The sequence below is a fragment of the Bradyrhizobium cosmicum genome (genome assembly GCF_032290525.1).
In the GTDB taxonomy this organism is placed as follows: Bacteria; Pseudomonadota; Alphaproteobacteria; order Rhizobiales; family Xanthobacteraceae; genus Bradyrhizobium; species Bradyrhizobium cosmicum_A.
Window position 1 is genome coordinate 173,015 of record NZ_JASXTA010000003.1, and the last position, 56,111, is coordinate 229,125.

57 protein-coding genes and 1 pseudogene (1 of these 58 cut by a window edge) are annotated in these 56,111 nt (G+C 64.6%); 24 read left to right on the forward strand and 34 right to left on the reverse strand.

All coding sequences use genetic code 11. From position 1 onward, the window contains the following. Nucleotides 1-112 precede the first annotated feature (112 nt). A complete protein-coding gene (locus QSV46_RS06895) occupies nt 113-1,480 on the forward strand; it encodes a flippase (RefSeq protein WP_314948351.1) in 1,368 nt (455 codons plus the stop codon). Between the two features lie 141 nt (nt 1,481-1,621). On the opposite strand, the gene QSV46_RS06900 is transcribed toward QSV46_RS06895, so the two are convergent. From QSV46_RS06900 to cysG, 12 genes are all read right to left on the reverse strand, one after another. Then, nucleotides 1,622-2,410: a 3-hydroxybutyrate dehydrogenase gene (locus QSV46_RS06900; protein ID WP_314948354.1), complete on the reverse strand. Its 789-nt coding sequence runs from the start codon at nt 2,408-2,410 to the stop codon at nt 1,622-1,624. Between the two features lies 1 nt (nt 2,411). Beyond that, nucleotides 2,412-3,587 carry a patatin-like phospholipase family protein gene (locus QSV46_RS06905; protein WP_314948358.1) on the reverse strand — a complete coding sequence of 392 codons (1,176 nt, stop codon included), beginning with the start codon at nt 3,585-3,587 and terminating at the stop codon, nt 2,412-2,414. Nucleotides 3,588-3,665: 78 nt separating this feature from the next. Continuing rightward, the gene (locus QSV46_RS06910) at nt 3,666-4,169 is read right to left on the reverse strand and encodes a CAP domain-containing protein (RefSeq protein ID WP_314948360.1); all 504 of its coding nucleotides are present in this window, start codon (nt 4,167-4,169) and stop codon (nt 3,666-3,668) included. A 201-nt stretch (nt 4,170-4,370) separates the two neighbouring features. Continuing rightward, nucleotides 4,371-5,405 carry a sulfate ABC transporter ATP-binding protein gene (locus QSV46_RS06915; protein WP_314948363.1) on the reverse strand — a complete coding sequence of 345 codons (1,035 nt, stop codon included), beginning with the start codon at nt 5,403-5,405 and terminating at the stop codon, nt 4,371-4,373. Next, the gene (gene cysW / locus QSV46_RS06920; protein WP_314948365.1) at nt 5,395-6,306 is read right to left on the reverse strand and encodes a sulfate ABC transporter permease subunit CysW; all 912 of its coding nucleotides are present in this window, start codon (nt 6,304-6,306) and stop codon (nt 5,395-5,397) included. The genes QSV46_RS06915 and cysW overlap by 11 nt, the downstream gene beginning before the upstream one ends. A 9-nt stretch (nt 6,307-6,315) precedes the next feature. Continuing rightward, the gene (gene cysT / locus QSV46_RS06925) at nt 6,316-7,152 is read right to left on the reverse strand and encodes a sulfate ABC transporter permease subunit CysT (protein WP_314948368.1); all 837 of its coding nucleotides are present in this window, start codon (nt 7,150-7,152) and stop codon (nt 6,316-6,318) included. A 36-nt stretch (nt 7,153-7,188) separates the two neighbouring features. Next, on the reverse strand, nt 7,189-8,178 hold the full coding sequence (locus QSV46_RS06930; RefSeq protein ID WP_314948370.1) for a sulfate ABC transporter substrate-binding protein: 990 nt from the start codon (nt 8,176-8,178) through the stop codon (nt 7,189-7,191). A 124-nt stretch (nt 8,179-8,302) separates the two neighbouring features. Continuing rightward, nucleotides 8,303-9,034, reverse strand: a complete 732-nt coding sequence (locus QSV46_RS06935) for a phosphoadenylyl-sulfate reductase (protein ID WP_314948373.1) — start codon at nt 9,032-9,034, stop codon at nt 8,303-8,305. Next, nucleotides 9,031-9,546, reverse strand: coding sequence for a DUF934 domain-containing protein (locus QSV46_RS06940; RefSeq protein WP_314948376.1), 516 nt, complete (start codon nt 9,544-9,546; stop codon nt 9,031-9,033). The genes QSV46_RS06935 and QSV46_RS06940 overlap by 4 nt, the downstream gene beginning before the upstream one ends. Then, entirely contained in the window at nt 9,533-11,188 is a 1,656-nt protein-coding gene (locus tag QSV46_RS06945) for a nitrite/sulfite reductase (protein WP_314948379.1), read from the reverse strand. Before QSV46_RS06945 ends, QSV46_RS06940 begins: the two co-directional genes overlap by 14 nt. 11 nt (nt 11,189-11,199) lie before the next feature. Further along, the gene (locus QSV46_RS06950) at nt 11,200-11,517 is read right to left on the reverse strand and encodes a DUF2849 domain-containing protein (RefSeq protein ID WP_314948381.1); all 318 of its coding nucleotides are present in this window, start codon (nt 11,515-11,517) and stop codon (nt 11,200-11,202) included. Next, on the reverse strand, nt 11,514-12,950 hold the full coding sequence (gene cysG / locus QSV46_RS06955; RefSeq protein ID WP_314948383.1) for a siroheme synthase CysG: 1,437 nt from the start codon (nt 12,948-12,950) through the stop codon (nt 11,514-11,516). The genes QSV46_RS06950 and cysG overlap by 4 nt, the downstream gene beginning before the upstream one ends. Nucleotides 12,951-13,186: 236 nt before the next feature. Between cysG and cysD the strand changes: the two genes are divergently transcribed. The 4 genes from cysD (at nt 13,187) to QSV46_RS06975 (ending at nt 18,740) form a co-directional block, all read left to right on the forward strand. Continuing rightward, nucleotides 13,187-13,981 carry a sulfate adenylyltransferase subunit CysD gene (cysD, locus tag QSV46_RS06960; RefSeq protein ID WP_314949244.1) on the forward strand — a complete coding sequence of 265 codons (795 nt, stop codon included), beginning with the start codon at nt 13,187-13,189 and terminating at the stop codon, nt 13,979-13,981. A 19-nt stretch (nt 13,982-14,000) separates the two neighbouring features. Beyond that, nucleotides 14,001-15,917, forward strand: coding sequence for an adenylyl-sulfate kinase (cysC, locus tag QSV46_RS06965; protein WP_314948385.1), 1,917 nt, complete (start codon nt 14,001-14,003; stop codon nt 15,915-15,917). A 361-nt stretch (nt 15,918-16,278) separates the two neighbouring features. Then, complete coding sequence (locus QSV46_RS06970) at nt 16,279-18,444, forward strand: malate synthase G (protein WP_314948387.1); 2,166 nt, start codon at nt 16,279-16,281, stop codon at nt 18,442-18,444. A 95-nt stretch (nt 18,445-18,539) separates the two neighbouring features. Beyond that, entirely contained in the window at nt 18,540-18,740 is a 201-nt protein-coding gene (locus QSV46_RS06975; RefSeq protein ID WP_314948390.1) for a CsbD family protein, read from the forward strand. A 76-nt stretch (nt 18,741-18,816) separates the two neighbouring features. Here the strand turns inward: QSV46_RS06975 and QSV46_RS06980 are convergent, their stop codons facing one another. Further along, nucleotides 18,817-18,972, reverse strand: a complete 156-nt coding sequence (locus tag QSV46_RS06980) for a Thivi_2564 family membrane protein (protein ID WP_008546817.1) — start codon at nt 18,970-18,972, stop codon at nt 18,817-18,819. A 267-nt stretch (nt 18,973-19,239) separates the two neighbouring features. Here QSV46_RS06980 and QSV46_RS06985 point away from each other — a divergent pair. Beyond that, nucleotides 19,240-21,331 (forward strand): annotated as a pseudogene (locus QSV46_RS06985) (methyl-accepting chemotaxis protein). Between the two features lie 15 nt (nt 21,332-21,346). Here the strand turns inward: QSV46_RS06985 and QSV46_RS06990 are convergent. Both QSV46_RS06990 and QSV46_RS06995 read right to left on the reverse strand, forming a co-directional pair. Then, complete coding sequence (locus tag QSV46_RS06990; RefSeq protein WP_314948432.1) at nt 21,347-22,000, reverse strand: DUF2865 domain-containing protein; 654 nt, start codon at nt 21,998-22,000, stop codon at nt 21,347-21,349. A 19-nt stretch (nt 22,001-22,019) separates the two neighbouring features. After that, nucleotides 22,020-22,793: a L,D-transpeptidase gene (locus tag QSV46_RS06995; RefSeq protein ID WP_314948433.1), complete on the reverse strand. Its 774-nt coding sequence runs from the start codon at nt 22,791-22,793 to the stop codon at nt 22,020-22,022. Nucleotides 22,794-23,002: 209 nt separating this feature from the next. On the opposite strand from QSV46_RS06995, the gene QSV46_RS07000 reads away from it, so the two are divergent. The 5 genes from QSV46_RS07000 (at nt 23,003) to QSV46_RS07020 (ending at nt 27,151) form a co-directional block, all read left to right on the forward strand. Further along, a complete protein-coding gene (locus tag QSV46_RS07000; RefSeq protein WP_314948436.1) occupies nt 23,003-24,115 on the forward strand; it encodes an AI-2E family transporter in 1,113 nt (370 codons plus the stop codon). A gap of 78 nt (nt 24,116-24,193) precedes the next feature. Further along, nucleotides 24,194-24,565 carry a YqjD family protein gene (locus QSV46_RS07005; RefSeq protein ID WP_314948438.1) on the forward strand — a complete coding sequence of 124 codons (372 nt, stop codon included), beginning with the start codon at nt 24,194-24,196 and terminating at the stop codon, nt 24,563-24,565. Nucleotides 24,566-24,659: 94 nt separating this feature from the next. Then, nucleotides 24,660-25,115 (forward strand): hypothetical protein, encoded by a 456-nt coding sequence (locus QSV46_RS07010; protein ID WP_314948439.1) that lies wholly within the window; start codon nt 24,660-24,662, stop codon nt 25,113-25,115. Nucleotides 25,116-25,304: 189 nt separating this feature from the next. Further along, nucleotides 25,305-26,447: an OpgC domain-containing protein gene (locus tag QSV46_RS07015; protein ID WP_314948442.1), complete on the forward strand. Its 1,143-nt coding sequence runs from the start codon at nt 25,305-25,307 to the stop codon at nt 26,445-26,447. A 95-nt stretch (nt 26,448-26,542) separates the two neighbouring features. Beyond that, nucleotides 26,543-27,151 (forward strand): TetR/AcrR family transcriptional regulator, encoded by a 609-nt coding sequence (locus QSV46_RS07020; protein ID WP_314949247.1) that lies wholly within the window; start codon nt 26,543-26,545, stop codon nt 27,149-27,151. Between the two features lie 21 nt (nt 27,152-27,172). On the opposite strand, the gene QSV46_RS07025 is transcribed toward QSV46_RS07020, so the two are convergent. The 15 genes from QSV46_RS07025 to urtA all read right to left on the reverse strand — a co-directional run bounded on the left by QSV46_RS07025 (nt 27,173) and on the right by urtA (nt 41,209). Next, nucleotides 27,173-28,831: an HWE histidine kinase domain-containing protein gene (locus tag QSV46_RS07025; RefSeq protein ID WP_314948444.1), complete on the reverse strand. Its 1,659-nt coding sequence runs from the start codon at nt 28,829-28,831 to the stop codon at nt 27,173-27,175. 298 nt (nt 28,832-29,129) lie between these two features. Further along, nucleotides 29,130-29,789 (reverse strand): urease accessory protein UreG, encoded by a 660-nt coding sequence (gene ureG / locus QSV46_RS07030; protein WP_409997156.1) that lies wholly within the window; start codon nt 29,787-29,789, stop codon nt 29,130-29,132. Between the two features lie 15 nt (nt 29,790-29,804). Next, the gene (locus QSV46_RS07035) at nt 29,805-30,533 is read right to left on the reverse strand and encodes an urease accessory protein UreF (protein WP_314949250.1); all 729 of its coding nucleotides are present in this window, start codon (nt 30,531-30,533) and stop codon (nt 29,805-29,807) included. Beyond that, nucleotides 30,514-31,143, reverse strand: coding sequence for an urease accessory protein UreE (locus tag QSV46_RS07040; protein WP_314948447.1), 630 nt, complete (start codon nt 31,141-31,143; stop codon nt 30,514-30,516). Before QSV46_RS07040 ends, QSV46_RS07035 begins: the two co-directional genes overlap by 20 nt. 11 nt (nt 31,144-31,154) lie before the next feature. Further along, nucleotides 31,155-31,454 (reverse strand): putative quinol monooxygenase, encoded by a 300-nt coding sequence (locus QSV46_RS07045; RefSeq protein WP_314948449.1) that lies wholly within the window; start codon nt 31,452-31,454, stop codon nt 31,155-31,157. 141 nt (nt 31,455-31,595) lie between these two features. Further along, nucleotides 31,596-33,311 carry an urease subunit alpha gene (ureC, locus tag QSV46_RS07050; protein ID WP_314948452.1) on the reverse strand — a complete coding sequence of 572 codons (1,716 nt, stop codon included), beginning with the start codon at nt 33,309-33,311 and terminating at the stop codon, nt 31,596-31,598. A gap of 37 nt (nt 33,312-33,348) precedes the next feature. After that, nucleotides 33,349-33,888: an HD domain-containing protein gene (locus QSV46_RS07055; RefSeq protein ID WP_314948455.1), complete on the reverse strand. Its 540-nt coding sequence runs from the start codon at nt 33,886-33,888 to the stop codon at nt 33,349-33,351. Nucleotides 33,889-33,942: 54 nt separating this feature from the next. Next, nucleotides 33,943-34,248: an urease subunit beta gene (locus QSV46_RS07060; protein WP_314948457.1), complete on the reverse strand. Its 306-nt coding sequence runs from the start codon at nt 34,246-34,248 to the stop codon at nt 33,943-33,945. Between the two features lie 111 nt (nt 34,249-34,359). Beyond that, nucleotides 34,360-34,662 carry an urease subunit gamma gene (locus QSV46_RS07065; protein WP_314948459.1) on the reverse strand — a complete coding sequence of 101 codons (303 nt, stop codon included), beginning with the start codon at nt 34,660-34,662 and terminating at the stop codon, nt 34,360-34,362. A gap of 38 nt (nt 34,663-34,700) precedes the next feature. Further along, nucleotides 34,701-35,531: an urease accessory protein UreD gene (locus QSV46_RS07070; protein WP_314948461.1), complete on the reverse strand. Its 831-nt coding sequence runs from the start codon at nt 35,529-35,531 to the stop codon at nt 34,701-34,703. 31 nt (nt 35,532-35,562) lie between these two features. Next, nucleotides 35,563-36,258: an urea ABC transporter ATP-binding subunit UrtE gene (gene urtE / locus QSV46_RS07075; protein ID WP_314948463.1), complete on the reverse strand. Its 696-nt coding sequence runs from the start codon at nt 36,256-36,258 to the stop codon at nt 35,563-35,565. 3 nt (nt 36,259-36,261) lie between these two features. Continuing rightward, entirely contained in the window at nt 36,262-37,023 is a 762-nt protein-coding gene (urtD, locus tag QSV46_RS07080; RefSeq protein ID WP_314948465.1) for an urea ABC transporter ATP-binding protein UrtD, read from the reverse strand. Between the two features lie 6 nt (nt 37,024-37,029). After that, complete coding sequence (urtC, locus tag QSV46_RS07085; protein WP_314948467.1) at nt 37,030-38,199, reverse strand: urea ABC transporter permease subunit UrtC; 1,170 nt, start codon at nt 38,197-38,199, stop codon at nt 37,030-37,032. Next, nucleotides 38,196-39,803: an urea ABC transporter permease subunit UrtB gene (gene urtB, locus QSV46_RS07090; RefSeq protein WP_314948469.1), complete on the reverse strand. Its 1,608-nt coding sequence runs from the start codon at nt 39,801-39,803 to the stop codon at nt 38,196-38,198. The genes urtC and urtB overlap by 4 nt, the downstream gene beginning before the upstream one ends. A gap of 83 nt (nt 39,804-39,886) precedes the next feature. After that, nucleotides 39,887-41,209 carry an urea ABC transporter substrate-binding protein gene (gene urtA, locus QSV46_RS07095; protein WP_314948472.1) on the reverse strand — a complete coding sequence of 441 codons (1,323 nt, stop codon included), beginning with the start codon at nt 41,207-41,209 and terminating at the stop codon, nt 39,887-39,889. A 483-nt stretch (nt 41,210-41,692) separates the two neighbouring features. On the opposite strand from urtA, the gene QSV46_RS07100 reads away from it, so the two are divergent. The 3 genes from QSV46_RS07100 (at nt 41,693) to QSV46_RS07110 (ending at nt 44,083) form a co-directional block, all read left to right on the forward strand. Then, complete coding sequence (locus QSV46_RS07100; protein WP_314948474.1) at nt 41,693-43,291, forward strand: DEAD/DEAH box helicase; 1,599 nt, start codon at nt 41,693-41,695, stop codon at nt 43,289-43,291. Between the two features lie 24 nt (nt 43,292-43,315). Next, nucleotides 43,316-43,603 (forward strand): translation initiation factor IF-1, encoded by a 288-nt coding sequence (infA, locus tag QSV46_RS07105; protein ID WP_148755275.1) that lies wholly within the window; start codon nt 43,316-43,318, stop codon nt 43,601-43,603. Between the two features lie 267 nt (nt 43,604-43,870). Beyond that, a complete protein-coding gene (locus tag QSV46_RS07110; protein WP_007599788.1) occupies nt 43,871-44,083 on the forward strand; it encodes a cold-shock protein in 213 nt (70 codons plus the stop codon). A 189-nt stretch (nt 44,084-44,272) separates the two neighbouring features. On the opposite strand, the gene QSV46_RS07115 is transcribed toward QSV46_RS07110, so the two are convergent. Both QSV46_RS07115 and QSV46_RS07120 read right to left on the reverse strand, forming a co-directional pair. Beyond that, nucleotides 44,273-44,767, reverse strand: a complete 495-nt coding sequence (locus tag QSV46_RS07115; protein WP_314948514.1) for a pilus assembly protein N-terminal domain-containing protein — start codon at nt 44,765-44,767, stop codon at nt 44,273-44,275. Between the two features lie 164 nt (nt 44,768-44,931). Then, entirely contained in the window at nt 44,932-45,759 is an 828-nt protein-coding gene (locus QSV46_RS07120) for a sterol desaturase family protein (RefSeq protein ID WP_314948516.1), read from the reverse strand. A gap of 265 nt (nt 45,760-46,024) precedes the next feature. Between QSV46_RS07120 and QSV46_RS07125 the strand changes: the two genes are divergently transcribed. The 10 genes from QSV46_RS07125 to QSV46_RS07170 all read left to right on the forward strand — a co-directional run bounded on the left by QSV46_RS07125 (nt 46,025) and on the right by QSV46_RS07170 (nt 54,943). Beyond that, nucleotides 46,025-46,189, forward strand: a complete 165-nt coding sequence (locus tag QSV46_RS07125; protein ID WP_166813093.1) for a Flp family type IVb pilin — start codon at nt 46,025-46,027, stop codon at nt 46,187-46,189. 73 nt (nt 46,190-46,262) lie between these two features. Further along, entirely contained in the window at nt 46,263-46,403 is a 141-nt protein-coding gene (locus tag QSV46_RS07130) for a hypothetical protein (protein ID WP_314949272.1), read from the forward strand. 123 nt (nt 46,404-46,526) lie between these two features. Further along, entirely contained in the window at nt 46,527-47,051 is a 525-nt protein-coding gene (locus QSV46_RS07135; RefSeq protein WP_314948520.1) for a prepilin peptidase, read from the forward strand. A gap of 124 nt (nt 47,052-47,175) precedes the next feature. Then, nucleotides 47,176-47,973, forward strand: a complete 798-nt coding sequence (gene cpaB, locus QSV46_RS07140; RefSeq protein ID WP_314948523.1) for a Flp pilus assembly protein CpaB — start codon at nt 47,176-47,178, stop codon at nt 47,971-47,973. Between the two features lie 11 nt (nt 47,974-47,984). Then, nucleotides 47,985-49,460 (forward strand): type II and III secretion system protein family protein, encoded by a 1,476-nt coding sequence (locus QSV46_RS07145; RefSeq protein WP_314948525.1) that lies wholly within the window; start codon nt 47,985-47,987, stop codon nt 49,458-49,460. Between the two features lie 20 nt (nt 49,461-49,480). After that, complete coding sequence (locus QSV46_RS07150) at nt 49,481-50,215, forward strand: CpaD family pilus assembly protein (RefSeq protein WP_314948528.1); 735 nt, start codon at nt 49,481-49,483, stop codon at nt 50,213-50,215. Then, nucleotides 50,212-51,480, forward strand: a complete 1,269-nt coding sequence (locus QSV46_RS07155; protein ID WP_314948531.1) for a CpaE family protein — start codon at nt 50,212-50,214, stop codon at nt 51,478-51,480. Before QSV46_RS07150 ends, QSV46_RS07155 begins: the two co-directional genes overlap by 4 nt. A 21-nt stretch (nt 51,481-51,501) precedes the next feature. Next, complete coding sequence (locus tag QSV46_RS07160; RefSeq protein WP_314948533.1) at nt 51,502-52,965, forward strand: CpaF family protein; 1,464 nt, start codon at nt 51,502-51,504, stop codon at nt 52,963-52,965. 16 nt (nt 52,966-52,981) lie between these two features. Further along, nucleotides 52,982-53,959: a type II secretion system F family protein gene (locus QSV46_RS07165; protein WP_314948535.1), complete on the forward strand. Its 978-nt coding sequence runs from the start codon at nt 52,982-52,984 to the stop codon at nt 53,957-53,959. A 9-nt stretch (nt 53,960-53,968) separates the two neighbouring features. Next, nucleotides 53,969-54,943 carry a type II secretion system F family protein gene (locus QSV46_RS07170; protein WP_314948537.1) on the forward strand — a complete coding sequence of 325 codons (975 nt, stop codon included), beginning with the start codon at nt 53,969-53,971 and terminating at the stop codon, nt 54,941-54,943. A 50-nt stretch (nt 54,944-54,993) separates the two neighbouring features. Here the strand turns inward: QSV46_RS07170 and QSV46_RS07175 are convergent, their stop codons facing one another. Then, nucleotides 54,994-55,806, reverse strand: a complete 813-nt coding sequence (locus tag QSV46_RS07175; RefSeq protein ID WP_314948540.1) for a tetratricopeptide repeat protein — start codon at nt 55,804-55,806, stop codon at nt 54,994-54,996. An 87-nt stretch (nt 55,807-55,893) separates the two neighbouring features. Continuing rightward, nucleotides 55,894-56,111, reverse strand: partial view of a metallophosphoesterase gene (locus QSV46_RS07180; RefSeq protein ID WP_314948542.1) — the 3' portion only. It continues 1,279 nt past the right edge of the window; the window shows 218 of its 1,497 coding nt (coding positions 1,280-1,497); its start codon lies off the right edge, out of view; it ends in the stop codon at nt 55,894-55,896.

Below are 56,111 nucleotides of genomic sequence, written 5' to 3' on the forward strand. Positions count from 1 at the left end.
CACTGCGGATGGGAGGCCCACCCAACCGAATCTTAACGAATGGTTGCTAATTCCCAAGGCTGCTGCGGCAAGTCTGCCGCAGCCATGCGCGTGCGCCCCGGGATTGTTCGAATTGGCCGTGATGGATGCAGAGCCCGCAACGACCGGACCGGCCGGGCTGATCGCGCGGCTGCGCGACAAGCTCTCGGGCGGCTCGAGCGAGGCATCGCTGACGCGGCGGCTGGCCGGCACCATCTTCATCATTCGCGTCATCAGCGCCGGGCTCGCCTATTTCTCGCAGGTCCTGCTGGCGCGCTGGATGGGCACGTCCGACTACGGCATCTATGTGTATGTCTGGACCTGGGTGCTGCTGCTCGGCAGCATGATGGATTTCGGCATCTCCGCATCCGCTCAGAAGATTATTCCCGAGTACCGCGCCGCCGGCGCACACGCGTTGCTACGCGGCTTTCTCTCCGGCAGCCGCTGGCTGACTTTTGCCGTTTCCGCGCTGGTGTCGTTTGGCCTCGCCGGTATCGTGAGGCTGCTGTCGCCCTGGATCGATCCAGCCGAGGTGCTGCCGCTCTATATCGGCTGCATGACGCTGCCCGCCTTCGTCGTCGCCAACACCCAGGACGGCATCGCGCGCTCGCATGACTGGATGCAGCTCGGATTGATGCCGCAATTCATCATCCGCCAGGCGCTGATCATCGGCATCACGACTGTCGCCTTCCTGCTCGGCTACCATCTCGGCGCGGTCGCCGCGATGGTTGCGAGCGCTGGCGCCGTGTGGATCGCGATGACCGGGCAGATGGTGGTGCTGAACCGCAAGCTCGCCGGTCATGTGGAGCCGGGCCCCAAGGCCTACGACATCGGCGGCTGGCTCGCAGTGTCGCTGCCGATTCTGCTGGTCGAGAGCTTCTACCTGCTGCTGTCCTACACCGACGTGCTGGTGCTGCAGCAGTTCCGCCCGTCCGAGGAGGTCGGCGTCTACTTTGCCGTGGTGAAGACGCTGGCGCTGGTCTCGTTCATCCACTACGCGATGTCGGCAACGACGGCGCACCGCTTCGCCGAATACAACGCAGCTGGCGACAAGGCGCGCCTGTCGGCCTATGTGACGCATGCCATCAACTGGACGTTCTGGCCGTCGCTGGCGGCGACCATCGTACTGCTCGCGCTCGGCAAGCCGCTGCTCTGGCTGTTCGGGCCGCAGTTCACGGTCGGCTACGACATCATGTTCGTCGCCGCGTTCGGGCTCGTGGTGCGCGCAGCAATCGGTCCGGTCGAGCGCCTGCTCAACATGTTAGGTGAGCAGAAGATCTGCGCGCTGGCCTACGCGCTGGCCTTCGCGATGAATCTGGTGCTCTGCATCGCGCTGGTGCCGCGCTTCGGCGGCCATGGCGCCGCCGCCGCGACCTCGATCTCGCTCAGCTTCGAGACGGTGCTGCTATTCTGGATCGTGCGGCAGCGGCTGGGGCTTCATGTGCTGGCGTTCGGCAAATAGACGACGAAACGCCACCCCGCTCTCGCTGTCATCGCCCGGCTTGACCGGGCGATCCAGCATTCCGGCGACCGCTTTGATTAGGCCGAGAGGCCGCGGCGTACTGGATGCCCCGGTCAAGCCGGAGCATGACAGAGAACGGCCCTACTCCGCCGTCCAGCCGCCGTCGATCGACAGGTTGGTGCCGGTGATCTGCGCGGCGTCGTCACCGCACAGGAACAGCGCGAGGGCTGCGACCTGCTCGGAGGTGACGAACTCCTTGGTCGGCTGCGCATCGAGCAGCACGTCATTGATGACCTGCTCGCGCGTCAGATTGCGCGCCTTCATCGTGTCGGGGATCTGCTTCTCGACCAGCGGCGTCCAGACATAGCCGGGGCTGATGCAGTTGCAGGTGATCTTGTGGGTCGCGACCTCCAGCGCCACGGTCTTGGTCAGGCCGGCGATGCCGTGCTTGGCCGACACATAGGCCGATTTGAAGGGCGAGGCGACCAGCGAGTGCGCCGACGCGGTGTTGATGATGCGGCCCCAGCCCTTCTTCTTCATGCCGGGGACGGCGGCGCGGATGGCATGGAACGCCGAGGACAGGTTGATCGCGATGATCTGGTCCCACTTCTCGACCGGGAACTCCTCGATCGGCGAGACGAACTGGATGCCGGCATTGTTGACGATGATGTCGACCGAGCCAAAGCTCTTCTCGCCGAGCGCGATCATCCCCGCGATCTCCGCCGGCTTGGTCATGTCGGCGGGTGAATAGACCGCCTTCACCCCAAAGTCCGACTCGATCTTTGCGCGCTCCTTCTCGATGTCCTCCGGCGAGCCGAAGCCGTTGATGACGACATTGGCGCCGGCGGCTGCGAACGCACGCGCATAGGCAAGGCCAATGCCGCTGGTCGAACCGGTGACGACGGCGTTCTTGCCTGACAGACTACCCATCTTATTCGCTCCTGTTTGGCGGGGTCGCAGTGACGTCCCCCGTGAGATCGTAGGTCACCATGGTCTGGCCGGACTGCGGCTTCTCGAGCCAGTCCTTGTGGCGCATCGACAGATGCACGTCGCGCACGCCGGCTTCCCAATGCTCGACCATGGCGACATGAGAGAAGTCGTAATCCTTGGAGGAGGATTCGTAGTTCTTGCTGCGATAGATCAGATGCACCACGGTGACGGTGCTTTCACGCGATACCTTCGCAAGGAATTCCACGGAAGGGTCGTTCTTCAGATAATCGGGCAATTTGGAAATCAGGTCGCGCACGGCCCTGCGGGCGTTGTGGATCTGCTTGTTCTTGTCGGTGTTCATCCGCGTGCGGCTGGAAAAGCGGATATCCTTCTCGCGCTCGTTGGCCTCGAGCAGCGAATTCGGCAGGTCGCCGCGCGCGGAAAACAAATCGACCTGAAAGATCAGCATGTCGCGCTCGACTTCGGCATCGAGCACATAGTCGAGCGGCGTGTTGGACGCGATGCCGCCGTCCCAGTAATGCTCGCCGTCGATGATGACGGACGGAAAGCCCGGCGGCAGCGCACCGGAGGCCATGATGTGCTCGGGGCCGATTTTCTTGCCGAGCTTCTTGAACTCGTAATTGTCGAAATACTTGAAATTGCCCGAGGTGACGCCGACGGCGCCGACCGAGAGCCGCGTCTTCAGATCGTTGATGCGGTCGAAATCGACCAGCCGCTCCAGCGTCTTCTTCAGCGGTGCGGTGTCGTAATAGCTCTCGGCCTGCGGGCTGCCGGGCGGCCACAGCGGCGCGGGCGGGAGGCGCGGGACGAAGAAGCCGGGGACGCCGAAGGTCGCGATCAGCGCGGCACTGGTCGAATTGAACAGCTCGCGGCTGTGATCACTCTTGCCGATCGGCTTCCACGGCACCGGCGCCGACACCATCTCCCAGAATTCCTTGAGCCGCTTGACGCGGGCATGCCCCTCGTTGCCGGCGATGATGGCGGCGTTGACCGCGCCGATCGAGATGCCGGCAACCCATTCCGGCTCGAAACCATAGCCGCACAGCGCTTGACAGGCGCCGGCCTGATAGGAGCCGAGCGCACCGCCGCCCTGGAGCACCAGGACACGTTGCGCGTTCGCGGGGATGCTGGCGACTTCCGGGCTATGATCGGTCATACGGGAACATTAGCAGATGGCGGGCGACCGTGGCGACAGTCCGCCGCGGCGTCAATGCATCCCGGGATCAAGTCTGGCTTATCGAGGGTCGGTCGATGCCAGGATCATGGTCCAGAACACCTTGTATTTGGTGCCTGGAGCATAGCCCGCCGCGATGCCCAATTTTGTGACACCGCTCTTGAGCATGTTGGCGCGGTGCGGGGGCGAGTCGCGCCAGCCGGAAAACGCTTCCGCCAGCGTATGATAGCCGGCCGACACGTTCTCGACCGCCACGGTGGCGGGATAGCCGCCTGCGGCCAGGCGCTTGGCGAGCGGCGCGCGCACGTCATGGTCCATCTTGTTGGCCGCCGCCATGGCCTGGGACTGGGATTCGGCGAGCCGCATCAAATCGGGGTCGATCACGACGGTGCCGAGGGCGTTGTTCTGGCGATATTGCGAGATCATGATCGCGGCCGCCTGCGCATCGAGCTTGGCGCCCGGGACGGCCATGTCGGCATACATCGACGGCTGCTGGACCGGCGCTTCGTTGCCGGCGCAGCCGGCCAGAAGCAAAATGATGAGTATCGCGGCCGCAGCGCGCATGAATCGAGCCCCCAAAGGAAGGGCCGTTGTTGCATATCAACCGTGGCTGAAAGGTGAATTTTGAAGAAAATCGTTCCTGTCACTCCGGGGCAGCGCTGAGCGCTGAACCCGGAATCTCGCGCCACAACCTCGATATTCTCCGGTGCGCAATTGCGCACCATAGTTCGACGCTACGCATCGCCCCGGAATGACGGCGGACTTCTAACCCGCAAAGATCCGGTAACGTCGAGGTTCCAGGCCGATCGTGTCGCCGGCGCGCAGTTCCCTGCCGCGTGGCGCATCGATCTCGATCGTTTGCCCGCCCGACAGTGCGACCTCGGCGCGTTGTACGGGGCCGAAATTGCGGACATGCTGCACGGCGCCCTCGAAGGCGCCGCTCCCGGGCGGGCCGACCAGCATGTCGTGTCGCCGTACGAATAGTTTTGACGCGCCAGGCGTAAGCCCGTCCGCCGCGAGCCGGAGCGGCTGGTCGCCAAGCCTGATCACGCCGGCCTCGACCTGGACCGGCAGCTCGATCGACTCGCCGATGAAGCCGTGGACGAACGCGGTCGCCGGGGTCTCATAGACATCATCGGGCGAGCCGATCTGCTCGATCCTGCCCTTGTCCATCACCACGACGCGGTTGGCGACTTCCAGCGCCTCTTCCTGGTCGTGGGTGACGAAGATCGAGGTGACGTTGATCTCATGGTGTAGCGAGCGCAGCCATCTGCGCAGCTCCTTGCGCACCTTGGCGTCGAGCGCGCCGAACGGCTCGTCCAGCAGCAGGATGCGCGGTTCGATCGCGAGCGCGCGGGCGAGCGCGATGCGCTGGCGCTGGCCGCCGGAGAGCTGGCTCGGATAGCGGTCGGCGAGCCAGTCGAGCTGGACGAGGTCGAGCAGCTCTTTGACGCGCGCCCGGATGGTGGCCTCGTCCTTGCGGACCGCGCGCGGCTGCACGCGCAGGCCGAAGGCGACGTTCTCGAACACGGTCATGTGGCGGAACAGCGCGTAATGCTGAAACACGAAACCGACATGGCGTTCGCGCGCGCCCTGCGCCAGCGCGTCCTCGCCGTTGAAGGCGACATCGCCGGAATCCGGCCAGTCGAGGCCGGCGATGATGCGCAGCAGCGTCGTCTTGCCGGAGCCTGAGGGGCCGAGCAGCGCCAGCAGCTCGCCATTGTCGACCTTGAGGTCGACGCCGTCGAGAGCTTTGAAAGTGCCGAATTTCTTGACGAGATTCCTGACTTCAATGGTCATTGACGTCTTGTCCTTCGTCGAGGTGACGTTCGAGAACGGTCTTGGCGATCAGCGTGATCAGCGCCAGCATCGCCAGCAGCGAGGCGATCGCGAAGGCGGCGACGAACTGGTATTCGTTGTAGAGGATCTCGACCAGCAGCGGCATGGTGTTGGTCTCGCCGCGGATATGGCCCGAGACGACGGAGACCGCGCCGAACTCGCCCATCGCGCGCGCGTTGCAGAGCAGGACGCCGTAGAGCACGCCCCATTTGATGTTGGGCAGCGTGACGCGGAAGAAGGTCTGCAAGCCGGAGGCGCCGAGCGAGATCGCGGCCTCCTCCTCCTGCGTGCCCTGCTCCTGCATCAAGGGGATCAGTGCGCGCGCCACGAAGGGGAAGGTCACGAAGGTGGTGGCGAGCGCGATGCCGGGCACCGCGAACAGGATCTGGATGTCGTGATCCCTCAGCCAGCCGCCGAAATAGCCCTGCGCGCCGAACAGCAGCACGAAGACCAGGCCCGAGATCACCGGGCTCACCGAGAACGGCAGATCGATCAGCGTGATCAGGAAGGTCTTGCCCGGAAAATCGAATTTTGCGATGGCCCAGGCGGCGACCAGGCCGAACACCAGATTGAGGCCGACCGAGATCGCGGCGACCAGCAGCGTCAGCTTGATCGCGGCCAGCGCCTCCGGCTCGGCCAGCGCGGCGAAATACGCAAGAATCCCTTTCGAGAAGGCATGCGCGAACACGACCACCAGCGGCAGCACGACGAAAACGGAAAGGAACAACACTGCCAGGGTGATGATGACGATGCGTACCGCCCTCGGCTCGGTGCGAAGGTTGTCGCGCGCGGCCTCCGCATGTGCACGCGCCTTGGCCTCCGACGGGGACAGCGAAACGGATTCTGCGATCTGCATCGTCATGATCCGCCCTCAGCGCGCCGGGATCCGGCTCTGCGCCCAGCGCTGGAGCCGGTTGACGGCGAAGATGATGACAAAGGACACGACGAGCATGACCACCGCAATCGCGGTCGCATCGGCGTAGCGGAATTCGGAGAGCCGGATCACGATCAGCAGCGGCGCGATCTCGGAGACGTTAGGCAGATTGCCGGCGATGAAGATCACCGAGCCGTATTCGCCGACGGCGCGGGCGAAGGCGAGCGCAAGCCCGGTGAGCAGCGCCGGTGCGAGCGAGGGCAGGATCACGCGGATGATGGTCTGCCAGCGGCTCGCCCCCAGGCTTCCCGCGGCCTCCTCGATCTCGGGGTCGAGATCCTGAAGCACCGGCTGCACCGTGCGCACCACGAAGGGAATGCCGATGAAGATCATCGCGACGAAGATGCCGACCGGCGTGAACGCCACCTTGATGCCGAGCGCAGCAAGCGGCGCCCCGAGCCAGCCCTTCTCGGCAAACAGCGCGGTCAGCGCGACGCCGGCGACCGCGGTCGGCAGCGCAAAGGGAACGTCGACGATGGCATCGAACAGCCGCCGGCCGGGGAAACGGTAGCGCACCAGCGCCCAGACGATGATGCTGCCCATGACGAGGTTGACGCTGGCCGCAGCGAAGGCGAGGCCGAACGAGACGCGGAGCGCATTCAGGGTACGGCGGCTGGAGAGGATATTCCAGAACTGCTCCGGGCTCAGCTCCAGCGATTTCAGGAACAACCCGGCCAGCGGAATCAGGATGATGACCGACAGCCAGGACAGCGTCAGTCCCATGGTGAGACCGAAGCCCGGCAATGTCCGGCGTCGTGCTGCGAATGCGCTCACCAGGCCCCCTGCTACAGCCCCTCCGACAGCGCCCGATCAGTTCTTGTAGATCTGATCAAAGACGCCGCCGTCGGCAAAATGTTCCTTCTGCGCCTTGGCCCAACCACCGAAAACGTCGTCGATCGTAAATAGTTCAACCTTGGCGAAGGCGTTTTCGTACTTTTTGGCGACCTCGGGATCGCGCGGACGGTAGAAATTGCGCGCCGCGATCTCCTGACCTTCCTTGGTATACCAATATTGCAGGTAGGCGTCAGCAACGCTGCGAGTGCCCTTGCGGTCCACGACCTTGTCGACGACCGCGACCGGCGGCTCCGCCAGGATGGACTGGCGGGGCGCGACGATCTCGAATTTCTCGGGACCAAATTCCTTCAGGGCGAGGAACGCCTCGTTCTCCCAGGCAAGCAGGACATCGCCGACGCCGCGCTCGACGAAGGTCACGGTCGCGCCACGCGCACCGGTGTCGAGCACCGGCACCTGCTGATAGAGTTTGCCAATAAATTCCTTGGCCTTGTCGGCAGAGCCGAGCTTCTTCTGGGCATAGCCCCACGCTGCGAGATAATTCCAGCGCGCACCGCCTGACGTCTTCGGGTTCGGCGTGATGACGGCGACGCCCGGCTTGATCAGGTCCTCCCAGTCCTTGATGCCCTTCGGATTGCCCTTGCGCACCAGGAACACGATCGTCGAGGTATATGGCGAGGAATTTTGCGGGAGTCTCTTCTGCCAATCGGCGGCGATCAATCCCTTGCCCGCAATCGCGTCGATGTCGTAGGCAAGCGCAAGCGTCACCACGTCCGCCGGCAGGCCATCGATGACGCTGCGCGAGGACGCGCCCGAGCCGTTATGCGACTGCTTGATCTCGACGCTCTTGCCGGTCTCCTTCTGGTAGGCGGTCGCGAACGCCTTGTTGAAGTCGGCATAGAGCTCGCGCGTCGGATCGTACGACACGTTGAGCAGGTTGACGTCAGCCGCGAGAGCCGCGCTTGCCCAGAGGAGGCCTGCCGCGAGCGGGACGATACGGCGCATCATGTCCATCTCCATTTACCTCGACGACATCCGCGTCATCGATGGCATGCGGGCATAACTCGGGGCGAAACGCGCTTAAGTCAACGGAACCGGATTTTCTTGTTCGCAGCGTGACAGCGCGACTGTGCTACGAAGTCTTCATCGTGTGGATGCCGCATTCCGTCTTGGCCCGGCCGCGCCACCGGCCGGCGCGTTCGTCCTCGCCGGCACTGGTCCGGCTGGTGCAAGGCATGCATCCAACGGACAGAAATCCGGACGCAACCAGAGGGTGCCGCGGCAATTTGGCGCGGACGAAAATCGCCTCGAGGTCCTCGCGCGAGACATTGGCGAAGGGATTGAATTTCAACCGCGCGCCGTCGGTCTCGACCACCGGAATGTCGGTGCGCGCATTGCCCTGGAAGCGCTTGCGGCCGTTGAGCCAGGCATCGAACGGCTTCAGTGCGCGCGCCAGCGGTTCCACCTTGCGGATGCGGCAGCAGGCGTCGGGATCGGAGAACCAGAGGTCGCGGTCGGGATCTTCGCGCGACAGCGTCTCCTCGGCCGGCCTGATCGAGCGCACATCCTTCAGGCCCATCGTCGCGATCAGCGTGTCGCGATAGGCCAGCGTCTCCTCGAACAGCCAGCCGGTGTCGAGGAAAATCACGGGGATCGCCGGATCGACGTCCGCCATGACCTTGAGCAGCGTCGCCGATTCCGTCCCGAACGACGATACCAGCGCAAGCTTGTCGCGCCCGACCGCCTTCAGCGCCGCGGCGATGATTTCGGCGGGCGAGGCATCGCGCAAGGCGCGATCGAGCTCCTCCGCTGAAGGCAGCATAGAGACGACCGACGACGAAATCCGAGGCGCGATTGCGTTCACGTGCCGACACCTTCCGAATGACGCAGTTGCATGCGCCGGTGCAGCGCGGTGATGCGGCCATCGCCGGTCGGCTGATAGAACACCGAATAGCGCTTCGCCGTCTGCATGAAGGCTTCGGCGTCGGCCTGCTTCTTGACCTCGAAGGAATCGAATCCGGCGCGCAGCATGAACACGAACTGGTCGCGCAGCACCTGCCCGGTGGCACGCAACTCGCCACGATAGTTGTAGCGCTCGCGCAGCAGCCGCGCCTGGCTGTAGGCGCGCCCGTCACGAAAGGTCGGGAACACCAGCGCAATGGCGGCAACCTTGCCGAGATAGGGCACGAGCTCGTCGATGTCGCGGTTGTTCGGCCAGATCACGCCGACCTTGCCGGCCCGCTTGAGCAACGCATCCGCCTCACCGACGAAACGTTCGGCCGGCACCAGGATGTCGCCGCTCTCGGGCAGCGGTGTATCGACGGCCAGCTTGATAAAACTGTCGGCGGCAATCTTTCCGCCGTTAACGAGTGGCATAGACGCGCTCCTTGAAGGGTTCGACGCCGAGGCGCTTCACCGTGTCGATGAACAGCTCTTCGGGCCGCTCACGCAGCGCAAGATAAGCTTCCACAACGTCCTCGATGACGTCGGCAACCTCGTCGAACTTGACGCCGGGGCCGATCAGATTGCCGAGTGCGGCGCCTTCATCGGCCCGGCCGCCGATGGTGATCTGGTAGACCTCCTCGCCGTTCTTCTCGACGCCGAGAATACCGATATGGCCGACGTGGTGATGACCGCAGGCGTTGATGCAGCCGGAGATGTTGATGTGCAGCCGGCCGATCAAATTGGCGAGCTCGTGGTTAGCGAAGCGCCGCGTCAACTCCTGCGCGATCGGGATCGAGCGCGCATTCGCCAGCGAGCAATAGTCGAGCCCGGGGCAGGCGATGATGTCCGTGATCAGGTTGACGTTCGGCGTCGCGAGGCCGAGCTTGTCGAGCGCCTTCCACAGCGCCGGCAGGTCGCGCTTGGCGACATGCGGCAGCGCGAGGTTCTGCTCGTGGCCGACGCGGATCTCGCCGAAAGAATACTTGTCGGCGAGATCGGCCAGCGCATCCATCTGTTCAGCGGTGGCATCGCCCGGAGGCGCGCCGATCGGCTTCAGCGAGATCGTGACGATGGAATAGCCCGGGTTCTTGTGCGCGGCCACCGAGTTCTTGCGCCATGCCTCGAAATCCGGATCGGCCGCGGCTTGGCGCAGCTCGTCCGGATTGTGCGGCAGCTTCTCGTAATTGGGATAGGTGAAGCGCGAGCGGATGTCCTCGATCACCTCGTCGTCGATCTGGAGCGAGGAGTTGCGGATGTGCTGCCACTCCTCCTCGACCTCGCGCGAGAATTTTTCGATGCCGAGCTCGTGCACCAGGATCTTGATGCGCGCCTTGTAGATATTGTCGCGGCGGCCGTACTGGTTGTAGACCCGCAGGATCGCCTCGATGTAGCTGAGGATGTCGCGACCGTGCACGAAGTGCTTGATGGTCTTGCCGATGAACGGCGTGCGGCCGAGACCGCCGCCGACCAGCACCTCGAAGCCGGTCTCGCTCTTTTCGTTCTTGATCAGCTTCAGCCCGATATCGTGGATCTTGATCGCAACGCGGTCATGGTCCGACGCGGTGATCGCGATCTTGAACTTGCGCGGCAGGAACGAGAATTCCGGATGCAGCGTGGTGTGCTGACGGATCAGCTCCGACCAGATGCGCGGATCCTCGATCTCGCCGGGCGCGACGCCGGCCCACTGGTCCGAGGTGACGTTACGCATGTTATTGCCGGAGGTCTGCATCGCGTGGATGCCGACTTCGGCCAGATCAGCCAGCGCATCCGGCAGCTCGGCGAGCTTGATCCAGTTGAACTGGATGTTCTGCCGCGTGGTGAAATGGCCGTAACCGCGATCGTATTTGCGCGCGACATGGGCGAGCGCCCGCAGCTGGTTCGACGCCAGCGTGCCGTAGGGGATGGCGACGCGGAACATGTAGGCGTGCAGTTGCAGATAAACGCCGTTCTGGAGTCGCAGGATCTTGAACTCGTCCTCGGTGAGCTCGCCGGACAGGCGCCGCTGCACCTGGTCGCGGAACTCCGAGACGCGCTCGTTGACGAGCGTGCGGTCGATTTCGTCGTAAGCATACATAAGAAAGCGCCTTAAACCTGGACCGGCTGTCCGATGGTGACGCCGGTGCGGCGGATCTGTTCGCGCAGATTGCCGGGCTCGATCTGGCCGTCCGCACCGATCTGCACCGGCGCGATATAGGGACCGATCGCGCCCACGTCATCGGCGACGGACTCGGCGAGCAACGCTTTCGCCTCGTCGGAGTTGCGCACGATGGCGGCTTCCGACAGCTCCGCGGACCAGCTCTTGGCAGCGGTGCGGTAAACCACGATGCCATCCCAGGTCCGGTTGGCGGTCACGACCGAGGGGCCGGCGATTTTGATCTTCTTCTGTTCAAGCGGGGAGGTCATTCGGCTGCATCCAGGAGGTCAGAGATGATTTGCTTTGGTTTTTTTTCGGACGTTTCGCGGCGAAGCGAACCGGCATGCCGGACCACGTCGCCGATGATGAGAATGGCGGGACCGCCATTGGTCCGGCGCACGAGCTCGGGCAGGTCGCGCAGCGTGCCGATCGCGCCTTGCGCATCGGGACGCGTCACGCGGGCGAACACGCCGACCGGCGTTTCCGGCGAGCGGCCGGCTGCGAACAGGCCGGCGCGTATGGCGGGTGCCGCGGTCATGCCCATGTAGACCACGACGGTCATCTTGGTGTCGGTCAGCGTCGACCAGTCCACGACTTCCGCATCGCGCGCCTTGTGCGCGGTGAGGAAGGTGATGCGGGTCGCTTCGTGACGGAAAGTGAGCGGCACCTCGAAATCGGCGGCGCCGCCGAGCCCGGCGGTGATGCCGGGAATGACCGAATAAGCGACGCCGGCGGCGCGCAGCGCTTCCACCTCTTCGCCGCCGCGACCGAACACGAAGGGATCGCCGCCCTTGAGCCGCACCACGCGCTGGCCGGATTGCGCGGCCGCGATCATGCGCTTGTTGATGGCGTCCTGGCCGATGCCGGGCTTGCCGACGCGACGGCCAACGGCGATGCGCGTGGTGTCGCGGCGGATACGATCGAGAATTTCAGGGGAAACCAGCTCGTCGTGGAAGACGATGTCGGCATCCTGGAGCGCGCGCAGCGCCTTGATGGTGAGCAAGTCGGGATCGCCGGGGCCGGCGCCGACCAGCGCGACCGAGCCTTCCGGCTTGTCGGCACGCGCAAAGGCGGCTGGATCGGAAATCGCCTTGATCGCCGCGTCGGCCTCACCCTTGCGGCCGGCGAGCACGGCGGCGCCGATCGGGCCATCGATGACGCGCTCCCAGAAACGGCGGCGCAGCGCAAACTCGGCAATGCGCTCGTTGATGGATTTGCGGACGCCGCCGATGAATTCGGCGAGCTCGCCGATGCGCGCCGGCAGCAGCGCCTCGATCTTCTCGCGCACGCGTCGCGCCACCACCGGGGAGGTGCCGCCGGTTCCGACCGCGACCACGACGTCGCCGCGATCGACGATGGCCGGGAAGATGAAGCTGGAATGCTCGAGATCGTCCATGACGTTGACGGGCAGGCCGAGCGCCTTGGCGCGAACCGACATCGCCACGCCGACATCTCCCGCACCCGCGCAGACGACGGCGATGACACCTGAGAGATCGGCGGTCAGCGGATCGCCTGTCGCGATGTCGATGCGCGAAGCGTCCTCGGAGCCGAGGCTCAAATCATGATTGCCGTCGATCGCATGCACGCGAATGCGCGCACCGGCCGCTGCAAGCACGCGCAGCTTGGCGCGCAACAGCTCGCCCGCGCCGATGAGGACCACCGGACCGGCCTTGAGATCGAGAAACACCGGCAAGAACCGCATGCGATACTCGCTTCCCCCACATCCGGGGTTGACTGGAATTATTTTCTATATATGTGTCGTTTCGAGCGCGCAAAGAGAAAATTTCTTCTTCTCTCTTGCATCGCAACTATAGAAAATTCGCCTCCAAACGCAAAGTGGCAGAGATGCATCTTCTCAGGACCGATTCCGGTGCAGATGGACGGGACTCCCGCCCCGCCGTTTCCGAGCAAATTCCCGTCGGACTGACTGCCCCCGGCATGGACCATCTCGACCAGCTCGAGGCCCAGAGCATCTACATCTTCCGCGAGGCTTTTGCCCGATTGAAGAAGATCGCCCTGCTGTGGTCGCTCGGCAAGGACTCCAACGTCATGATCTGGCTGGCGCGCAAGGCCTTCTTCGGTCGTCTGCCGTTCCCGGCCCTCCATGTCGACACCGGCAAGAAGTTTCCGGAGATGTATCGCTTCCGCGATCATTACGGGAAGGAGTGGGACCTCGATTTGCGCGTCGAGCCCTGCCCGCCCATCGATGCCGTCGATCCAACGCTGCCGCCGGCCGCCCGTTCCGCCGCGCGCAAGACCGAGGGCCTGAAGATGGCGCTTGCCAAATACGGCTTTGACGGCCTGATTGCCGGCATCCGCCGCGACGAGGAAGCGACCCGCGCCAAGGAACGCGTGTTCTCGCCGCGCGGGCTCGAAGGCAATTGGGACGTGCGCGACCAGCCGCCGGAGTTCTGGGATCACTTCAACGCCTCGCCGCCGCAAGGCGCGCACTTGCGCATCCACCCGATCCTGCATTGGACCGAGGCCGATATCTGGGCCTACACCAAGCGCGAGAATATCCCGATCATCCCGCTGTATCTCGCCAAGGACGGCAAGCGCTATCGCTCGCTGGGCGATCAGGACATCACCAATCCGGTCGCTTCGACTGCCACGACGATCGACGAGATCCTGATCGAGCTCGAACAGACCAAGGTGCCGGAGCGCGCCGGACGCGCGCTCGACCACGAGACCGAGGACGCTTTCGAGCGCCTGCGCGTCGCCGGCTATCTCTGATCAAGGACGCGAGCGCGATATGAACATGATCGTCACCCCGGCTTCGCCGGCCACCCCGAACGGCACCACCCGTCCCCAGGTTAGGATCGTCATCGTCGGCCATGTCGACCACGGCAAGTCGACGCTGGTCGGCCGCCTCCTGCACGAGACCGGTAGCCTGCCCGACGGCAAGCTCGACATGCTGAAAGCCGTCAGCGCACGGCGCGGCATGCCGTTCGAATGGTCGTTCCTGCTCGACGCGCTCCAGACCGAGCGCGACCAGGGCATCACCATCGACACCACGCAGATCCGCTTCCGCACCAATTCGCGCGACATCGTGCTGATCGACGCGCCCGGCCACGCCGAGTTCCTGCGCAACATGATCACCGGGGCCTCGCAGGCCGACGGCGCGGTGCTGATCATCGACGCGCTCGAAGGCGTGCGCGACCAGACCCGGCGGCACGGCTATCTGTTGCATCTGCTCGGCGTGAAGCAGGTCGCGATCGTCGTCAACAAGATGGACCGCGTCGATTTCTCGGCCGAGCGCTTCAAGGCGATCAGCGATGAGATCTCCGCGCATCTCGAGGGCCTCGGCGTGACCCCGACCGCGGTGATCCCGATCTCCGCGCGCGACGGCGATGGCGTCGCGATGCGCACCGACCGCATCGGCTGGTACAAGGGGCCGACCGTGGTCGAGGCGCTGGACAGGCTCGAGCCGGCGCGGCCGCTGGAGGCGCTGGCGCTGCGGCTGCCGGTGCAGGCGATCTACAAGTTCGACGATCGCCGCATCGTGGCGGGCCGTATCGAATCCGGCAGCCTCATTGCCGGCGACGAAATCGTGATCATGCCCGCCGGCAAGATCGCCAAGATCAAGTCCGTCGAGAGCTGGCCGGTGACGCCGGTTGCGGGACGTCAGGGCGCGGGCCGCTCGGTCGGCATCACGCTCGACCGCGAGTTGTTCGTCGAGCGCGGCGACATCATTGCCCATACCGCGGCCGCCCCGCGCGAGACGCGCCGGCTGCGCGCGCGCATCTTCTGGCTGCACGACAAGCCGCTCGCCAAGGGCGACCAGCTGCTGGTTCGCTGCGGGCCGAAGGAAAGCCGCGCCACCGTCGTTGCGATCGAGAAGGCGGTCGATCCCGGCGAGCTGTCGAGCGTCGAGAACAAGGCGATCGGCCGCAACCATGTCGGCGAGATCGACATCTCTCTCTCCAATCCGATTGCGGTCGATCCCTACACCGAGAATCCGCGTACCGGACGCCTCGTCATCGAGGTCTCCGGGCGCATCGCCGGCGGCGGCCTTGTGCTCTCGGTCGATGCCGGCCAGCGCGCCGTGCCGGTCGACATCGTGCCGGTGGAATCGGCGCTGCGGCCCGACGAGCGCTCCGCGCGCTACCGCCACAACGGTGCCGTGGTCTGGCTCACGGGCCTTCCCGCTTCCGGCAAGTCGACGCTCGCCAAGGCGCTGGAGCGGCGGCTGTTCAGCAATGGCGGCTCGCCGATCCTGCTCGACGGCGACACGGTGCGGGCCGGCCTCAATAACGACCTTGGCTTCTCCGCCGCTGATCGCAGCGAGAACATCCGCCGCCTCGCCGAGGTCGCCACGCATCTGGCCCGCAACGGCCATATCGCGATCGTTGCCGCGGTTTCGCCGGCGCGCGAGGACCGCGCCACGGCGCGCCGCATCGCCGACTCCGCGTTCCGCGAGATCCACGTCGCAACGCCCGCCGAGGTCTGCGAAGAACGCGACCCCAAGGGCCACTACAAGAAGGCCCGCGCCGGCGCGCTGGCGTCGTTCACCGGTATCGGCAACGACTACGAGGCGCCGCAGGCGGCCGAGCTCGTGATCGACACGTCGACGCGGACGATCGCCGAAGCTGCCGATGAGATCGAGCAGATGCTCAAGACCACCGGCGTGCTGTTCGACGAAGTCGTGGATCTCGCCGCGAATATTTGAGTAGCCCTGCTCCGCTCGCTGTCGTCGCCCGGCTTGACCGGGCGACCCAGTATTCCAGAGACAGCGTTGGGATGCGGAGGAGCCGCGGCGTACTGGATTTCCCGCCTGTCGCCTACGCTGAAGCTTCGGCGCCCCTAGACTTCAACCCCGGCGAAGCCTTGGCGTAGCCGGATCGCGGGGAATGACAGCGGTGCGTGAGGCTGCGCCACCTTTCCTTGACATTTTGACAGACGCCGAGGGTCTTCTCACCGCCCCGATTTTGGGGCTAATAAGACCCCGAAAGCTGCCCCCTGTGGGCTCATTTTGCTGCTGTCGGGTCAAAAGCAGCCAAAAACAGCCATTTCCAACAAGAAAGCCCATCATGAAACGCGTCGACGCCCACGGATTGAAGATCGCCCCCGTCCTGTTCGATTTCATCGCCAAGGAAGCCGCCCCGAAAACGGGGATCGCGCCGGATGCGTTCTGGGCCGGGGTTGCCGCCATCATCAAGGATCTGGGGCCGAAGAACCGCGCGTTGCTGACGTTGCGCGACACGCTGCAGGCCAGGATCGACGACTGGCACCGCGCCAACAAGGGCAAGGCGTTCGACCTCAACGCCTACACCGCCTTTTTAAAAGAGATCGGCTATCTCGTCCCCGAGCCCGCGACGCAGGAGGTCGAGACCGCCGATGTCGACGAGGAGATCGGCAAGATCTGCGGCCCGCAGCTGGTCGTGCCCCTCACCAATGCGCGCTACGCGCTGAACGCGGCGAATGCGCGCTGGGGCTCGCTCTACGACGCCTTCTACGGCACCGATGCGATCTCGCACGATCCGGCCGAGAGCGGCAAGGGTTACAACAAGGCACGCGGCGACAAGGTGATCGCCAAGGCCAAGGCCTTCCTCGATGCCGCCGTACCGCTCGCGACCGGTAGCCACACCGACGTCACCGCCTACAGCGTCGTCGCGGGCCAGCTCGCGGTGAAGCTGAAGAGCGGCAATGCGACCGCGCTGAAGAACGCCGCGCAGCTCGCCGGTTTCCAGGGCGATGCGGCCGCGCCGTCCGCAGTGCTGCTGGTCAACAACGGCCTGCATATCGAGGTGAAGATCGACCGCAGCAGCGCGATCGGCAAGGACGATCCGGCCGGCGTCGCCGACATGATCATGGAGTCCGCGGTCTCCACCATCCTCGACATGGAGGACTCGGTTGCCGCGATCGACGCCGAGGACAAGGTGCTGGTCTACCGCAACACCCTCGGCCTGATGAACGGCACGCTGTCGGCCGATTTCGAGAAAGGCGGCAAGACGCTGACGCGCTCGCTCAACGCCGACCGCAGCTACAAGACGCCCGACGGCAAGGGCGAGGTCAAGCTGCACGGCCGCAGCCTGCTGCTGATGCGCAATTGCGGTCACCACATGTTCACCGACGCGGTGCTGGACGAGAGCGGCGAGGAAATTCCGGAAGGCCTGCTCGACGCCGCCGTCTCCGGACTTCTCGCGATCCACGACCTCAAGGGCAATTCGAAGGTCAAGAACAGCCGCACCGGCTCGGCCTATATCGTCAAGCCGAAGATGCACGGCCCCGACGAGGTGTCGCTGACCTGCGAGATCTTCGACCGCGTCGAGAAGATGCTGGGGCTGCCCGAGAACACGCTCAAGGTCGGCATCATGGACGAGGAGCGGCGCACCACCGTGAACCTGAAGGCCTGCATCCAGCGCGCCTCCAAGCGCATCATGTTCATCAACACCGGCTTCCTCGACCGCACCGGCGACGAAATCCACACCTCGATGGAAGCGGGCCCGATGATCCGCAAGAACGAGATGAAGGCGCAGGCCTGGATCAAGGCCTATGAGGACTGGAACGTCGACATGGGCCTGATCTGTGGCCTGCCCGGCCATGCCCAGATCGGCAAGGGCATGTGGGCCGCGCCGGACAAGATGGCGGACATGCTGACCCAGAAGCTGGCCCATCCGCAGGCCGGCGCCACTACCGCCTGGGTGCCCTCGCCGACCGCCGCGACGCTGCACGCGCTGCATTACCACCAGGTCAACGTGATCGCGCGCCAGCAGGAGCTGGCCAAGGGCGGTCTGCGCGCGAAGCTGTCCGACATCCTCACCATTCCGGTGTCGAAATCGAACTGGGCACCCGACGACGTCAAGCAGGAGATCGACAACAACTGTCAGGGCATCCTCGGCTATGTCGTGCGCTGGATCGATCAGGGCGTCGGCTGCTCCAAGGTGCCCGACATCCACGATGTCGGCCTGATGGAAGACCGCGCCACCTTGCGCATCTCCAGCCAGCACCTCGCCAACTGGCTGCACCAGGGCGTCATCACCGAAGCGCAGGTGATGGAATCGCTGAAGCGGATGGCCGTCGTCGTCGACAAGCAGAACGCGGGCGATGCGCTCTACAAGCCGATGGCACCCGCCTTCGACGGCGTCGCCTTCAAGGCCGCCTGCGACCTGATCTTCAAGGGTCGCGAGCAGCCGAACGGCTATACCGAATACATCCTCACCGCGCGCCGCCGCGAAGCGAAGGCCGGAGGCTGAGGAGGATTGCATCGAGCGGGCGAAACGTCGCGGCGCGCAGCGGAACGGCTGCGCGCCGCTTGCGTTGTCGGGCCATCAACCAACGGGAGATGGTCATGGACTGGAATCGCATCGAAGGGAACTGGAAGGAGTTCAAGGGCTCCGCCAAGGAGAAATGGGGCAAGCTCACTGACGATGATCTCAAACTGATCGAGGGCCGCCGCGAGCAGCTCGAGGGCCGGCTCCAGCAACGTTACGGAAAGGCCAAGGACCAAGTGCGTCAGGACGTCGACGACTGGCTCAAATCGCTGCATTGAGGCAGCCACGAAAAGAGCCCCGGCACACGCCGGGGCTTTTTCGTTAGGGATGATCCATGGGATCTAGGAAGCGCCGCTAAAACACCGCGAGATATTTCAGCAGCGACACGATGCCGATGATGATGACGATCACGCGCGCAATCTGCTTGGCGCGTCCGTCCATCGGCAGCATGTTGATGAGATAGAGGACGAGGATGACGACGAGAAAAGTGACGAGTACGCCGACCAGCATTGCGAGGCCCCCTTCAGGCAAATTGCCAACGATATCCTAACGCCCAACTCTCGGATCGGTTCCATTCAGGCAACTCATTGCAACTTCTAGTAAATACGTACTTCTACCGGCAGGTCAGTCGCCTAAAACTTTACCCTTTTCCTTTCAGATGCGGAAACCGTTTGCGGGCGTGCCGCCAGCGGCAAGCGATTGCCGACCACGCCGCGCCTCCCTGTTCTCGTTGCCCGGGGCGCCTCACGACCTTGAATTTTGGAATTGGGGACTTCGATGCTCAATCGTCTGACCGTGTCCGCGCTTTTGAAGGCAGTGATCGCGATCACGTCGGCCTGCGTGGTGATCGCGCTGTCGCTCACGGCTTACGAGTCCTGGGACCGGCTCAGGACCACCAGCCGCATCTCGCAGATTGCGGAGGCCTCCGCCGACCTGTTCAAGGCGATGCACAGCCTGCGGACCGACCGCTCGACCACGACGCGGCTGCTGAACGCAACCGAACCAATGGATTCCGAGATCGAGAAATATCTGCGCACCCTGCGCGGGATCCAGATGCCGGCGATGGCGCGCGCGCTCGAGCTTTTGCCCACCATGGACTTCGCGCAATCGGGTACGCTGATGCCGGAGCTGGCGCGCCTCTACAAACTGCTGGGCGAGGAGCAGAAGCAGTTCTGGGAGGAGGTGGCGAAGCCGAAAGATCAGCGCCGCGCGGGGCTACCGAAGGAATACATGGAGACGACGCAGGGGCTGCTGGAAACACTCGACAAGATTTCCAATATCCTGGCCGCCAGCGTCAACCATCAGGATGCGACGATCGACCAGTTGCTGGCGATCAAGCAGAACGCCTGGCAGTTGCGCAACACCGGCGGCGAGGCGTCGCTGATCGTCGCCACCGGCATCAGTGCCGGCCGCATCGCCCCTGAGACTCGCATCGCTTACATCCAGTATGCCGGCGGCACGGCCGCGATGTGGAAGGCGCTGGAACTGGCGACCTCGGGCATGCAGTTGCCACCGGCGCTCGCCGCCGCGATGACCGCGGCCAAGACCGCCTATTTCGAGCCCGAATATCTCGCGCTGCGCGACCGGCTCGCCAATACGCTCGCCAACGGCGAGAAGCCTGAACTGAGCGCGAACCAGTGGACGCAGACCACGGTGGCCCGCCTCGCCGGCGCCGTCGTCGTGGCCGAAGCCGCGCTCGATGCAGCCAAGGGTCACACGCTGGAGCAGCATTCCGCAGCCCGGCGCGCACTGACCGTGCAGCTGACCCTTCTGGCGCTTGCCATCGCCCTTGCCGCCGGCGCGATCATGCTGGTCAACCGCCGCGTCATCCATCCCCTCAACACCATCCGCGATGCCATGCTGAAGGTCGCCGGAGGCGACCTTGCGGTCGACAGCGGCTATCTCGACCGCCGGGACGAGATCGGCGCGCTTGCGGGTGCACTCGAAACCTTCAAGCTGCAGGCGGCCGAGAAGCTCAAGATCGAGGCGCACGAGCGCGAGCGCAATGTCGGCGCGGCCGCACGCCAGCGCGCGGTCGAGACCTATGTCGGCGAGTTCGAGGGCGCGGTACGCAAGACGCTCGGTGAATTGAGCGAGGCGTCCGGCGCGATGCAAGACCTCGGGCGATCTCTCCGCCGTGTCGCGTCAGACCAACGACCGCGTCCTGGCCGCCGGCAAGGCCTCCAATGACGCCTCTATGAGCGTCGACAGCGTGGCTGCGGCCGCTGAGGAGCTCTCGGCCTCGATCAACGACATCAGCCAGCAGGCCGCCCACGCCGCGGGCATCGCCGGCCGCGCCGTCACGCAGGCCCGCGAGACCGACGGCACCGTGCAGGGCTTGCAGAAGTCCGCAGGGCGCATCGGCGAAGTCGTCGGCCTGATCAACACCATCGCGCAACAGACCAATCTGCTCGCGCTCAACGCCACGATCGAGGCCGCGCGTGCCGGCGAGGCGGGCCGCGGATTCGCCGTGGTCGGCTCCGAGGTGAAATCGCTGGCGAGCCAGACCGCGAAGGCGACCGAGGAAATCTCGGAGCAGATCGCCGACATCCAGAAGGTCGCGGGCGAGGCGATCAACGCGATCCAGACCATCGGCGGCATCATCGGCGAAGTCAACGAGGTTGCGACCGCGATTGCCGCCGCCGTGCAGGAGCAGGGCGCAGCGACCCAGGAGATCACCCGCAGCACCCAATATGCGGCGCAGGGCACCAGGAACGTCTCGGACAACATCACCGGCGTGAAGGCCGACGCGGACGCCGCTGCAGCCGCTGCCGACAATGTGAAGCACGCCTCCGAGACGCTGGAAACCCAGAGCGGTCAGCTCGGCCACGAGGTCAGCGACTTCCTGGGCAAGATCCGCGCGGCGTAAGCATAAGCCGCGCTCCTACTCCTTCGCCACCACCGGCACCTGACGGAATTTGGCGCGCACCGATTCCGGCAGCGGCGAAAAATTCATCGCGACGCCGCGGCGGTCGTTGGCGTTACGGCTGGCGACGACGAGGCCATCGCTGCCGGCGACGATATCGCCCTTGCGCAAGGTGGGATCGTCCTCGACCTTGACCTGCGCGAGCCCGATCGGATCCTTGCCGTTGCAGGTACAGCCGGCAACGATCTCGTTGCGGTAGCGGAAAGCGTTCGGCAGGTCGGAATAGGATTTTCCGTTGTCGGTCGTGGCGCCGTCGATATTGCTGCCATAGACCAGCGAGGTTTCCGACGCCGGGCAGAAGCTCTTGCAGGATCGCGCCTTGCTCTCGGCATCGTTTCCTTGCGCCGGGAAGTAGCGGCCATCGCAGCCGCGCACGCAATAGGCGGTGCCACCGCCATAGGCGGCCCGCTGGCGCGGTGCGTCGTAGCGCGGCATGTCGTCGTTCGCGAAGGGCATCTGGATTTGCGGCGGCGGCCGCCTTCCGAAGCCGCCGAACAGCGCGGAGAAGAAATCCTGCGCATGCACCGACGGCGTCAGCGCAAGGCTGAAGGAGGCGACGGCGAAGCATGCCGCTGCGCTACCGGCCAGTTTGCCGATCGAACGTCTCTTCATGTGACCTCACTCAAACTGTTCAGTTCACGGACGAGGTCGAGATGTTCAGCGCCTGCCGGCCCGAGGGCAGCGTCGTTGCGGCCGGGCGCTTGTGCACGGGATCACCTCCCCTGGCCATCAGCGGCGCGTTCTTCGGCAGCACCACGACCTTGGCGCCGATATTGACGCGGCTGAACAGGTCCGTGACGTCCTCATTGGTCATGCGGATGCAGCCCGACGAGACGAACTTGCCGATCGTGGTCGGATCGTTGGTGCCGTGGATGCGGTATTCGCTGGAGCCGAGATACATCGCACGCGCGCCGAGCGGATTGCCGGGGCCGCCGGCGACGAAGCGCGGCAGATAAGGCTGCCGTGCGATCATCTCGGCCGGCGGATGCCAGTCCGGCCACTCGGCCTTGCGGCTGATGCTCTGCACGCCCGCCCAGGTGAAACCTTCGCGGCCGACGCCGACGCCGTAACGGATCGCGCGGCCATTCCCGAGCACGTAATAAAGATAGGTGTTGCCGGTATCGATGACGATGGTGCCGGCCGGCTCGCTCCTGTCGAAGCTGACGATCTGCTTGCGCAGCCGGTCGGGCAACGCCGCGTCCTCGTCGGCCGCCTGCGGCTCTTCAGCCGCGTAGCCCTGCGAATAGGTGGTCTGGTCTTGCGGGTAGATCTGCGGCTGCAGCGGTGCGTAGCCGAATGTCTGGGCCTGCGCCGCGAACGGCACCGTCAGGAATGCTGTCGCGAAGGCAAAGGCGGTGACCGCGCGCGGCGAGAAGCGGCGGCGAACTGCAGAGAACTTTGTCATGTGCTGCCCCATTGGATGTTTGCATCCGGGTGATGCGCTAGCCAAGCAACGCCATCGGGCTGATCTAAGTTCCAGCGCGAAGCGCGGCAGCGACGTCACAGTCAAGCGAGCATTTCTTCACGAAGCCGCGATGGAACCGCCGCCGCGATCGCGCGTTCTCACCCCGTAAATGGCCGCGCGGATCGCGGTTTCCGTGCGGGAGAGGTATTGTGCGCGTCCTTCCCAGCGAACGTCTGATTTCCGGCAACAGCGAAGGCGAACCGCTTCCCGACAGCCATATTGAGCTGCCGCCGGTCATCCGCCGCAGCGAGTTCGTCGCCTTCGCACTCGCAGGCCTCCTGTTGATTGCGATCGTCACCGTGCTCTATGTCGGAAAGGCGTTCTTCCTGCCCGTGGTGATGGCCTTCGTGATCGGCACCATGCTGTCGCCAGCGGCGAGTTTCCTCGAGCGATGCAAGGTGCCGCGCGCGCTCGGCGCCGTCCTGATCGTCGTCGCGGGGACTGCGGTGGTCGCCTTCGCCCTGGCGCTGATCGCCTCGCCGGTCATGGAGTGGAGCACGCGCCTGCCGGAGCTCGGCGCGCAATTGAGGGACAAGCTGCACGTGTTCGACCGGCCACTGGCGCTGTGGCGCGAGCTGCAAGCCATGGTCGGCGGCTCGGAGGATTTCCCTAGCTTCCAGATGCCGAAAGTCGAGTGGGTCCAGCCGACGCTGGAATTCCTGTCACCGACCTTTACTGAATTTCTGCTGTTCTTCGTCACCCTCATTCTGTTCATCGCAAGCTGGCGCGACCTGCGGCGGGCCATGATCATGACCTTCAGCGATCGCGACGCGCGGCTGCGTACGCTGCGGATCCTCAACGAGATCGAGATCCATCTCGGCAGCTACCTCCTGACCGTCACTCTCATCAATGTCGGCGTCGGTGTCGCCACCGGCGTCATCTGCGCGCTCACCGGCATGCCCAATCCGGCCGGGCTCGGCGCGCTGGCGGCAACGCTCAATTTCATCCCGATCATCGGACCGATCGCGATGTTTGCCGTGCTGGTCGTGGTTGGGCTGATCGCCTTCCCGACTATCAGCGGTGCCGTCATGGCCGCGCTCGCCTTCGGCGGCCTCACCTTCCTGGAAGGGCACTTCATCACGCCGACCATCATCGGCCGGCGGCTGGCGCTGAACGCACTTGCGGTCCTGCTTGCGCTGGCGTTCTGGACCTGGCTGTGGGGCCCGATGGGCGCGTTTCTGTCGTCGCCGCTCCTGATCGTCGGCCTGATCCTCAAGGAGCATCTGTTGCCGGCGGATTCGCCGCAGCTACCGCAGGCCTGAGGCGGTTTCCGCAAACGGAACTTCCCCGACGGCGAAACGTTCTCCGGCTATCTCAGCCTCAACAGTTTGGAGCTCCCGATGTCCACGACCAATGCCGAAGCCGGGATGAAAGACTGGACCGACAAAGCCACCAGAGAACGCCTCGAGAAGGATGTAGCAGCCGTGAAAAGCGATATCGCCGCCCTCACCGACCAGATCACCGACGCGCTCAACACCTTTGCAAATTCCACCAGCAAGCAGGCCCGCCGCGGCTATCGTCAGGCGCGCGAGAACGTGGATTCCGCGATCGACGACATGTCGGACCGCGGCAGCGCGATGATGGGCGCTGCGCAAGACGCCTACGGCTCGATCGAGGAGACGCTGGAAGACGCGATCACGCAGCGACCGCTCGCGACCGTGGCGCTCGCGCTCGGCATCGGATTCCTGATCGGCGCCGCCTGGCGCCGGTAAGGCGCGCCGTGACATGTTGCGGCGGCAGGCCCGCGGCACCGCCGATACTGGCTTGTGAAGCGATACGGCTTGTGGGGAACCGAGGAGCAAGTCCATGTTTCAACGCATGATCGACGGCATCAGCGCATCGACCGGCACGGCGGTCCGACTGACGTCGCTGGCCGCAGGCGCGGCATTCGCGCTGTTCATCACGACCTGCTTTCTCTGTGCCGCCGTCTTCATCTCGGTGCTGGAGAAATACGGTCCGGTGCAAGCCTGTCTCGCAGGCGCCGGCATCTTCTTCCTGCTGACGCTCACGGCTGCGGGCACCTATTGGGGCTACAAGCGCCAATTGCAGAAGCGCGCCCATATCGCAGCCGAGCGTGCCGCGAAGTCGACCGCGCAGAGCATGCTCGCCGATCCCATGCTGCTCGCGACGGGGCTCCAGATCGTTCGCGCCATCGGGATCAAGCGGCTGCTGCCGATCCTGGCGATCGGCGGCGTCGCGCTCGGAATCATGGCGAGCCGCGCCGGCGTGCCGGACGAAGCGTCGGCTGAACCGGCCGAATAGCGGCCCGCGCGGGTCAGAAAATTTCGTCCTGGGTCCTGCGAGCGCATCTATCGGAATTCGGCATCGGCGGCGCCGCCGCCAATTTTGCGCCGTCCAGCGCGAATGCCCCGCCATCACGCAAACGCTACTCGGATAGGCAGGCGGTTGCCGGTAAAAGCATCACCCTGATTCCCAAAGCTATTTTACTCAATGAAACCGTCCGTCAAGGCGAACCTCGCCGCATTTCATCACGACGCCAGGCTGTATTTGACGCTCGGCATCGCCAATTGGTCGGTGTTCGTCGACCACATCCCGAACAACGTCGTCAATCTGCTGACGCTGCGCAATTTCGGCTTCAGCGGCGCGGCCGACCTGTTCGTGTTCGTGGTGGGCTATGGCGTCGCCATCATCCACGGCAGGATGGCGCTGGAGCGCGGCTATGTGGTCGCGGCAACGCGGATCTTTCGTCGCGTCTGGCGGCTCTACGCGGCCTATGTCGTGCTGTTCGTGATCTATATCGACGCCATCGCCTACGTCGCCTCGCAATCGACGGCGCCGGAGATCATCCACGAGTACAACATCTCCGGCATTCTCGAGCACCCGCTGCGCATCCTGGTCCGCGGGCTCGTGCTCCAGGAGGAGCCGCTGAACCTCGACTTGCTGCAGCTGATGATCCCGCTGATGGCGTTCTTTCCGTTTGTGCTGTGGGGGCTGCTGCGGCGGCCGAACCTGACGCTCGCGGCATCGGTCGCGCTGTATCTTGCCGCGCGATGGTTCGACTGGAATTTCCGTGTCTATCCCGATCAGGAGTGGACCTTCAATCCGCTGTGCTGGCAAATGCTCATGGTGCTGGGCGGATGGTTCGCCGTCACGGGGGCGCCCGGGCGGGCGCTGCGTGGCATGCCCTGGCTGCGGATACTCGCAGGGAGTTATCTGATATTCGCAATGGCTGTCACCTTGATGCGCCATTCGCCGACATTGTCCGCTTATTTGCCGGATCTGCTCCTGAGCAGCATCGCGCCGACCGACAAGGAAAACCTCGCGCCCTATCGGGTGCTCCACTTCCTCGCACTCGCGTTGATTGCGACCCATCTCATTCCGGCCGATCACCCCGGCCTGACATGGCGGCCGCTGCAGGCGGTGATCACGTGCGGCGAGGAGTGGCTCGCGGTCTTCTGCATCGCGGTGTTCCTGTCCTTCGCCGGCCACCTCATCCTGATCACGGGGCCCAACCTGGTGGCGATGCAGATCGCGGTGAGCCTGGTCGGCTTCGCGGCGATGGCAGCGGCCGCCTATTACGTCTCCTGGTCGAAGCGCCAGGATCTGCCGGCCGCCCTGCGGCAGCAGGCCTGACCACATGATCGTGCGATTCTGCTAGGCCGAAAGCGGCGGCTGCGCTATGCCGAGTCGCTCCGCGTGAGGAGTGGCTCTGGAGACTTGGCGTGGCGATGGAGAAGGGCGGGGGTGACGAAGCCGACAGTGCGCCCCGGCGCGGGCGCCCGCGCTCGATCGAGACCAGCAACGCCATCCTCGAAAGCGCCTATGCGCTGATGGCCGCCACCGGCCTTGCCGCCACCACCATAGACGCCGTAGCGCGCCACTCCAGCGTCTCCAAGATGACGATCTACAAATGGTGGCCATCGCGCGAAGCGCTGCTGATCGACGCCTTCCTTCATCACGCCGCGCAGATGCTGCCGCTGCCGCCTGCGAGTTCCGGCACGCCTGCCGCGCGCGCCCGCCGCCATGCCGCAATCTATGCCGAGGCGCTCCAGGGCGAGTTCGGCAAGGTGCAGCTCGCCGTCATCTCCGAATGCATTTCGAAGACCGGCTCGGCGGAGCTGTTCTACGCACGCTACCTGCAATTCCGCCGCGACGCGCTGGTCGAGATGATCGCCGCAGGCCAGACCGACGGCAGCATCCAGGCCGAGGGACTGCCTGAGGATCTCTACGACGCGATCTATGGCGGCCTGTTCTACCGCTACGTCTTCGGCATCGCACCGATCACGCCGGCCTACGCACGCAATCTCGTCGATCTCGTATTGCGGCCCAAGGTTTAGCAAGGTTTAGCCGCGCGGCCTCTACCGCACGGGCCTGACCGGCGCCGAGAGCCGGTCCGTGCGGTCGCGCTCGGTCATGTCGACCACCGTTTCCATCGGCGCGGTCAGCTCATAGACGTAGGAGACGTCGGTGAAGTAGCGCTTGGCGGTACCGCCCAGCGCTTCGGGCGCAACGCGATCGAGCAGGATCAGGCCGAAATCGGAATCCGGGCGGCGCGTTGCCTCGCTGGTGTTGAATTCCTCCCAGCGGAAATGGAAGACCTCGTCGGTCGCCTCGCCCGTCACCGTCCAGTTCGCGGTGATGTGCGGATGCTTTCCGACCAGCGCTAGGCCTTCGTCCGAGTGCGAGGCAAGTTCGAAGAACAGCAGCGACAGGCTCTGCGCGGCACGCGCACTGACCGCGATATCAGGGCCGGTGACGGCAATGCGGTCGGCGTGCGGGATGGCGCGCGCCTCGAACAGGCCCTTCAGCTTGACGCCCTGCCACTGACTCTCGCTGAGCAGCGAGACCACGTTGGACATGGCGTGAATGCGGCCGATCAGCAGCTCCCGCGCGGCGTCGATGTCGGAGCCGTGGCGCAGCGTGCGCGTCACGATCGACTGGATCACCGCCAGGATGTTCTTGACCCGGTGGTTGAGCTCGTCGATGACGGCGGTCAGCCGGCGCTCGAAGCCGATCCGCACCTGGATTTCCCGGCTGAGCCGCAGATTGTTGTAGGCGACATAGCCGAACAGGCCGCACACCATCGCGGTGATGGCAAAACCGATGGCGGCCACGATGATCGCGGTCTGCTCGGCGCGCCGCGCCGAATTGGACTTGGCGTAATAGCCGAGCTGCCAGTCGCGGCCTCCGAAGCTCACCGTGCGGGTCGCAGATGGCGCAGGCCCGTCCGCGGCCGCCATCCGCGACGAGACCACGCCCTGGTCGTTGGCAACGAGCTCGCCACCCTCCTTCCGCGGGTCCTTCAGTGCGACCGCAAACAACGACATGTCGTCATTGGTCAGCATCAGCGAGGCGAGCTCGTAGGAAAACGTGACGAAGCCCGCCGGCTCGGTTGCGCCCTCGGGAATGACCGGCGCGGCCACGATGACGCCGATCGGACCGCCGCCGCGCAGGAGCGGGATCGGGTCCGAGGCGACCGACCTCTTCTCCACCCGGGCGCGCGTCAGCATGGCACTGCGCACCTGATCCTGGTCGTAGCTGCGGCCGGGCAGCGCCCTGGTCTCGTTGCTGCGCGGTTCGAGATCCATCAGCACGTCGATCGGCTGGGTCACGCTCGCAGGGTCGATCGGCTTGTCGTCATACGAGCGGATCCGCGGGTTGGGGAAGCCGGCGCCCGCGATCGCGGCCTGCGCCGCCACGAGCTCGGTCGGCTTTAGCCTGGCGACCCACCCGGCCACCACGAAATCGGTCTTGAAGGCGTAGATGGCCGAGCGCAGCGGCTCCAGCATGTTGGGCTTGATTACCGATGGCGCGCGGAACAGGCCTGAGGCGACACGTGCGAGCAGCTCGCGCTCGGTCAGCCGGTCCTGGACCAGGCTCGCGTGAACGTCGATCGCGCGCGCCAGCGCAATCCGGTCCAGCGCCAGCTCCTGGTCGTGGACGCGATAGGCCGCGAGCCCGGAGAGCAGGGCCCCGAGCAGAGCGATGAAGCCGATGATGAAACCCAGCCGGACCACTTCGACTACTCAGACGAAAGCAGCAGGTCGGCAATAAACACGGAGCATATGAATGCCGCTCGATCGGCCATGTGCCGAAACAGAGTGGACCCCAATAAGGGAGATAATGAAGGAGGAGGCATCAGTACGCAACTTCGGTCGCCTGAAAAGCTTAATCCGCCCGGCCGATGGTCCGGCCATGAAGGCTTTGCTCCGGGCACCGGAGGTAGTTAATCGCCGTGTCCGAAATTTGTTCCGCAGATGCGGTCTTGCCCCAGGCGTTAACGGCGGAAGACGCCTGCGCCATGTCGCCGCGCCGTCAGCTTGCCCGTTTCAGGCCACCTTTGGCCTCGATGAAGCCGACGATACGGTCGAGCCCCTCGCCCTTCTTCAGGTTGGTCATGACGAAGGGGCGCGTGCCGCGCATGCGCCTGGCGTCCGTGTCCATCTTCTCCAGAGAGGCGCCGACATAGGGCGCGAGATCGATCTTGTTGATGACCAGGAGGTCGGACCGGGTGATGCCGGGACCGCCCTTGGACGGGATCTTGTCGCCGGCGGCGACATCGATGACGTAGATGGTGAGGTCGGCGAGCTCCGGGGAAAAAGTGGCAGCAAGATTATCGCCGCCGGATTCAATCAGCACGAGGTCGAGCCCCGGGAATTTCGCGCGCATGTCCGCGACCGCAGCGAGATTCATCGAGGCGTCTTCGCGGATCGCGGTGTGCGGGCAGCCACCGGTCTCGACGCCGGCGATGCGGTCGGGCGTCAGCGAGCCCGAACGCACGAGGAATTCCGCGTCCCATTTGGTGTAGATGTCGTTGGTGATCGCGGCGATGTCGTAGCGCTCGCGCATGGTCTTGCAGAGCAGGTCCATCAGCGCGGTCTTGCCCGATCCGACCGGGCCGCCGATGCCGACACGCAAGGGGCCGTGAGATTTCGCCAGGTCACTCGCCATGTCGCTTGCTCTCTCTCGATGGATTGAAGGCCGCGCCGCTCACGAGCGAAACAGCCGCGTATATTGCGTCTCGTGCCGCAGGCTGGCGAGATCGGCGCGGAAGGTCGCGCTGCCGAGATCGTCCAGTGTCGCATTCAGCGCACGATTGGCGGTCGCGGCGACGGCGGCTTCCAGCTTCACCAGCACGCGCTGGCTGTCGGTCTGGCCGAGCGGAATGAGGCGGCTGGCCGCGGAAATCCAGTTCGAGACCAGCGCATGCAGGAAGGCGTGCAGCGTCGGCGCCAGCGGAACGCCGTGCATTGCCGCGACCACACCGGCCGCGACGGGATAGATCAGTGGCGTGTCGCATGCTGCGATCATGGCATCCAGCCCGTCGGCATCCCACGCGGCGCGGCAGATGTCGATGAAGGCGCGGCCCTGCGAGGTCGTCTCGAGCTGCCGCTCGCGCGACGGCACGAAGGCCGCGGCGAGCTCGGCAATATCGTTCAGGGCAGCCTCATCGCCGGCTCGAGCGGCACGATAGGCATGAACCAGAAACGTCGCGTCGCAAAAGCCCGAGCCGTCGCCCAGCATAACGTCGAGCCAGTCGGCGAGCGTCGCGGTGTCGGAGATATCGCCCGCCTCGACCGCCCATTCGATCCCGCTGGAATAGGAGAAGCCGCCGACCGGGAATGCCGGCGACAGCCATGTCATCAGCCGGTACAGCGCCGCCGCCTCGCCTTCTGCGAGGTCACCGGCGCCGACCGGCTCATTTGTGGTCATGAGCATGCTTGTGGCCGTGGCGATGGTCGGGATGGTCGCAATGCTCGTCGTGATGATGATCGTGGCCATGGTCATGCGCGGCGTGATCATGATTGTGATGATCGTGGCCGTGATGATCATGATGATCGTGGTCATGGTGGCCGTGGTCGTGATGGGCATGGTCGTCGTGGCCGTGCGCATGCCCGGCATCCGCATAAGCGCCGCCTTCGGGATCGAACGGCGCCTCGATCTCGATCACGCGGGCGCCGAGGCCCTTCACCATGGTCTCGATGACATGGTCGCGGCGGATGCGTAAGGCCTTGGCCATGATCTGCGTCGGCAGATGACGGTTGCCGAGATGCCAGCCGACACGGATGAGATGGTGCGGATCGTGGCCGCGAATCTCGAGCAGCGGCTCGGCCGCCGCGACCACTTCGATCAGCCGACCGTCCTCCAGCACCAGCGCATCGCCGCCGCGGAGCGCGACGGCATTCTCCAGGTCGAGCAGGAATTCGAGCCCCCGCGTCCCTGTCATCGCCATGCGGCGGCGATGCCGATCGTCGAAATCGAGCACGACCGTATCCGCTGGCGCTTCAGCGAAGCGGTGTTGCCCTTTGACCTGCGTCGCCCGGATCATGCTTTCCCCCGTTACCGCGTCTCGACCTTTTCGGGCGTGATCACTTCGATCTTCGGCGGCGCCGTGAAGCATTTCACCGCCACGCGGCCGAACGTCTTCATGTGCTCCATGCCACGGTGCGGCACCAGCGCCTCGGCATTCTCCCACTGCTCGACGAACACCATCTTGGCGGGATCGGTGACGCTCTCATGCAGATCATAGGCGATATTGCCGGGCTCTTTCCGCGTCTCCGTGATGCAGGCAGTGGCGGCTGCAATGAATTCGGCGCGCGTTTCGGGCTTGATGGTCAAGGTTGCAACGACGTAGATCACGAGAAATCCTCCCGGCTTTTCTTCTGGGGTTCACGATACCGGGCGGGACCTTAGACCAGCCGGGATCGAACGCAAAACCGGAAAAGCCGCCCCGGACCTGCGCCCAGGACATGCTCTTGGGACATGCGTTGAGGCGCTATTTCAGTACATGAAATATCGCTGCGCCATCGGCAGCACCTCGGCCGGCGCGCAGGTGAGCAGTTCGCCGTCGGCCCGGACCTCGTAGGTCTCCGGATCGACCTCGATATCAGGCGTGGCGTCGTTGTGGATCATGCTCTTCTTGGAGATCTTGCCGCGGGTGTTCTGGACGGCATAGAGCTTCTTCTCGATGCCGAGTTTTCGCGCGAGACCTCCGGTGATCGCGGCTTTCGAGGTGAACACCACCGACGAGGCCGTGCGCGCCTTGCCGAAGGCGCCGAACATCGGCTGGTAATGCACCGGCTGCGGTGTCGGGATCGAGGCGTTGGGATCGCCCATCGGAGCCGCGACGATCATGCCGCCCTTGACGATGCAGTCGGGCTTGACGCCGAAGAAGGCCGGTGACCACAGCACGAGATCGGCGAGCTTGCCCTTCTCGACCGAGCCGATCAGCTTCGACACGCCATGGGCGATCGCCGGGTTGATCGTGTATTTGGCGATGTAGCGCTTGACGCGGAAATTGTCGTTGTCCTTGCCCTTGTCCTGCGGCAGCGAGCCGCGCTGCTTCTTCATCTTGTCGGCAGTCTGCCAGGTTCGGATGATGACCTCGCCGAGCCGGCCCATCGCCTGCGAGTCCGAGGACATCATCGAGAGCGCACCGAGGTCGTGCAGAATGTCCTCGGCCGCAATCGTCTCCTTGCGGATACGGCTTTCGGCGAAGGCCAGATCTTCCGCGATCGAGGGATCGAGGTGGTGGCACACCATCAGCATGTCGAGATGCTCGTCGATCGTGTTGCGCGTGAACGGGCGCGTCGGGTTGGTCGATGACGGCAGCACGTTCTTCAATCCGGCGACCTTGATGATGTCAGGCGCGTGACCGCCGCCGGCGCCTTCGGTGTGGAAGGCATGGATGGTGCGGCCCTTGAAGGCCTTGATGGTATCCTCGACGAAGCCGGATTCGTTCAGCGTGTCGGTGTGGATCATCACCTGAATGTCGTAGTCATCAGCCACCGACAGGCAGTTGTCGATCGCGGCCGGCGTCGTGCCCCAATCCTCGTGCAGCTTCAGCGCGCAGGCGCCGGCCTTGATCATCTCGACCAGCGCGGCGGGCCGCGAGGCGTTGCCCTTGCCGGAAATGCCGAGATTGACCGGGAAGGCGTCGAACGACTGGATCATCCGCCCCATGTGCCACGGCCCCGGCGTGCAGGTGGTGGCGAACGTGCCGTGCGACGGACCGGTGCCGCCCCCTAACATCGAGGTGACGCCGCTCATCAGCGCATGCTCGATCTGCTGCGGACAGATGAAATGAATGTGGCTGTCGAAGCCCCCCGCGGTGAGGATCTTGCCTTCACCGGCGATCACGTCGGTGCCGGGACCGATGATGATGGTGACGCCCGGCTGGATGTCGGGATTGCCGGCCTTGCCGATCGCCGAAATCATGCCGTCCTTGATGGCGACGTCGGCCTTCACGATGCCCCAGTGATCAAGAATCAGGGCATTGGTGATGACGGTGTCGGCCGCGCCCTGCCGGTTGGTGACCTGCGACTGCCCCATGCCGTCGCGGATCACCTTGCCGCCGCCGAACTTCACCTCTTCGCCGTAGGTCGTAAAATCCTTCTCGACCTCGATGATGAGATCGGTATCGGCCAGCCGTACCCTGTCGCCGGTGGTCGGACCGAACATGTCGGCGTAGACGGAACGTTTGATCTTGACGGACATCACAAGCCCCGTTTGCGTTTGAATTGTTGTTCGTTGCTCACAGCAAAGCCCTCGCTGCTTTCACGGCATCGTCGAATTTCGTGTCGAGCCACGCATTGCCACCGCGGCAGCCCGCAACCACCTGCTCAGCCCAGCCGGCATAGTCGGCGAAGTCGTCACGTTCCGCAGTGGTCGGATCGGATTGAATGCGCGCGCCGATATTGCTGACCTTGTCGGCGATCTTGATCAGCTTTGCGCCCGGCGATTTGTGCGGAGCGTCTTCGATCTGCTTCTGCCGGCGTTCAGCCTTCGGCAGGCTCATATCGTCGGTGCATTCGACCACGAGCGAGGCGACACGCTCCGAGAATCTCTGCGCGAGCTCCTCGCGCGTGGTGTCGGTATCTTCGATTGAATCATGCAGCCAGCCGGCCGCGACCAGCTCGGCATCGGCCCCGTCGGTCGCGGTCGCAAGCAGGTTCGCGACTTCGGCGAGATGGTTGATATAGGGCTCGTTGCCGCGCCCCTTGCGCGCCATGCCGTTGTGGCGGTGCGCGGCGAGTTCAGCGGCTTCGGAAACGAGGCGGATTGGCGACAGCATGGCAAGGACCTCCGTTTCCGCCTCAACCGCGCCGCGCCGTGCTCGTTCCCAGGGTCACAGCTTCCCCATCACGTCGCCGCGAAAACCGTAGATGGTCTTCTTCCCCGCCACGGCGACAAGCTGGACGTCGCGGGTCTGGCCGGGCTCGAAGCGGACGGCGGTGCCGGCGGCGATGTCGAGGCGCATGCCGCGGGCGCGTCTGCGATCGAACTTCAGCGCCGGGTTGGTCTCGAAGAAATGGTAGTGCGAGCCGACCTGGATCGGGCGGTCGCCGGTGTTGGCCACCGTCAGCGTCACGGTCTTGCGGCCGGCATTGAGCTCGATCTCGCCGTCCTGGATGAAGAGTTCACCGGGGATCATTCTATCCTCCTCGTCATTCCGGGGCTCGCGCAGCGAGAACCCGGAATCTTGATCAACAAACTCTGGATTCCGGGTTCGCCCTTCGGGCGCCCCGGAATGACGAATTCAAAACTACCTGATCGGCTCGTGCACGGTGACGAGCTTGGTGCCGTCCAGGAAGGTCGCTTCGACCTGGATGTCATGGATCATCTCGGGAATGCCCGGCATCACCTGGTCGCGGGTGAGGACCTGCGCGCCTGATTGCATCAGCTCGGCGACGGTGCGGCCGTCGCGCGCGCCTTCGAGGATGAAATCGGAGATGATCGCGATCGCCTCGGGATGGTTGAGCTTGACGCCGCGATCCAGCCTGCGGCGGGCCACGATCGCCGCCATCGAGATCAGAAGCTTGTCCTTTTCGCGGGGAGACAGGTTCATGCGAAATCTCTATCCGTTCAACACTTCAATTCAGCCGGTCAATTCAGCCACAGCCGTGGCAAAGCAGCACCGGTGCGCGCCAGCACGGCCATCATGTCGGCGCGCAAGCGCGCCGCATCTTGGGCACAGAACCGAGCCATTGCAAAGCCATTCCAGGCGGAGATCCCGACCTCGCCGGAGAACGAGTCCGACGCCTCGCGGATGCGCTCGATCAATGCCTCATCACCGGGCACGATCAGGGCCGTACCAATTGCGGCACCGCCCTTGGCCACCGCGAATCGCCCAAGTTTTGCGCCGATATTGCCATCGAGCCTGACCGTCTCGGCGAACACCAGTCTGCCGCCGCGCCGCAGCCGCCAGCGGTCGACGAACTCGCCCTGCTCCATCCGCTCGCCCATGGCAGTGCGGCCGAACACGACGATCTCGCACAGTAGGAGCGAAGCCGCGTCATCGAGCTCGATATCGAAGCGGCGGTGAACCCGGGCGCGATCGAACAGGATCGTCTCCTGGGGCAGCCAGCCGAGATGCGCGCCTGCGGCGACCTTCAAGGCAATATTGAGCTGCGCGGCCGCCCCGGGCGCGCGATAGACTTTTTCGGCGGCGGCCGTGGTCAATGTCAGGCGCGAGCCTTCGCCCGCCGCGATCTCGACATCGAAACTGTCGCCGCCGGCAACGCCGCCGGCCGTGTTGACGAACACACCGGACAACCCTTCGCCTTCCGGCGAGGGAAAGCGCACGCGCAAAGAGCCGGATTCATGCAAGACGCCGCGACGCGTCACACCGTCACGCGCATGGACGTCGAAGCGCACCACGCCGCGGGCACGGTTGGCTTCGAACACCGAAGATACCGCTGAAACGTCGCTGCGCATCCGCCTCCCCAGCCGGTCGCGGCAGAATGACTTACAGCGCCATCTGGCGGCTGATTTCGGCCGGGTCAAGATTGGAGCGATCGCAGGTGAATTTCACCGCGCCGCGATCCATCACCGCGAAACTGTCGCCGAGTTCGCAGGCAAAGTCGAGATATTGTTCGACCAGTACGATGGCGATGTTGCCGAGGTTGCGCAGATAAGAGATGGCGCGGCCGATGTCCTTGATGATCGAGGGCTGGATGCCCTCGGTCGGCTCGTCGAGCAGCAGCAGCTTCGGCCGCATCACCAGCGCGCGCCCGATCGCGAGCTGCTGCTGCTGGCCGCCGGAGAGGTCGCCGCCGCGCCGGCCGAGCATGGATTGCAGCACCGGAAACAGCGAGAACACGTCGTCCGGAATGTGCCTGTCCTCGCGCTTGAGCGGACCGAAGCCTGTCTTGAGGTTCTCCTCGACGGTCAGCAGCGGAAAGATCTCGCGGCCCTGCGGCACGAAGCCGATGCCCTTGCGCGCCCGCTCATAGGGCTTCAGGCCGGTGATGTCGCTGCCGTCGAGCACGATCGCGCCCGAGGAAACCGGATACTGCCCGACCATGGCGCGCAGGAGCGAGGTCTTGCCGACCCCGTTGCGCCCGAGCACGCAGGTGACCTTGCCGGGCTCTGCGGCGATCGAGACGCCGCGCAGCGCCTGCGCCGCGCCGTAGAACAGGTTGATGTCCTTGACTTCGAGCATCGCTCAGCGCCCCAGATAGACTTCGATGACCCGCTCGTTTGACGAGACCTGGTCGATGGTTCCTTCCGCGAGCACCGTGCCCTCGTGCAGGCAGGTGACTTTGACGCCGAGCTCGCGCACGAACGTCATGTCGTGCTCGACCACCATCACAGTGTGGGTCTTGTTGATCTCTTTCAACAGCTCGGCAGTGAGGTGCGTCTCGACGTCGGTCATGCCGGCGACGGGCTCGTCGACCAGGAGCAGCTTCGGGTCCTGCGCCAGCAGCATGCCGATCTCGAGCCATTGCTTCTGGCCGTGGCTGAGGCTGCCGGCGAGGCGGCCTCGCGCCTCGGTCAGGCGGATCGTCTCCAGCACCTTGTCGATGCGCTCGGACTCGGCCTTGCTGCCGCGCCAGAACAGCGTGCCGCGGACCGAGTGGTCGACATTGAGCGCGAGCAGCAGATTGTCCTGCACGGTCTGGCTCTCGAACACGGTGGGCTTCTGGAATTTGCGACCGATGCCGAGCTCGGCAATCCGGGTTTCGTCGAGGCGCGTCAAATCGGTGACGCCATCGAACAAGACCGTGCCCTCGTCGGGCTTGGTCTTGCCCGTGATGATGTCCATCATCGTGGTCTTGCCGGCCCCGTTGGGGCCGATGATGGCGCGCATCTCGCCGGGCTCGAGGGTCAGCGACAGATTGTTGATGGCGTGGAAGCCGTCGAACGAGACGTGCACGCCGTCGAGATAGAGCATGGCGGACGTCGCGCGGGTATCCATGACGTTCATGACCGGCTACTCCGCCATCTTGGGTTCGGTGACGCCGTCTTCGGCCGCGGCACTCGCCCTGGTCGCCGCGACGCGCTTTTCCCTCGACGAGTTCCACCAGGCATTGAAGGTGCCGACGATGCCCTTGGGCAGCAGCAGCGTCACCAGAATGAACATCGCGCCCAGCATGAACAGCCAGTACGGCGCCAGCATGCCGGATGTGAAGAACGTTTTTGCGTAGTTGACGACGACGGCGCCGAGCGCGGCACCGACCAGGGTGCCGCGGCCGCCGACCGCGACCCAGATCACCGCCTCGATCGAGTTGCCCGGTGCGAATTCGGACGGGTTGATGATGCCGACCTGCGGCACATAGAGCGCCCCGGCGACGCCGGCCATGCAGGCCGACAACGTGAACACGAACAGCTTGTAGGATTCGACGCGGTAGCCGAGAAACCGGCTGCGCGATTCCGCGTCGCGGATCGCGATCAGCACCTTGCCGAGCTTGGAGGACACGACGGCGCGGCAGATCAGGAAGGCGACAATCAGCGCCAGACAGCTCAGCGCGAACAGCGCCGCACGGGTACCTTCGGCCTGCACGTTGAAGCCCAGAATGTCCTTGAAGTCGGTCAGGCCGTTGTTGCCGCCGAAGCCGAAATCATTCCGGAAGAAGGCGAGCAGCAGCGCATAGGTCATCGCCTGCGTGATGATCGACAGGTACACGCCGGTGACGCGGGAGCGGAACGCCAGCCAGCCGAAGCAGAAGGCGAGCAGGCCGGGCACGACCAGCACCATCAGCGCCGCAAACCAGAACATGTCGAAGCCGTACCAGTACCAGGGCAGCTTCGAATAGTTCAGGAACACCATGAAGTCCGGCAGGATCGGGTTGCCGTAGACGCCGCGGGTGCCGATCTGCCGCATCAGGTACATGCCCATGGCGTAGCCGCCGAGCGCGAAGAACGCGCCGTGGCCGAGCGAGAGGATGCCACAATAGCCCCAGATCAGATCGATCGAAAGCGCGAGGATCGCGTAGCAGACATATTTGCCCCAGAGCGCAACCAGATAGGTCGGCACCTGAAGGAACGATCCCGCGGGCAGCAGCAAATTGGAGAGCGGGATGAGAATGCCGCAGGCCGCGACGATTGCGAGGAAGATCGTCGCGCTGCGGTCCAGCGATCGGGTCAGCATATGCGGCGTCATGCTTCCACCGCCCGGCCCTTGAGCGCGAACAGTCCGCGCGGCCGCTTTTGAATGAACAGGATGATGAGAACCAGGATGGCGATCTTGCCGAGCACCGCGCCGGCGACGGGCTCCAGGAACTTGTTGGCGATGCCGAGCGTGAAGGCGCCGACCAGCGTGCCCCAGAGATTGCCGACGCCGCCGAACACCACGACCATGAAGCTGTCGATGATGTAGCTCTGCCCGAGATTCGGACTGACATTGTCGATCTGCGACAGTGCCACGCCGGCGATGCCGGCAATGCCCGAGCCGAGGCCGAAGGTCAGCGCGTCGACGCGCGAGGTCGCGATGCCCATCGAAGCCGCCATGCGGCGGTTCTGCGTCACCGCGCGCATCTCGAGGCCGAGCGCGGTATAGCGCAGCATCGCGAGCAGAATCGCGAACACGGCCAGCGTGAAGACCAGGATCCAGAGCCGGTTATAGGTGATGGTGATCTGGCCGAGCTCGAACGCGCCGCTCATCCAGGAGGGGTTGCCGACCTCGCGATTGGTCGGGCCGAACATGGTGCGTACAGCCTGCTGGAGCACCAGTGACAGGCCCCAGGTTGCCAGCAGCGTCTCCAGCGGGCGACCGTAGAGGAAGCGGATGATGCTGCGCTCGATCAGCACGCCGATCGCGCCGGCGACGAGGAAGGCGAGCGGCACGGCGATCAGCAGCGAGTAGTCGAACAGGCCGGGATAGCGGGTGCGGATCACCTCCTGCACCACGAAGGTGGTGTAGGCCCCTAACATCACCATCTCGCCATGAGCCATGTTGATGACGCCCATCACGCCGAAGGTGATGGCGAGTCCGATCGCGGCGAGCAGCAGCACCGAGCCGAGCGAGAGGCCGTACCAGGCATTCTGCACCATGGACCAGACCGCGAGCGAGCTCTGGATCGAGCCGATCGCGCTCGCGGCAGCCTTGGTCACCGAGGCCGGCTGGTCGCCCATGCCGGTGAGCAGCGCCAGCGCTTCCTGGTCGCCGCGCGCCTTGAGGGTGCCGACCGCCTCGAGCTTCTCGACTTCGGTGGCATCAGGCTTGAACAGCAGGATCGCCGCGCGGGCGTCGCCGAGCGCGGCCTTGACGGATTTGTTGGTTTCCTTGGCGAGGGCGCCATCGACCGCCTCGAGCGCGGTTTCTTCGTGCGACTTGAAGACGGATTGAGCGGCCTGGAGGCGTGTTCCAAGATCCGGCGACTGCAGCGTCAGGCTGCCGATCGCGGCATCGACACTGCGGCGCAGGCGATTGTTGAGGCGGACCGCGCTGGCGCTGTCGGGAACGCTGGCAACGGGCTCGCCGGTCGCGGCGTCGATCGACTTGCCGTCGGCACCGGTGACGTAAATCTTCTTGCTGTCGGGATCGGCCATGAGGCGGCCGTCCTGGAGCGCACTGATGATGGGGAAAGCCAGCTTGTTGCCACTGCTCGCGATGACGCCGATCGCCTCATCCGTGTCGGAAAAATCGTCGTTGGCGAATTTTGCGACCGCATCCTCGAACGGGCCGGCGAAGGCCGGCAGTGCGAACGCGATCAGGAACAACGAGAGGATAAAGGTGCAGGAACGAGCGGACAAACTGGTTGGCACTTTGGATCACCCCGGCAGAAGTGGGGAGAAGGCGGCGGAATAGCCGTCTTCTCCCGTCGTGCGACTGAAGCGTCAGATCCGGATCAGGAGCCCGAACCGAGGCACTTGTTGGTCTTGGTGTTGAAGTTGCCGCACTTCTTGCCGACCCAGTCGCCAACCAGGTCCTTCGAGCCATCGAGCTCCTTCGACCAGGCATCGCCGGCCACAAGGCCCGGGGTCTTCCACACCACGTCGAACTGACCGTTGGCTTTGATTTCGCCAATGAACACCGGCTTGGTGATGTGATGGTTCGGAAGCATCTTGGACGTGCCGCCGGTCAGGTTCTTGGCTTCGATGCCGGGCAGCGCGTCGATCACCTTGTCCGGATCGGTCGACTTCACCTTCTCGACCGCCTTGACCCACATGTCGAACCCGATCACGTGCGCTTCCATCGGATCGTTGGTCACGCGCTTCGGGTTCTTGGTGTAGGCTTGCCAGGCCTTGATGAACTTCTCGTTCTCGGGAGACTTGATCGACTGGAAGTAGTTCCAGGCGGCGAGATGGCCGAGCAGGGGCTTGGTGTCGATGCCGGCGAGCTCTTCCTCACCGACCGAGAACGCCACCACCGGGATGTCCTTCGCCTTGATGCCCTGGTTGCCGAGCTCCTTGTAGAAGGGAACGTTGGCGTCGCCGTTGATGGTCGAGACCACCGCCGTCTTCTTGCCGGCCGAGCCGAACTTCTTGATGTCGGCCACGATCGTCTGCCAGTCGGAATGACCGAAGGGCGTATAGTTGATCATGATGTCTTCCTGGGCGACACCCTTCGACTTCAGATAGGCTTCCAGGATCTTGTTGGTGGTGCGCGGATAGACGTAGTCGGTGCCCGCGAGCACCCAGCGCTTCACCTTCTCGTCCTTCATCAGATAGTCGACGGCAGGGATCGCCTGCTGGTTCGGCGCAGCACCGGTGTAGAACACGTTGCGCTCCGACTCCTCGCCCTCGTACTGCACGGGATAGAACAGGATGCTGTTCAGCTCCTTGAACACCGGCAGCACGGACTTGCGCGAGACCGAGGTCCAGCAGCCGAACACGACCGAGACCTTGTCCTTGGTGATCAGCTCGCGCGCCTTTTCAGCGAACAGCGGCCAGTTCGAGGCGGGATCGACGACGACGGCCTCGAGCTTCTTGCCGTTCACGCCGCCCTTCTTGTTCTGCTCGTCAATCAGGAAGAGGATGGTGTCCTTCAGCGTGGTTTCGCTGATGGCCATGGTGCCGGAGAGAGAATGGAGGACACCGACCTTGATGGTGTCGTCGGCGGCCTTCGCGCCAGTCAATGAGGCCAGACCGAGCATCAGTCCGGCGGTCGCGGCGAGCACGCCGCGGCGGCTAAATGACGCCGCTATATCGTGAGTGGATTTGGTAAGCATGATTGTATCATCTCCCTGACGCAGACGTGAAAAGACGCTGCGAAACGGCCCCACGGCCGCCTGCGATTAACGGAATCGCAAGAACCATGCCATGGGTTGGGCACATGCCAACCTATTGGTCAGGCTAGATAATTTTGCCACAATCCCACTTTCGTCGCGGCCCAACCGCCCAAGTTTTGGGCGAATAAAATGGATACTAATGCGGCAATGGGATCATTTTTTAAGCAAATTGACGCTGCTGTCTAAATTTCCGGCATAACTATTTCTGCACCGCAATCGCCATTTGTGGTGAGCGTGCCTTGAAAGTGCCCCCTTAATGTTCCATATGAGCGGACGAGACCTCTTGCGAATCAAGGGGTCGTAGCGAGCCGCGTGTTCTTAAGCCCTCTCGGGCCTCTGGCTTGCCCCTTCAGCTCCCAAGCCCATCCGACACCCCAAACACGCAGGTGTCTTCTCGACACCCTCTTGCGCGCGCCGCGCCGAATGCGCCGGGCGTCCGCTTTTGACATGGAAAGAACCCATCTTTTGACTTCGTTTCAGGACTTCGGCCTCGCCGAACCGATCGCACGTGCTCTTCGTGAAGAGAACTACGTCACCCCCACCCCCATCCAGGTCCAGACCATTCCAACGGCGCTGACCGGCCGCGACGTCGTCGGCATCGCCCAGACCGGCACCGGCAAGACCGCCTCATTCGCGCTGCCGATCCTGCACCGCCTGCTGGAGAACCGCATCAAGCCGCAGCCCAAGACCTGCCGGGTGCTGGTGCTCTCGCCCACCCGCGAGCTGTCGGGCCAGATCCTCGACAGCTTCAACGCCTATGGCCGCCACATCCGCCTGTCCTCGACGCTCGCCATCGGCGGCGTGCCGATGGGGCGCCAAGTCCGCTCCCTGATGCAGGGCGTCGACGTTCTGGTCGCCACCCCGGGCCGCCTGCTCGATCTGGTCCAGAGCAACGGGCTGAAGCTTGGAAGCGTCGAATTCCTCGTGCTCGACGAGGCCGACCGCATGCTCGACATGGGCTTCATCAACGACATCCGCAAAATCGTCGCCAAGCTGCCGATCAAGCGGCAGACGCTGTTCTTCTCGGCCACCATGCCAAAAGACATCGCCGAGCTCGCCGACGCGATGCTGCGCGATCCCGCCCGAGTCGCAGTGACCCCGGTCTCCTCGACCGTTGAGCGCATCCAGCAGCGCATCATCCAGGTCGATTTCTCCGCGAAGCCGGCGTTCCTCGCACAGCTGTTGAAACAGGAGCCGGTCAACCGGGCACTGGTTTTCACCCGCACCAAGCACGGCGCCGACAAGGTGGTGAAGACGCTCGAGAAGGCCGGCATTCCCGCCAGCGCCATCCACGGCAACAAGTCGCAGAATCACCGCGAACGGACTCTCGCCCAGTTCCGCTCCGGCGATATCCGCACGCTGGTTGCCACCGACATCGCCGCCCGCGGCATCGATGTCGACGGCATCACCCACGTGATCAATTTCGACCTGCCGAACGTGCCCGAGACCTATGTCCACCGTATCGGCCGCACCGCGCGCGCCGGCGCCGAGGGCACCGCGATCTCGCTGGTCGCCGGTGGCGAGGAGCTTGCCTATCTCCGCGACATCGAGCGGCTGATCAAGGTGACGCTGCCGCGCGAAGATCTCCGCACCGACGCCGGCCGCCGCGATGCGGGTCCTCCCCCGCAGCAGCAGCGACAGGGCCGGCCGGGCCGCCCGGGCCAGCGTCCGCAAGGTGCAAGGCATGGTGAGGGACGCCGCGGTGACGGACGGCGTGCCGACGAAAGGCATGCCGACGGGCGCCATCATGGCGCCGGCAAGCAGGGCGACGGACGGCCCGGTGAAGGACGCCGTGTCGAGGGCAGACCTGTTGATGGCAGGCCCGGTGAAGGCCACAAGGCCTCGAAGGGGTCTCGCCGTCCCCGCGGTTCCAGTGGTAAGATGAATTCCTCACCAGCCGATCGGTCGGAACAGCGTCCCGCGCATAGCGCTGGCAAGCCTGATGGAATACAAGGCGTTGCCTTTTTGCGTCGCGAGAGTCGCCCCAACAGCCGGCCGAACCGCAATCCTCATTCGAACTAACAGTCCACGACTGGAGACACCCACATGGCTAAGGAAGAGCTGATCCAGTTCGAAGGACTGGTCACCGAAATCCTCCCCGACGCCCGCTACCGCGTGCAACTCGACGCCGGACACGAGATCGTCGCCTACACCGCCGGCAAGATGAAGAAGAACCGCATCAAGACGCTGGCCGGCGACCGCGTGACGGTCGAGATGTCGCCCTATGACCTCGAGAAGGGCCGGTTGATTTTCCGCCACAAGGACGAACGTCCCAGCGGCGCCGGCGGACCTCCCCGTCCCGGACAGCGCGGTGGCCAGTTCCGCCGCCGCTAAGCGGAGCGGCTGCACACGTATGGGTATATAATTCGGCCCTGAATGCTGATCCGCCGTGGGCGTCACGGCGGATCAAAAAATCGTGCACCTCAGGATTGTTTTGGCGCCTTATTTCCAATAAAATCCGCTTATCGATTTTCGGCCGGACGACTTTAGCATCCACCGGTACAGCCGGTTCAGACACGCTGACGACCCTTCCAGAAACTCGATCTAACCCGCCTGCGAAAGTGGGCTTCGACACTGCTTATCTGAGAAGGAACTACCCCCGTGAGCATGGGAACCGTGAAGTGGTTTAACGCGACCAAGGGCTTCGGCTTCATTCAGCCCGACGATGGCGGCCAGGACGTCTTCGTACACATCAGCGCCGTCGAGCGCGCCGGCCTCGGCACGCTGCGCGAAGGCCAGAAGATCTCCTACGAGATCGTCGCCGACCGCCGTTCCGGCAAGTCGGCAGCTGACAACCTCCGCTCCGCCGGTTGAGCTGTCGGCTCAATCGAGCGAACAAAAGAAACGAAAAGGCCGTGCGGACGCACGGCCTTTTTTCATGCCCGAAGCGGCCGTCGCCGCTTCGTATGCCGATTGCGCAAGAAGAGAGAACTCTCCCGCACGCGCGAGCGGCCGTTCAGGATCAGACGATCCTGCACGGGCAACGCCGCCGGATCAGTCCCGTCAGTTGGATTTGGCTGCGTTACCGCCGCCGCTGGCCGAGCTGCTTAGCGAACCGGCCTGGCTCATCGTGTTGTTGAAGTAGGTGTCGCTGTCGCCGAGCGTCACGCGACGCTGGCAAAGCGGCATGCAGCTGTAGGACTCGCGTTCGATCCCGCGGTAGACGGTAACGAGCCGATCACTCGGGCCTTCGACCTGGATCTGGCGGTCGACCAGGATCTCGCCGCCGCGGTCGAGTGCGATGAAATTGGTCGCGCCATAGCCCTTCCCGGTCACGACGATCATGCCGCCGGGCTGGAGCGTGACATCGGCGATCAGGGGATTGCCGACCACGATGGTCGCGACCTTGCCGGGCAGGCGGACCAGCTTGGCCTGGTCGACATTGACGGCGATGGCCTCGGCGGTGGGCTCGGCAAGGCCGGCAGCCGGCGATGCCAGCACCGCAGCCGCAACCAGAAGGCAGACGCGCGCCTGACGGCGCAGCAACTCTTTACGCATACTCATACTCCCGGGACGTCACAAACCGGCAGAAGCGATTGGATGACAGCGGAGCCGGTGCCCGACCCGGCTAACCTGCCCTTAATTCGTGAACGTTCCGCAAACTCGCCGGCTATTGTTTGAACGGACTGGCTTTTGAGATCCGGACCGCTCCGGATGCAGCTCTAGCGGCGGAACGGATAGGCGAGCTGGCCCCCGATCTCCTTCGGCATGGTCGCTTCGTCCTTGCCGTAATCCTGCGGCAGTCGCCCTTCCGGCATGCGGAAGGTGCCGAACAGCACGTCCCAGATCGGGAACGTCCCGGCAAAGTTGGTGTCGCCGCCCTCCTCGAGCGCGGTGTGGTGCCAGCGGTGGAACACCGGCGTCGCCAGCACATATCTGAACGGCCCGAACGTCCAGTTCAGGTTGGCGTGCACGAAGGCCGAATGGAAGGTGGTGAACGGACCGACCCAGATCATGACGTTCGGGGAAATGCCGGCCATCAGCAGCACGACGTCGACGCCGATCGTCCCGAGCATGAGATTGACGGGATGGAAGCGCGCCGCGGAAATCCACCCGATCTCCTCCGACGAGTGATGGATGGCGTGGTACTTCCAGAATCCGCCGTCGTGAAACAGCCGGTGCAGCCAGTACAGCATGAAATCAGACAACACCAGGAACAGGACCGCCTGTAGCCACAGCGGCAATTGCGCCAGCAGGCCATGGCCATTGTCGTAGAACGCAATGAGCTCGTCGGCGTCGTGGATGTTGAAGACCGCACCGGCACCGACGATCAGCAGCCCGATCCGCATGGTGCGCGCGAACACCGGAACGAAGAACCAGTAACAGATGTCGGTGAGAATCTCGCGCTTGCGCCACCACGGCGCGCCGGGATTGCAGGCCCAGAAATGCTCGAGCACGGTGAAGACCGCCGCGAGCACGAAGGTGACGGGGACCATCTTCTGGATGGTCTCGCCGAGCATCAGGGCGACTTGCATGGGCAGGCTCGACATCGTCGCCTCGCTTCCGGACTTCTGATCCCTCTTACGCCTACTCCCCGAAATTTAAGGGAGGATGAAGTCGGCGCGCCCGACGCTCATTTGGAACTGCAAGAATTGCAACGGCGCCCTTAAGGCGAAATTCACTTTGGGCAAAAGCATCGGGCAGGAAACGGGTTTGCCCGATCGGATTAACTCTCCCGAAAGAGCTCGGCTCCATGGTCATCGCGTCAAGTATAGCGCCGAACGAGGCGATCACACCCCAGATGGAGTTTAGTTCATGAAGAACCTGATTGCGCGTTTCGCCAAGGATGAATCCGGCGCCACCGCCATCGAATACGGCCTGATCGCCGCCGGCATCGCGCTTGCCATCATCACCGTCGTCAACAACCTCGGCAGCTCGCTGAACACCAAGTTCGGCTCGATCAGCACCTCGCTGAAGTAAGCGACCGACGAACGACCAAAAGCCCCGGACCTCCGGGGCTTTGTTTTTCCGAATACGGCGAGTTCCAGTGGCGTTGCGCGAGTACAGAACCGATGCCGCGGTTGCGGCGAGCGAGGCGGAGGCGGCCGAGACCTCTTCGCCGGTCTATTGGGTTTGCCTTGCACTGCTGCTCGCGACGGCCGCCCTCGCCGCGCGCATTGCCAGCATCTGGTGAGCGCGGCTCGGCGGGTTGCGGCCTCTCAAGGCCGCGTCCGCCGTTGTCGGTTTGTTTAGCACCGCCGGCTAGCATGCGGCGACGATCCGATCCCGCGACGAACCCAGGCCCAAGACGCCGCCCATGATCCTCGACCTTGCGCGCCTTCTGCTCTTCCCGGCCCTCATGGCCTTCGCCGCCGCGAGCGATCTCTTCACGATGACCATCTCGAACCGCGTGTCGCTGGCGCTGGTCGCGGGCTTCTTCGTGCTCGCTTTCGCCGGTGGCATGGCACCTTACGAGATGCTGAGCCATGTCGGCGCCGGCGCGCTGCTGCTCGCCGTGGCCTTCACCTGCTTTGCGATGGGCTGGATGGGCGGCGGCGACGCCAAGATCGCAGCGTCGGTCGCGCTCTGGTTCGGCTTCGCGCAATTGATGGACTTCCTGCTTTACGCTTCGCTGTTCGGCGGAGCGCTGACGCTGCTTCTGCTCCAGTTCCGGCAGTGGCCATTGCCTTACGGGCTGGCGGGCCAGGCCTGGCTGGCACGGCTGCACGACAAGGAGAGCGGCATCCCCTACGGCATCGCGCTCACGCTTGGCGCGCTGATGGTCTATCCGGAGACCGAGTGGGTGAAGGCGATCGACCTCGCTCACCTCGCACTGCGCTGAACGCCGGGTAACCCGGCGTCGGGGCGATTTAGATACGCCTCATTAACCATGCTTTGACGAATAGCTGGTCAACTGCCGATTACGGCGGCGGCAGCGTCGCGGCGTTTTGTGGAAAGTGAAGCGTATGAATAGGGCACGCATAGTCGTCCTGACGGTCGCCATCTGCGCCGGCGGCGTCGCCGCGTACCTGGCGAGCGGCTCGGACAATTCTGCGCCGCCTCCCGCTCCGGTCGCGCAGCTTCCAACCGTCGACGTTTTGGTGGCCAAGAACGACATCGGCCTCGGCCAGACCGTGAAGCCGGAAGACGTCCAATGGCAGACATGGCCGGCTGCGACCGCCAGCGCCACCTTCATCCGCCGCAACGAGCGCCCCGAGGGCGCGACCCAGGTCACCGGCTCGATCGCGCGGGCCCCCTTCATCCAGGGTGAACCGATCCGCGACCAGAAGCTGGTGAAGCCCGAGGGCTCCGGCTTCATGGCCGCGATCCTGCCGACCGGCATGCGCGCGATCTCGACCGAGATTTCGCCGGAAACCGGTGCCGGCGGCTTTATCCTGCCCAACGACCGCGTCGACGTGCTTCTGACGCGCCGCCTGAAGAATCCCGACCAGAGCGCCGGCGCCCAGGACATCGTCACGTCCGAGATCATCCTGGCCAATATCCGCGTGCTGGCGATCGACCAGGCACCGAAAGAGAAGGACGGCCAGAACGCGGTGGTCGGCAAGACCGTCACCCTCGAGCTCAGTCCCGCGCAAACCGCGACGCTCTCAGCGGCCCGGCAGAGCGGCACGCTGTCGCTGGCGCTGCGCAGCATCGTCGACGTCAAGATGAGCGAGATCACGCTCGATGATTCCGCGCAGAAGCGTGAGGGCGTTTCGATCATTCGCTACGGCATTACAAGTCAGGCGGCGAAGGCACAATGAGGACCGGCGACATGAAATGCAGGGCAGATCTGGCGACGATGCGAACCTCGATGGTCCGTGCCCTGTCGTTTTCGGCCGCCTTCGCGCTGACGCTCAACCCGGTGCTCACCCCGGCGGTCGCCGCCGACTACCGTCCTGTGGCGCAGGCCGCCGCCGACGGCCAGATGAACGCGCGCTTCCTCTCGCTCGGCGTCGGCAAGTCGATCGTGATCGACCTGCCGCGCGACATCAAGGATGTGCTGGTCGCCGATCCCAAGATCGCCAATGCGGTGGTCCGCTCGGCTCAGCGCGCCTACATCATCGGCGCCTCGGTCGGCCAGACCAACATCGTGTTCTTCGACTCAGCCGGCCAGCAGATCGCGGCCTATGACATCGCGGTCAAGCGCGACCTCAACGGCGTGCGTGCCGCGTTGAAGCAGGTCCTGCCCAATGCCGACATCCAGATCGACGGCCTGGGCGACGGCGTCGTCCTGACCGGTAGCGCGGCGAACCTGTTGGAAGCGCAGCAGGCCAACGACCTCGCCGCACGCCTTGCCGGCGGCGCCGACAAGGTGGTGAATTCGATCGTGGTCCGCGGCCGCGACCAGGTCATGCTCAAGGTGACGGTCGCCGAAATTGCGCGCACCATCGTCAAGCAGCTCGGCATCGATCTCACTGCGAACCTGAACTACGGCACGTCGGTCGTGAGCTTCACCAACTCCAACCCGTTCACGGCACTTGGCAAGAATCTGGTGGATGGCAACGCACTGACCACGAAGTTCGGCGCGACACCGTCGGTGCAGGCCACCCTGCGCGCGATGGAGACCGCGGGCGTGATCCGGACGCTGGCCGAGCCGAACCTGACCGCGATCTCCGGCGAGTCCGCGACCTTCATCGCCGGCGGCGAATTCCCGGTGCCGGCAGGCTACGCGTGCGATCCCACCACGCATGTCTGTACCACCCAGATCAGCTTCAAGAAGTTCGGCATCTCGCTCAACTTCACCCCCGTGGTGCTGAGCGAAGGCAAGATCAGCCTGCGCGTCATGACCGAGGTCTCGGAACTGTCGAACGAAAATGCCATCACGCTGTCGCAGGCCGTGACCTCGACCTCGGTGAACTCGCTGACAGTGCCCTCGATCAAGACCCGCCGCGCCGAGACCTCGCTGGAAATTCCCTCCGGCGGCGCGATGGCCATGGCCGGCCTGATCCAGCAGCAGACCAAGCAGGCCGTCAGCGGATTGCCGGGGCTGATGCAGCTCCCGATCCTCGGCACGCTGTTCCGCAGCCGCGACTTCGTCAACAACGCGACCGAGCTGGTCGTGATCGTGACGCCCTATGTCGTTCGCGCAGCGGCGCCAAAGGACCTGTCGCGGCCGGATGACGGCTTCGCTGCGCCTGCGGATCCGCAGGCGCAGCTGATCGGCAACATCAACCGCATCTACGGCGTGCCCGGCCGGACCGAACCGGCCAAGAACTATCGCGGCACTTACGGCTTCATTACCGACTGATGCGGAACGGGGACTTCACGATGATCACCAGACCACCCCAGCGTCGCAGACGCGTCACCCGCCTCGGTGGCGCGCTCGTCGGCATGGCGCTCGCGCTCGGCGGCTGCCAGCATGACGAAGCGGTCACCGCGTCGATTCCCGACGACTACAAGCAGCGCCATCCGATCGCGATCGAGGAACAGAACCGCTCGATCGTCGTGTTCGTCGGCCACGCCCGCGGCGGGCTCACCGCTGCCCAGCGCGCCGACGTGATGGGCGTCGCGTCGACCTGGCTGCACGAGGGCACCGGTGCGATCCGCATCGACGTGCCGTCCGGCACGCCCAACGCGCGCCCGGTCGCGGACACCATGCGTGAGATCCAGGCGATGCTGTCGGCCGCAGGCGTTCCGCCGCGCGGCGTCAACGTTCGTCCTTACCAGCCCGAAGACAAGCGCTTCCTGCCGCCGATCCGGCTCACCTATTCCAGGATCGCCGCGGTCGCGGGCCCCTGCGGATTGTGGCCGGAGGACATCGGTCCTTCGATGAAGAACAAGAGCTGGTTCGAGAACAAGGACTATTACAATTACGGCTGCGCCTATCAGCGCAACATGGCGGCGATGGTCGACAATCCGTCGGACCTCGAGCAGCCGCGGCCCGAAACGCCGTCCTATACGGCGCGTCGCATCACCGGCCTGGAGAAGTATCGCAAGGGAACGACGACGGCGACCGCCTATCCTGAATCCGACAAGGCCAAACTCAGCGAAACCGGCAAATGATCAGCTACGCTCGCCAGACCCAAGAAGAGCAGCCGGACGCCTCACCCCCGCCGTTCGATGAGCATATTGCGCCGGCGCCGCGCGTGTCGGTTCAGGCCTTCTGCGAGACCGTGGAAACCGCTGCCGCCGTGCAGTCGGCCGGCGAGGATCGCCGTCTCGGCAAGGCTCACCTCAAGATCCAGATGGGCGGCATGGCTGCCGCGATCGAAGCCTACCGCTCGGCGCCGACGCCGAACGTGATCGTGCTCGAGAGCGACGGCCGCAACGACCTTCTGAGCGGGCTCGACCATCTCGCCACGGTCTGCGACGCCGGCACCCGCGTGGTCGTGATCGGCCGCATCAACGACGTCATGCTCTACCGCGAGCTGGTGCGCCGCGGCGTCAGCGACTACGTGCTCGCGCCGGTCGGCGCGATCGACGTCGTGCGCTCGATCTGCAACCTGTTCTCGGCGCCGGAAGCCAAGGCGGTCGGCCGCATCATCGCCGTGGTCGGCGCCAAGGGCGGCGTCGGCGCCTCCACGATCTCCCATAACGTCGCCTGGGCGATCGCGCGCGACCTCGCGATGGACGCGGTGGTCGCCGATCTCGACCTCGCCTTCGGCACCGCCGGGCTCGACTACAACCAGGATCCGCCGCAGGGCATCGCGGACGCCGTGTTCTCGCCCGATCGCGTCGACACCGCCTTCATCGACCGCCTGCTGTCGAAATGCACCGACCATCTCAGCCTGCTGGCGGCGCCGGCGACGCTCGACCGGGTCTATGATTTCGGCGCCGACGCCTTCGATTCCGTGTTCGACACGCTGCGTTCGACCATGCCCTGCATCGTGCTCGACATCCCCCACCAATGGTCGGGCTGGACCAAGCGCGCCCTGATCGGGGCGGACGACATCCTGATCGTCGCGGCGCCCGATCTCGCCAATCTGCGCAACACCAAGAACCTGTTCGACCTGTTGAAGGCTTCGCGGCCGAACGACCGGCCTCCGCTGTACTGCCTGAACCAGGTCGGCGTCCCGAAACGACCCGAAATCGCCGCCGCCGAGTTCGCCAAGGCGATCGAGAGCCAGCCGGTCGTCTCGATCCCGTTCGAGCCGCAGATCTTCGGCTCGGCGGCCAACAACGGCCAGATGATCGCGGAGATCTCCGCCAACCACAAGTCGATCGAGATGTTTCTTCAGATCGCCCAGCGCCTGACCGGCCGCAGCGAGACGAAGAAGCAGAAATCGTCTTTGCTTTCACCCCTGATTGACAAGTTGCGGGGAAAATAAGCAGCCGCATGGAGTTGTTAAGTGTTCGGTAAGCGTAGCGGAACTGACACCGATACTCGGGCTCCCAAGCCCGGCGCCGTGTCGCCAGAGCCTGCCCAGGCTCCGGCGGTCGCGGCGTCGCGCGCGCCGCTCCCGCCGGCTGTCGCCTCGCCGCCGCTCGCCCCCGCCAAGCCAGCACCGGCCATGGAATCCCGCCGCTCGGACAACTACTACGAGGTCAAGGCGACGATCTTCGGCGCGCTGATCGAGGCCATCGACCTCGCCCAGCTCGCCAAGCTGGACTCCGAGTCCGCGCGCGAGGAAATCCGCGACATCGTCAACGAGATCATCGCGATCAAGAACATCGTGATGTCGATCGCCGAGCAGGAAGAGCTGCTCGACGACATCTGCAACGACGTGCTCGGCTACGGCCCGCTCGAGCCGCTGTTGTCGCGCGACGACATCGCCGACATCATGGTCAACGGCGCCGACACCGTCTACATCGAAGTCGCCGGCAAGATCCAGCGCACCGGCATTCGCTTCCGCGACAACCAGCAGCTGCTCAACATCTGCCAACGCATCGTCAGCCAGGTGGGCCGGCGCGTCGACGAATCCTCGCCGATCTGCGACGCGCGCCTCGCCGACGGCTCCCGCGTCAACGCCATCGTCCCGCCGCTGTCGATCGACGGGCCCACGCTCACCATCCGCAAGTTCAAGAAGGACAAGCTGACGCTGGATCAGCTCGTCAAGTTCGGCGCGATTTCGCCGGAGGGTGCGGAAATCCTCCAGATCATCGGTCGCGTCCGATGCAACGTGCTGATCTCCGGCGGTACCGGCTCGGGCAAGACCACGCTGCTCAACTGCCTGACCAACTATATCGAGCACGACGAGCGCGTCATCACCTGCGAAGACGCCGCCGAGCTCCAGCTCCAGCAGCCGCATGTGGTGCGGCTGGAAACCCGTCCGCCCAACATCGAGGGCGAGGGCCAGGTCACCATGCGCGAGCTGGTGCGCAACTGCCTGCGTATGCGCCCCGAACGCATCATCGTCGGCGAAGTCCGCGGACCCGAGGCGTTCGACCTGCTCCAGGCCATGAACACCGGCCACGACGGCTCGATGGGCACGCTGCACGCCAACAATCCGCGCGAAGCCCTGTCGCGCTGCGAATCCATGATCACGATGGGCGGCTTTTCCCTTCCGTCGCGAACAATTCGCGAGATGATCTGCGCCTCGATCGACGTCATCGTTCAGGCCGCGCGCCTGCGCGACGGCTCGCGCCGCATCACCCACATCACCGAGGTGATGGGCATGGAAGGCGACACCATCATCACCCAGGACGTCTTCCTCTACGACATGATCGGCGAGGACGCCAACGGCAAGATCATCGGCCGGCACCGCTCGACCGGTATCGGCCGCCCCAAGTTCTGGGAACGCGCGCGCTACTACGGCGAGGAGAAGCGCCTTGCCGCCGCGCTCGATGCGGCGGAAGTCGCGCCGACGACATGAGCAGATCGGCGCAGCCATGAACATGCAGATCCTCGCCCTCGCCTTCCTCGCCACCGCCGCCGTCGGCGGCATCGCCTGGGTGTTCCTCTACCCACTCCTGTCCGGAGAGCGAAAGGCGGAAGGCCGCCGCGCCTCGATCTCGCGCGCCGAAGCGCCCGCGGCCAAGCAGGCCGAGAAGAGCCAGCGTTCGCGCCGCGAACAGGTCGAGACCTCGCTCAAGGATCTCGAGGCCCGGCGCCAGCAGGAGAAGAGCGTACCGCTCAGCGTCCGCCTTTCGCAGGCGGGCCTCGATTGGACGCCGCAGAAATTCTGGATCGCATCCGCCGTCGTGGCGGGCGTGTTCTTCGCAGGCGCCATGTTCACCGGTGGCGGCCTGCTTGGCGCCGCCGGTCTTGCCTTTGCCGGCGGTTTCGGCCTGCCACGCTGGGCGCTGGGCTTCCTGAAGAAGCGCCGCGAAAGCAAATTCCTCGCGGCGCTGCCCGATGCGGTCGACGTGATCGTCCGCGGCATCAAGGCGGGTCTTCCGCTGTTCGAATCGATCAAGGTCGTCGCCGCCGACGCGCCCGAGCCGCTGCGCAGCGAGTTCCTGGCCATTATCGAGACGCAGGCAATCGGCATGCCGCTCGGCGAGGCCTGCTCGCGCCTCTACGACCGCATGCCGCTGCCGGAAGCCAACTTCTTCGGCATCGTCATCTCGATCCAGCAAAAATCCGGCGGCAACCTCTCCGAGGCGCTCGGCAACCTCTCCAAGGTGCTGCGCGACCGCAAGAAGATGAAGGAAAAGATCCAGGCGATGTCGATGGAGGCCAAGGCCTCGGCCGGCATCATCGGCTCGCTGCCGCCGATCGTGATGTTCCTCGTCTATCTCACGACGCCGCACTACATCTCGATTCTGTGGACCCATCCGACCGGCCAACTGATGCTGGTCGGCTGCGTCGTCTGGATGTCGATGGGCATCATGGTGATGAAGAAGATGATCAATTTCGATTTCTGACGGTGACGTATGGTCGAGTTCCTCGTTTCGAAACTGCATGACGTCCGCTTCATGACCATGCTGCTGGCGGCCATCGCCGCCAGCGCCACGGTCTATACGCTGGTGATGCCGCTTTTCGCCGGCGAAGGCCTCTCCAAGCGCATGAAGGCGGTGGCGAGCGAGCGCGAGCGTATCCGCCAGCGTGAGCGCGAACGCCTCAACAAGAGCGAGAAGGTCTCGCTGCGCCAGACGCCGAAGCAGGTCGTCTCCAGGGTCGTCGAGGACTTCAATCTCACGAAATGGCTCGCGCAGGAAGCGGCGCGGGACAAGCTCATCATGGCGGGCTATCGCGGCCAGGCGCCCTACATCACCTTCCTGTTCGCCCGCATGGTGGCCCCGATCGTGCTCTTCGTCGGCTCGCTCATCTATGTCTTCCTGATCGCTCGCATGGAGCAGTCGATGCCGATCAAGATCGGCATCTGCATTGGCGCCGCCTATCTCGGCCTCCAGGCGCCGATGCTGTTCCTCAAGAACGCGATCTCGAAGCGCCAGCTCTCGATCAAGCGCGCCTTTCCCGATGCGCTCGACCTGCTGCTGATCTGCATCGAATCCGGCATGTCGGTCGAAATGGCGTTCCGCAAGGTCGCGACCGAAATCGTGGGCCAGTCGATCGCGCTGTCGGAGGAGTTCACCTTGACCACGGCCGAGTTGTCCTATTTGCAGGATCGCAAGGTCGCCTACGAGAATCTGGCGCGGCGTACCGGGCTCGAGGGCGTCAAGTCGGTGTGTCTCGCGCTTCAGCAGGCGGAGCGCTACGGCACCCCGCTCGGCCATTCCTTGCGCGTGATGGCGCAGGAAAACCGCGACATGCGCATGAACGAGGCCGAGAAGAAGGCCGCCGCGTTGCCGCCGAAGCTGACGGTGCCGATGATCCTGTTCTTCCTGCCCGTGCTGTTCGTCGTCATTCTCGGGCCGACCGGCATCAAGATCACCGAGCTACACTGATGCAGGGCCGGGACCTCAAGCGGCTTGAAGATTTCGAAGATCGGGTTTGATCAATCGGACCGGCTGAGCGAGGCGACCGGCGTCCGCTTCGGTGCGCCGCGCGCTGCGTCGCTGCGGCTCAGCATGTCCTTGAGATAAGCGACATTGGCGGCGGCCTGGTCCGGCGGCAGGTCCGCCTTCACGATGGTCTCGGCTTCGGCGAAGCGGCCCTGGAGGCCGACGACCATGCCGAGATTTTGCCGCACCCGGGTGCTCGCGCGCGGCGAGGCGTAGGCCTGCCGAAGCGCCTCTTCGGCCTTGGGCAGGTCCTTCGACAGCATGTAGGACAAACCGAGATTGGAGAGCACGCCAGGATCGCCCGGCGCGATCTTCAGTGCGCTCGCGTAATAGGCGCGGGCCTCTTCGTGGCGGCCCATCTGATCGAGCGCGGTGCCCTGCACCGAGAGCAGGCGCCAGTCCGGATTGTCGGGCGAATGCGCCTTCGACAGCACGTCGAAGGCCTGCTGGAAATTTCCGTTGTCGGCGAGCGCGCGGCCATACTGGGCGAGCAGCGCCTTGTTGCCGGGATTGGCGATCGTCGCCTGCTCGAGCACGGCGGCGGCCTGCGCGCGCTGGCCGTTGGCCCGCAAGGCCTGGCCATAGCCGAGCGCGGCGTCGGCGTCCTTGGGATTGGCACGATAGCGCTCGCCATAAGCTTCGGCGGCGCGCGCGGGATCGGCGGGGGCGGCTTCCGCACGCGGCCCGACCGAGCCCGTGACTTCGGAGAGTTTCGACATGGCCGTGCAGCCGCCGAGGCCCATGGCCACCGCCGCGACCAGCGAGGTGGACGCGAGAAGCCGGGCAAGACTGAACCGTTGACGCATGACGCTTTGACTCACGAGCCGATTGATCGAGCCGAACGCGCCAGCAATAGACCGTTAACCCTAACGGCCGGTTAATGCCGGCAGCCTTCACGGCGGCGCTCGCGGCGGCGTCTCGCCGCCAAGGTCGAGATCGGGGCCGAGCACCTTCACCTGCTCATTCAGGTCCCGCAGCAATTGCAGTCGCCGCCGCGCGTGCGCAGCAACATCGACGCACGTACGCGACACTCCGGGCCACTCGCGCCGAAGATCGTCGTGGTCGACCAGACGTTGCGCGAGGAGCTCGTCCAGCTGAACACGATCGATGC

What these genes read in the sequence shown, in the direction of transcription:
- QSV46_RS07145 (WP_314948525.1), top strand. Translation starts at nt 47,985, where the DNA reads ATGAAATGCAGGGCAGATCTGGCGACGATGCGAACCTCGATGGTCCGT.
- QSV46_RS07055 (WP_314948455.1), bottom strand. Translation starts at nt 33,888, where the DNA reads ATGCTGTCGCCAATCCGCCTCGTTTCCGAAGCCGCTGAACTCGCCGCG.
- urtD (WP_314948465.1), bottom strand. Translation starts at nt 37,023, where the DNA reads ATGAACGTCATGGATACCCGCGCGACGTCCGCCATGCTCTATCTCGAC.
- infA (WP_148755275.1), top strand. Translation starts at nt 43,316, where the DNA reads ATGGCTAAGGAAGAGCTGATCCAGTTCGAAGGACTGGTCACCGAAATC.
- QSV46_RS07125 (WP_166813093.1), top strand. Translation starts at nt 46,025, where the DNA reads ATGAAGAACCTGATTGCGCGTTTCGCCAAGGATGAATCCGGCGCCACC.
- cysW (WP_314948365.1), bottom strand. Translation starts at nt 6,306, where the DNA reads ATGACGATGCAGATCGCAGAATCCGTTTCGCTGTCCCCGTCGGAGGCC.
- QSV46_RS06905 (WP_314948358.1), bottom strand. Translation starts at nt 3,587, where the DNA reads ATGACCGATCATAGCCCGGAAGTCGCCAGCATCCCCGCGAACGCGCAA.
- QSV46_RS07165 (WP_314948535.1), top strand. Translation starts at nt 52,982, where the DNA reads ATGAACATGCAGATCCTCGCCCTCGCCTTCCTCGCCACCGCCGCCGTC.
- QSV46_RS07115 (WP_314948514.1), bottom strand. Translation starts at nt 44,767, where the DNA reads ATGCGTAAAGAGTTGCTGCGCCGTCAGGCGCGCGTCTGCCTTCTGGTT.
- urtC (WP_314948467.1), bottom strand. Translation starts at nt 38,199, where the DNA reads ATGACGCCGCATATGCTGACCCGATCGCTGGACCGCAGCGCGACGATC.
- QSV46_RS06910 (WP_314948360.1), bottom strand. Translation starts at nt 4,169, where the DNA reads ATGCGCGCTGCGGCCGCGATACTCATCATTTTGCTTCTGGCCGGCTGC.
- QSV46_RS07170 (WP_314948537.1), top strand. Translation starts at nt 53,969, where the DNA reads ATGGTCGAGTTCCTCGTTTCGAAACTGCATGACGTCCGCTTCATGACC.
- QSV46_RS07010 (WP_314948439.1), top strand. Translation starts at nt 24,660, where the DNA reads ATGTTTCAACGCATGATCGACGGCATCAGCGCATCGACCGGCACGGCG.
- QSV46_RS07070 (WP_314948461.1), bottom strand. Translation starts at nt 35,531, where the DNA reads ATGCGCAGCGACGTTTCAGCGGTATCTTCGGTGTTCGAAGCCAACCGT.
- QSV46_RS07100 (WP_314948474.1), top strand. Translation starts at nt 41,693, where the DNA reads ATGCGCCGGGCGTCCGCTTTTGACATGGAAAGAACCCATCTTTTGACT.
- QSV46_RS07120 (WP_314948516.1), bottom strand. Translation starts at nt 45,759, where the DNA reads ATGTCGAGCCTGCCCATGCAAGTCGCCCTGATGCTCGGCGAGACCATC.
- QSV46_RS07035 (WP_314949250.1), bottom strand. Translation starts at nt 30,533, where the DNA reads ATGCTCATGACCACAAATGAGCCGGTCGGCGCCGGTGACCTCGCAGAA.
- QSV46_RS06915 (WP_314948363.1), bottom strand. Translation starts at nt 5,405, where the DNA reads ATGACCATTGAAGTCAGGAATCTCGTCAAGAAATTCGGCACTTTCAAA.
- cysD (WP_314949244.1), top strand. Translation starts at nt 13,187, where the DNA reads ATGGACCATCTCGACCAGCTCGAGGCCCAGAGCATCTACATCTTCCGC.
- QSV46_RS07015 (WP_314948442.1), top strand. Translation starts at nt 25,305, where the DNA reads ATGAAACCGTCCGTCAAGGCGAACCTCGCCGCATTTCATCACGACGCC.
- urtA (WP_314948472.1), bottom strand. Translation starts at nt 41,209, where the DNA reads ATGCTTACCAAATCCACTCACGATATAGCGGCGTCATTTAGCCGCCGC.
- cysC (WP_314948385.1), top strand. Translation starts at nt 14,001, where the DNA reads ATGAACATGATCGTCACCCCGGCTTCGCCGGCCACCCCGAACGGCACC.
- QSV46_RS07150 (WP_314948528.1), top strand. Translation starts at nt 49,481, where the DNA reads ATGATCACCAGACCACCCCAGCGTCGCAGACGCGTCACCCGCCTCGGT.
- QSV46_RS06950 (WP_314948381.1), bottom strand. Translation starts at nt 11,517, where the DNA reads ATGACCTCCCCGCTTGAACAGAAGAAGATCAAAATCGCCGGCCCCTCG.
- QSV46_RS06990 (WP_314948432.1), bottom strand. Translation starts at nt 22,000, where the DNA reads ATGAAGAGACGTTCGATCGGCAAACTGGCCGGTAGCGCAGCGGCATGC.
- ureC (WP_314948452.1), bottom strand. Translation starts at nt 33,311, where the DNA reads ATGTCCGTCAAGATCAAACGTTCCGTCTACGCCGACATGTTCGGTCCG.
- QSV46_RS06945 (WP_314948379.1), bottom strand. Translation starts at nt 11,188, where the DNA reads ATGTATGCTTACGACGAAATCGACCGCACGCTCGTCAACGAGCGCGTC.
- QSV46_RS07065 (WP_314948459.1), bottom strand. Translation starts at nt 34,662, where the DNA reads ATGAACCTGTCTCCCCGCGAAAAGGACAAGCTTCTGATCTCGATGGCG.
- QSV46_RS07040 (WP_314948447.1), bottom strand. Translation starts at nt 31,143, where the DNA reads ATGATCCGGGCGACGCAGGTCAAAGGGCAACACCGCTTCGCTGAAGCG.
- QSV46_RS06975 (WP_314948390.1), top strand. Translation starts at nt 18,540, where the DNA reads ATGGACTGGAATCGCATCGAAGGGAACTGGAAGGAGTTCAAGGGCTCC.
- QSV46_RS06930 (WP_314948370.1), bottom strand. Translation starts at nt 8,178, where the DNA reads ATGATGCGCCGTATCGTCCCGCTCGCGGCAGGCCTCCTCTGGGCAAGC.
- cpaB (WP_314948523.1), top strand. Translation starts at nt 47,176, where the DNA reads ATGAATAGGGCACGCATAGTCGTCCTGACGGTCGCCATCTGCGCCGGC.
- QSV46_RS06980 (WP_008546817.1), bottom strand. Translation starts at nt 18,972, where the DNA reads ATGCTGGTCGGCGTACTCGTCACTTTTCTCGTCGTCATCCTCGTCCTC.
- QSV46_RS06900 (WP_314948354.1), bottom strand. Translation starts at nt 2,410, where the DNA reads ATGGGTAGTCTGTCAGGCAAGAACGCCGTCGTCACCGGTTCGACCAGC.
- QSV46_RS06940 (WP_314948376.1), bottom strand. Translation starts at nt 9,546, where the DNA reads ATGCCACTCGTTAACGGCGGAAAGATTGCCGCCGACAGTTTTATCAAG.
- urtE (WP_314948463.1), bottom strand. Translation starts at nt 36,258, where the DNA reads ATGCTCGAAGTCAAGGACATCAACCTGTTCTACGGCGCGGCGCAGGCG.
- QSV46_RS07155 (WP_314948531.1), top strand. Translation starts at nt 50,212, where the DNA reads ATGATCAGCTACGCTCGCCAGACCCAAGAAGAGCAGCCGGACGCCTCA.
- cysG (WP_314948383.1), bottom strand. Translation starts at nt 12,950, where the DNA reads ATGCGGTTCTTGCCGGTGTTTCTCGATCTCAAGGCCGGTCCGGTGGTC.
- QSV46_RS06970 (WP_314948387.1), top strand. Translation starts at nt 16,279, where the DNA reads ATGAAACGCGTCGACGCCCACGGATTGAAGATCGCCCCCGTCCTGTTC.
- QSV46_RS07020 (WP_314949247.1), top strand. Translation starts at nt 26,543, where the DNA reads ATGGAGAAGGGCGGGGGTGACGAAGCCGACAGTGCGCCCCGGCGCGGG.
- QSV46_RS06995 (WP_314948433.1), bottom strand. Translation starts at nt 22,793, where the DNA reads ATGACAAAGTTCTCTGCAGTTCGCCGCCGCTTCTCGCCGCGCGCGGTC.
- QSV46_RS07175 (WP_314948540.1), bottom strand. Translation starts at nt 55,806, where the DNA reads ATGCGTCAACGGTTCAGTCTTGCCCGGCTTCTCGCGTCCACCTCGCTG.
- QSV46_RS07135 (WP_314948520.1), top strand. Translation starts at nt 46,527, where the DNA reads ATGATCCTCGACCTTGCGCGCCTTCTGCTCTTCCCGGCCCTCATGGCC.
- QSV46_RS07060 (WP_314948457.1), bottom strand. Translation starts at nt 34,248, where the DNA reads ATGATCCCCGGTGAACTCTTCATCCAGGACGGCGAGATCGAGCTCAAT.
- QSV46_RS07005 (WP_314948438.1), top strand. Translation starts at nt 24,194, where the DNA reads ATGTCCACGACCAATGCCGAAGCCGGGATGAAAGACTGGACCGACAAA.